The following is a 55,333-nucleotide window of genomic DNA, read 5'->3' as shown; positions in this document are numbered from 1 at the left end:
ACGAGGTCGGGCGCGAGCCGGCGGGCCGCCTCGACGGCGGCGGCCCCGTCGTGGACCACGGTCGCGGTGTGGCCTTCCAACAGCAGGGAACGGCGGATCAGTTCGGCCTGCATCTCGTCGTCCTCGGCGACCAGCACATGTGCGCACACTTGGCGGATCCTAAGCGGTCAGTGTCGGAGGGAGTCGGCGTCGCCCATGACGACGACGGGGTGCCGGGCGGGGTCGAGGGTCCGCAGCAGTTCCTTCATGTGGCTCTCGGCGATGCTGACACAGCCGTGGGTGGGGCCGCCGTGGTCGACGTGGAACCAGATGCCGCCGCCCCGCGCGGCGCCGAGGGGACGGGTCCAGTCGAGGGGCGAGGTGCCGGGCGCGCGGTTGTAGTCGATGGCGACCACGTAGTCGAAGGAGCCGGCCAGGGACTCGCCCTCGAAGCCGGTGCCCGGCGAGACGAAGCCCGACCCGTGGTCGTACGGCAGCTTGGTGCCCGGGTCGCTGAGCAGGCCGCCCGCGTCGCTGAGCGTGTAGACGCCGATCGGTGAGCGCAGATCGCCTCCCATGTGGTGGGCGGACCAGCCCCTGAGCGCGTTGTGCGCGGGCCAGTTCGCCTCCGCCCGCCATCCGGTGCCGGTGCGCGCGTACAGGCCGACGGTGGAGCGCGGGGAGTTCGCGCCACGGCCCGTCACCAGGACGACCTGACGGGTGCCGGGGGATATCCGGGCCAGCATGCGGGGCCCTACGCCCGGCAGTTGGGAGGGGGCGGCCTCGGCGGAGACCGGCGCCGCCGACGGCGACGGGGAGGGAGCGGCCTGGGCGGTCGTGTGACCCGTCGCCGCCACGGCACCGCCGCCGCATCCCGTGAGGAGGAAGGATGCGGCGAGCAGTGCGCCCCGGGAGATGCGAGTGATCATGAGTCGACGATGACCCACACATGTGAGGAACTCGTCAGCTCCTACGACGTGGCCGGCTTGCCGTCCGAGTAGAGCCAGGCGTGGAAGAGGGCGTCCAGGTTCTTGCCGGACTTCTCCTCCGCGAGGCGGACGAACTGGGAGGTGGTGCCATGGCCGTAGCGGTGGTCGGTCGCCCAGGCGCGCAGGATGCGCAGGAAGGTGGTGTCGCCCACGGCCTTGCGGAGTTCGTGCAGGGTCATGGCGCCGCGGGCGTAGACGGGGGTGCCGAAGATGTCGGCGCCGCTGCCCGGGTCGCCGGGCGGGAAGGCCCACAGGCCGTCGCTCGCCTTGCGGGCGTACAGCGCGTCGAACTTCTGCTGGGCGGTCTTCCCGCCGTGCTGCTCGGTGTAGAGCCACTCGGTGTAGGTCGCGAAGCCCTCGTTGAGCCAGATGTCCTGCCAACTGGTCAGCGAGACGGAGTCGCCGAACCACTGGTGGGCGTTCTCGTGCACGAGGGTGCTCAGGTCGGGCGCCGAGTCGTAGAGCGGCCGGCCCTGGGTCTCCAGCGCGTAGCCGACGTCCGGGGCGTGGTCGACGATCGAGCCGGCCGAGCGGAACGGGTACGGGCCGAAGAGCTTGCTCTCCCACTCCAGGACGGAGGGCAGCTTCTTGAGGACGGGCGCGGCGGCGGTGGCCTCGCGGGGGTCGACGGCGTCGTAGACCTGGATGCCGTCGGAGGTCCGGTACTGCTGGACCTGGAACGTGCCGACCGTCGCGGTGGCCAGGTAGGCGGCCATCGGCTCGGCCTGGTGCCAGCGGTAGGTGGTCTGCCCGTGGGCGGTGCGCTGCCCGAGGAGGACCCCGTTGGCCACCGCGCCGCTGCCCCGCGGAACGGTGATCGTGAAGTCGTAGGAGGCCTTGTCCTTGGGGTGGTTGTCGGCCGGGAACCAGGTCATGGCGCCCTGCGGTTCGCCGGCCACGAAGGCGCCGTCGTCGGTGGTGATCCAGCCGTCGGCGGAACCGTCCGGGTCGGTGACCTGCTGGGGCGTGCCCGCGTAGGTGACGGCGACGCGGAACTCCTCGCCCTTGCGCAGCGCCTTGCGCGGGGTGATGACGAGTTCCTGTCCGTCGCGCCGGAAGGCCGCCTTGACGTGGTCGACGGTGAGAGCGGTGACCTTGAGTCCCTTGAAGTCGAGGTCGAACCGGGTCAGCTTCCGGGTGGCGCGGGCGGTGAGGACCGCGCTGCCGTCGAGGTGCCGGCTCGCCGGGTCGTAACGGAGCGTCAGGCCGTAGTGGGCGACGTGGTAGCCGCCGTTGCCGGCGAGCGGGAAGTAGGGGTCTCCCACGCCGGACGGGCCGGTCGTCGTGGCCGACGCGGGCGCGGCGGCGCCGAGCAGGGCCGCGAGGGCGAACGGGACGGTGGCGACGACGGTGCGCCGGGCCAGGACACCGCTGCGTCCGGGGACCGGCCGTCTGGGGTGCGTCACTTGCGCTCCTACGGGATGAGGGGGGTGAGGGGCTGAGGGGTGATCAACCGCTCCTGAGACTAGGGTCCGGGCCGCCCCCGAATCCCTCTTGTAGAGGTCAAGTTACGCCGCGTCGCCTCCGCCGCCCGGCGCGCTCCCGGTCGTAGGCTCACGGCACCATCGCCCTGCCAGGAAGGCCCGCCCGTGACCGTCCGCGTGCGCCGCGTCTATGAACCGCCCGAACCCGAGGACGGTGTGCGCGTCCTGGTCGACCGGCTGTGGCCGCGCGGCCTGTCCAAGGAGGCGGCCCACGTCGACGAGTGGCCGAAGGGCCTGACCCCGTCGGCCGGACTGCGCCGCTGGTACCACGCGGACGGGGGCTCCTACGACGAGTTCCGCGACCGTTACGAGGCGGAACTCGCCGCCCCCGAGGCGGCCCGACTGCTGGACTCCTTGCGGGAGTCGGTCCGTGCGGGGCCGGTGACCCTGCTGACGGCCGTCACGTCGCCGGAGGAGAGTCACGCCGCGGTGCTGGCCCGTCTCCTGCGCGAGTGAGGAGACGGGCGCCGGTGCCGGTCAGGCCGTCTGGGCGGCCGCGGCGCGGCCCGCCGCGCGCCCGGAGAAGAGGCAGCCGCCGAGGAAGGTGCCTTCGAGGGCGTTGTAGCCGTGGACGCCGCCGCCGCCGAACCCCGCGACCTCGCCCGCCGCGTACAGTCCGCCGACCGGGTTCCCGTCGGGGGCCAGCGCGCGTGAGTCGAGGTCGGTCTGGATGCCGCCGAGCGTCTTGCGGGTCAGGACGTGCAGTTTGACGCCGATCAGCGGGCCGGCCGCCGGGTCGAGGAGGCGGTGCGGGGTGGCGACGCGGCCGAGCCGGTCGCCGATGTAGCGGCGGGCGTTGCGGATGCCCTGGATCTGGGAGTCCTTGCTGTAGGGGTTGGCCAGCTGGAGGTCCCGGGCCTCGATCTGGCGCCGCACCTCGGCCGCGTCCAGGAGCGGCTTGTCGGTCAACTGGTTCATTTTCGCGACCAGTTGCTCCAGGTTACCGGCGGTCACGAAGTCCGCGCCCTTGCGCAGGAAGGCGTCCACCGGGCCGGGGGCGCCCTTGCCGAGCAGCCGGTCGCGCAGGACCGCCTTCTTGTCCTTGGCGGTGATGTCGGGGTTCTGCTCGGAGCCCGACAGCGCGAACTCCTTCTCGATGATCTTCTGGGTGAGGATGAACCAGGAGTGGTCGTACGCGGCTATGTCCTCGGTGGTGCGCAGGTACTTGAGGGTGCTGAGGGTGTCGTAGCCCGGCAGGCACGGGTCGGGCAGGCGGCGGCCGAGGGCGTCGAACCAGAGGGAGGACGGGCCGGGCAGGATGCGGATGCCGTGGCCGGGCCAGACCGGGTCCCAGTTCTGCAGGCCCTCCGTGTAGTGCCACATGCGGTCGCGGTTGACGAGCCGTACGCCCGCCTCGGTCGCGATGTCGAGCATCCGCCCGTCCACGTACGCCGGTACGCCGGTGACCATCTCGGCGGGCGGGGTGCCGAGCCGCTCGGGCCAGTAGCGGCGGACGATGTCGTGGTTGGCGCCGATGCCGCCGGTGGTGACGATGACGGCCTGGGCGGTGAGTTCGAAGGCGCCGATCGCCTCGCGGCTGGAGGAGATGCCGCGGGCCGCGTTGTCCTCGGCGAGCACCGTGCCCCGCACACCGCGCGCGGCGCCCTCCTCCATCACCAACTCGTCGACCTGGTGGCGGTGGTGGAAGGTGAGCAGTCCGTCCCGGCGGGCCTGCCGGGCGTGGTCGACGAAGGGGGCGACGACTCCGGTGCCGGTGCCCCAGCTGACGTGGAAGCGCGGCACGGAGTTGCCGTGGCCGTGGGCGCGCAGGTCACCGCGTTCCGCCCAGCCGACCGTGGGCAGCAGCTTGATGCCGTGCCCGTCGAGCCAGGACCGCTTCTCGCCGGCCGCGAACTCGACGTAGGCGCGCGCCCAGCGCACCGCCCAGCTGTCCTCGTCGTCGACGCGGTCGAAGCCGGCGCTGCCCTGCCAGTCGCTCCAGGCCAGGTCGAAGGAGTCCTTGATGCCGAGGCGGCGCTGTTCCGGCGAGTCGACGAGGAACAGGCCGCCGAACGACCAGAACGCCTGGCCGCCGAGGTTGGCGGCGTTCTCCTGGTCGACGAGCGCGACCCGGCGGCCCCGGCTGGTCAGTTCGTGGGCCGCGACCAGGCCCGCCAGTCCGGCTCCGACGACGATGACGTCCGCATCCATGGCGACCGTTGCCCTTCTTGTTGGGGGTGCTTCATCCGGGGGTGCCGCTGCCGTCGGTCAGCAGGGCGGTGAGCAGTCGCCCGAGCCAGGCGCGCGCCCGCTCGACGTCCTTGTCCAGCAGCAGTTGGGTGGTGACTCCGTCGTAGGCGGCGATCACCGCGTGCGCGGCGCCGTCGATGTCGCCCAGTACGCCGGGCAGTCGGGCCCGCCCTCGGGCGCGGCCGAGCCGGTCGGCGACGGCCGCGCGCAGTCGTGCCCGGTGGTCCAGCAGGCTCTGGGCGACGGCCGGGTCCCGGGCCGCGTGCACCAGGAAGTCGGTCTTGACCAGCAGCCAGTCCAGGTCGAGGAGGAGCACGTCGGTGACGCGGTCCACGGCGGCCGGTACGTCGAGGTCGGGGCCGTCGAGGGCGAGCGCGCCGGCGACCTGGTCGGCGATGAGCTCGGCCCGCTCGCGGTAGAGGGCGAAGAACAGCTCGTCGAGGCTGGCGAAGTTGGAGTAGAAGGCGCCCCGGCTGTAGCCGGCGGCCTCGCAGACCTCCTCGATGGAGACCCGGCCGAACCCCTTGGCCGCGAAGACCGTGAAGGCGGCGTCCAGGAGATTGGCCCGGGTGCGGACCCGGCGCCGGGTCACCCGCTTGACCGTGGTCTCGGCCGCCATGTCCCGCCCCCTCGCTGTTCGATACGCGAATGTATCCGATACACCGATGTATCGAAAGGGGTAGGACCGTCCGGGCCGGGATCTGGAGCACAATGGAACACATTTTCGAATCGGGAGTACGCTGGACCCATGACCACGCACCACCTCCAGGGCTCCCTCTTCGACCAGGCCGACCAGCTCCGCCTCGGCCCGCTCGACGGGATCCGCCGCACCGCACTCGGCCTCGGCGCCTGGATCGACGTACTGCCCGGCTGGCTGGCCGGCGCGGACACCCTCTTCGAAGAGCTGGTCTCCGAGGTGCCCTGGCGCGCGGAGCGCCGGCAGATGTACGACCAGGTCGTGGACGTACCGCGACTGCTCGCCTTCTACCGCGCGGAGGACGGACTCCCGCACCCCGTGCTGTCCGAGGCCCGGCAGGCGCTGTCCGCGCACTACGCGGACGAGCTGCGCGAGCCCTTCACCACCGCCGGCCTCTGCTACTACCGGGACGGCCGGGACAGCGTCGCCTGGCACGGCGACCGCGTCGGACGGGGCGCCCGCGAGGACACGATGGTGGCGATCCTGTCCGTGGGGGCGCCCCGGGACCTGCTGCTGCGCCCGGTGCGCGGCGGTGACTCGGTACGGCGGCCGCTCGGGCACGGCGACCTGATCGTGATGGGCGGCTCCTGCCAGCGGACCTGGGAGCACTGCGTGCCCAAGACCGCCCGTGCCGCGGGACCGCGGATCAGCGTGCAGTTCCGCCCGCACAACGTGCGCTGAGACGGGGCGGCGGGGAGGCGGGGCGCTCCGGTCGCGCGCCGGAGCCGTGTCCGGCGGACGGCGGCAGGCGCGGTCTCCCCCCACCTGCCCCGCGGTTCACCGGATCTGGTTGGCTGTCCCCCGTCGAGCCGCCACCTCACGAGGGACGAACATGCGGGCAGATGTACGCCAAGTCGCCGACGGCGCCTACCTGGTGCACGGGTCCAACACCAACTGGGTGATCCTCACGGAGGGCGACGCGGTGACCCTGGTGGACACCGGCTACCCCGGTGACCGTCAGCTGGTGCTCGACTCCCTCGCACAGGTGGGCAGTTCACCCGAGGCGGTGACCGCCGTACTGATCACCCACGCCCACAACGACCACCTCGGATCGGCCGAACACCTGCGCGCGGCCCATGGCATCCCGGTCTACCTCCACGAGGCCGAAGTGCCGCACGCCAGGCGGGAGTTCCTCCAGCAGGTGAGTGTCGGGGCCGTCCTGAAGAACGCCTGGCGGCCCGGTGTCCTGCCGTGGATGGTGCACGCGCTGCGCTCCGGCGGCACCGAGCAGCACCCCGTCACCGCCCCCGAACCCTTCCCGGGCACGGGCCGGCTCGACCTGCCCGGCGGACCCATACCGGTGCACACCCCGGGCCACACGGACGGGCACTGTGTGTTCCACCTGCCGGAGGCCGGCCTGGTCATCTCGGGCGACACCCTGGTCACCGGCCACCCCACTTCCCGGATCAGGGGACCGCAGCTGCTGCCCGACATGTTCCACCACGAGCGCGACCGCACCGTCGCCTCGCTCGCCGTTCTCGAAACGCTCGACGCCGACGTTCTGCTGCCCGGCCACGGCCCGGCCCACGACGGTCCGGTCCGTGACGCCGCACGACGCGCGCGGGAACAGGCCGTTTAGGGTCACCCCATGGCACTCCAGATCAACGCGACCAACCCGGAGCATCCCGCCCTGCTGCTCGAGCTGCCGTGGGACGTCCCCCTGGAGGAGTGGCCGGAGGAGTACCTGGTGCCGCTGCCGCGCGGCATCTCCCGGCACGTGGTGCGCTACGCCCGGGCCGGCGCCGAGGTGATCGCCGTCAAGGAGCTGGCCGAGCGGCCCGCCCTGCGCGAGTACGAGCTGCTGCGCGACCTGGACCGGCTCGGCATCCCCGCCGTGGACCCCCTCGCCGTGGTCACCGGGCGCGTGGACGAGACGGGCGGCCCGCTGGAGCCGGTGCTGATCACCCGGCACCTCGGCGGCTCGATGCCGTACCGCTCGATGTTCGAGACGACGATGCGCCCCGCGACCATGCACCGGCTGATGGACGCCCTCGCCGTACTCCTGGTGCGGCTGCACCTGGCGGGGTTCGCCTGGGGCGACTGCTCGCTCTCCAACACCCTGTTCCGGCGGGACGCGGGCGCCTACGCCGCCTACCTGGTGGACGCGGAGACCGGCGATCTGCACCCCCGGCTGAGCAACGGGCAGCGCGACTACGACCTCGACCTCGCCCGGGTCAACATCAGCGGCGAACTGCTCGACCTGGAGGCGGCCGGTGCGCTGCATCCGTCCGTGGACCCGATCGAGTTCGGCACCGAGATCTGCGGCCGCTACCAGGAGCTGTGGGAGGAGCTGACCCGCACCTCCGTGTACCCGGCGGGCAAGTACCGGCACATAGAGCGCCGGATCCGCCGGCTCAACGAACTCGGCTTCGACGTCGCCGAGATGCAGATCGAGCACTCGACGCACGGCGACACGGTCACCTTCGTGCCCAAGGTCGTCGACGCCGGGCACCACCAGCGCCAACTGCTGCGCCTGACCGGTCTCGACGCCGAGGAGAACCAGGCCCGGCGGCTGCTCACGGACCTGGAGAGCTGGATGGCCACCCAGGAGGACCACGCCCCGGGCGACCCGCTCGCGGCCCGCCCGGAGGTGCTCGCGCACCGGTGGGTGCGGGACGTGTTCCGGCCCACCGTGCGGGCCGTACCGCCGGAGCTGCGCGGTGCCATGGACCCGGCCGAGATCTACCACGAGCTGCTGGAACACCGCTGGTACCTGTCCGAGCGGGCCCAGCACGACATCGGCCTGGACACGGTGGTCACCGACTACATCAGCAACATCCTGCCCAAGGCGCGCGCCACCCTGGAGCCGACCGCCCCGGAGTGACTCACGGGTGCGGCACCACGGCGACCGGGCACTCCGCGTGGTGCAGCACCCCGTGTGCCACCGAGCCGACCCGCGCGCCCACCGCCGTACGGTGCGCGCGCCGCCCGACCACCAGCAGCTGCGCCCGCCCGGCCAGCGACAGCAGCACCTCCCCCGCGCTGCCCATCTCCACCTGCTCCACCACCGGCACCCCGGGGAAGCGCTCCCGCCACGGCGCCACCGCCTCGGCCAGCGCCTTCCTCTCGTACGGCGCCAGGCCGCCGGCCTCGTCGAGGAGCCGCAGGGAGCCGGGGCTGTAGGCGAAGACCGGCGGCAGCGTCCACGCCCGCACGGCCCGCACCCCGGCACCCCGGGCGGCGGCCGTCTCGAAGGCGAAGCCCAGGGCGGCGGCGCTGTCCTCCGCGTCGCCCTGCTGGCCGACGACGATCTCGCGCCCGGCGGCCTCCGCGGCGGGCCGGTCGCCGGCCCGCACGAGCACCACGGGCCGCGCGGCCTCGGCGATCACCTGCCGGCCGACGGAGCCGACCAGGAAGCCGACGACCGTTCCGTGACCGCGCGAGCCGAGGACGAGCAGTCCGGCGTCGGCCGCGGCCTCGGCGAGGAGGTCGGCCGGGTCACCCTCGCGGATGTCGGCGGACACGTCGAGGCCCGGGTGCCGCTCGGCGACCGTGCGCACGGCGTCGTCGGCCGCGTCCCGCACCCAGCGCTCCTGGGTCCCCCGCTCACCGGCGTCACCGGCGCCTCCGGCGTTCTCGGCGCCGAGGGCGAGGCGCGGCGCGTGCCGCCACACGTGCAGCACGCGCAGCGCGAGATCCCGCCGTACGGCTTCGCGGGCCGCCCACGCCAGTGCGGCGAGGCTCTCCGCCGTTCCGTCGACGCCTGCCGTGATCGGGCCTGTCATCCGCTGCTCTCCCTGTGTCGTGCCGTGTCGTGTCGCGCTGTGGTCCCATGTGCCCGGCCCAGTCTTCACTACCCTGCCCGCATGACCTTGACGTGGGAGCAGGTGGTCGTGGACGCGGCCGACAGCGGGGCGCTCGGCAGCTGGTGGGCCGAGGCGCTCGGCTGGGTGGTGGTGGGCGAGGCCCCCGGCGAGGTCGAGATCAGGCCGGCGCCGGATCGCCTCCCGGGGCTGGTCTTCGTGACGGTCCCCGAGCGCGAGGCGGGCAAGAACCGGCTGCATCTCGACTTCCGTCCCGACGACCAGGCGGCCGAGGTGGCCCGGCTGCTGTCGCTGGGGGCGCGGACCGCCGACGTCGGACAGGGCGAACAGCCGTGGGTGGTACTCACCGACCCGGAGCACAACGTGTTCTGCGTGCTCGGCTCCCGGCACCGCTGAGCCGCCTCCTCCCCAGCCCCCTGGGTGGCCGGAGCACGGGCGCGCGATCGAACATACGATGGGCGGGAGCCGGTGCGACGGCCGGTGCCCACCGGACCGCCGTGCCGCAACCGACCACTCGGGGTGGGAGACGTATGGCACAGGCCGCCGAACAGGCGCGGACCGTCATCATGACCGTGGACGACGATCCGGGGGTCTCCCGTGCCGTCGCCCGCGATCTGCGGCGGCGCTACGGCGAGTCGTACCGGATCGTGCGCGCGGAGTCGGGCGAGTCCGCGCTGGAGGCGCTGCGCGAGCTGAAGCTGCGCGGCGATCTCGTGGCGGTGATCCTGGCCGACTACCGCATGCCGCGGATGAACGGCATCGAGTTCCTCGAACAGGCCCTGGACGTGTATCCGGGCGCCCGGCGGGTGCTGCTGACCGCGTACGCGGACACGGACGCGGCGATCGACGCCATCAACGTCGTCGACCTCGACCACTACCTCCTCAAGCCGTGGGACCCGCCCGAGGAGAAGCTCTACCCGGTCCTCGACGACCTGCTGGAGGCGTGGCGCTCCAGCGACTACCGGCCCGTGCCCAGCATCAAGGTGGTCGGGCACCGCTGGTCGGCGCGCTCCTCCGAGGTGCGGGAGTTCCTGGCCCGCAACCAGGTGCCCTACCGCTGGTACTCGGCCGACACACCCGAGGGACGCCGGCTGCTCGGCGCGGCCGGGCAGGACGGACAGCGGCTGCCGCTCGTCGTCACCGCCGAGGGGAACGTGCTGGTCGAGCCGGACGCACCCGAACTCGCCGCCCAGGTCGGCCTCGCCACCACCCCGACGGCCGACTTCTACGACCTGGTCGTCATCGGCGGCGGGCCGGCCGGGCTCGGCGCCGCCGTGTACGGGGCCTCCGAGGGGCTGCGCACGGTGCTCGTCGAACGGTCGGCGACCGGCGGACAGGCGGGCCAGAGTTCGCGCATCGAGAACTACCTCGGCTTCCCCGACGGTGTCTCCGGCGGCCAGCTCACCGAGCGGGCCCGGCGGCAGGCCGCCAAGTTCGGGGCCGAGATCCTCACCGCCCGCGAGGTCACCGGGCTGGAGATCAACGGCGCCGCACGCGTCGTACGGTTCGCGGACGGCTCGGCGGTCGCCGCGCACAGCGTGATCCTGGCGACCGGTGTCTCCTACCGGCAGTTGCGCGCGCCGGGCAGCACCGACCTGACGGGCTGCGGGGTCTACTACGGTTCGGCGCTGACCGAGGCGGCCTCCTGCCAGGGCCACGACGTGTACATCGTCGGCGGCGCCAACTCGGCGGGACAGGCGGCGATGTACCTGGCCCGGGGCGCCAAGTCGGTGACGCTGCTGGTGCGCGGACCGTCACTGGCCGCGTCGATGTCGTACTACCTGATCCAGCAGATCAACGAGGCCGCCAACATCACGGTGCGCTGCTCCACGGTCGTCGAGGCCGCGCACGGCTCCGACCACCTGGAGCAGCTGACGCTGCGCGACACCGAGAGCGGGCGGACCGAACTGGTCGACGCGCAGTGGATGTTCGTGTTCATCGGCGCGGCCCCGCTGACCGACTGGCTGGACGGCACGGTGCTCCGCGACGAGCACGGGTTCATCCTCTCCGGGCCGGACCTCACCGACGACGGACGGCCGCCGGCCGGCTGGGAGCTGGAACGGCCGCCGTACCACCTGGAGACCAACATCCCCGGCGTGTTCGTGGCGGGCGACGCGCGCGCGGAGTCCGCCAAGCGTGTGGCGTCCGCCGTAGGAGAGGGAGCCATGGCCGTGATGCTCGTCCACCGGTACCTGGAGCAGTCATGAGCGGGAAGCGACTGCCGTGCAGCCCGCAGGAGATCTGCTCGCTGTTCCTCTTCGAGAAGCTGTCGTCGGAGCAGCTCGGACGGCTCTGCGGCGAGGGCCGGGTGGAGCTGTTCGAGCCGGGCCCCGTCTACACCGAGGGCACTCCGGCGACCTGCTTCTACGTGATGATCGAGGGCACCGTGGTGCTCTCCCGCCGGGTCGGCGGGGACGACGTGGAGGTCAGCCGGTCCTCGCAGCGCGGGGTGTACGCGGGCGCGATGCAGGCGTACATCGGGGAGCGGGTGCAGCAGGTGTACCTCAACTCGATGCGGGTGACGGAGCCGACGCGGTTCTTCGTGCTGCCCGCAGAGACGTTCGCGGACATCATGCGCGAGTGGTTCCCGATGGCGGTGCATCTGCTGGAGGGGCTCTTCTTCGGCCAGAAGAGCAGCCAGTTGGCGATCAGCCAGCGTGAACGGCTGCTGGCGCTGGGCTCGTTGTCCGCCGGGCTCACCCACGAACTCAACAACCCGGCCGCCGCCGCGGTGCGGGCCACCTCCACGCTGCGGGAGCGGGTGGCGAAGATGCGGCACAAGTTGCGCGTCATCGCCGCCGGCCCGTACTCGCGGGAGGCCCTCGCCAATCTCATCGACATCCAGGAGCGCACCGCCGAACGGGTCGCCAAGGCACCGACGTTGAGCCCGTTGGAGGCCTCCGACCGCGAGGACGCCCTCACCGACTGGCTCGACGACCACGGGGTCATGGAGGCCTGGCAGATCGCGCCGACGTTCGTGCAGGCCGGTCTCGACATCGACTGGCTGGAGCAGATCGCGGCGGCGGTGGACGAGGAGATCCTGCCGGGGGCGATCGGCTGGCTCAACTACACCGTCGAGACCGAGCTGTTGATGTCCGAGATCGAGGACTCCACGACCCGGGTCTCCCGCCTGGTCGGCGCCGCCAAGCAGTACTCGCAGCTGGACCGCGCGCCCTTCCAGGTCGCCGACGTGCACGAACTCCTCGACAGCACCCTGCTGATGCTCTCGGGGAAGATCGGCGACCGGATCAAGGTCGTCAAGGAGTACGACCGCACGCTGCCCAGGATCCCGGCCTACCCGGCCGAGCTGAACCAGGTGTGGACCAACCTGATCGACAACGCGGTCTCCGCCGTCAACACCGCGGGCGGGGACGGCACGTTGACCGTGCGGACGGCGCTGGAGCGCGATCAGCTGCTGGTCGAGTTCCGGGACTCGGGGCCGGGTGTGGCGCCGGAGATCCGAAGCCGTATCTTCGACCCGTTCTTCACCACCAAGCCGGTCGGCGAGGGCACGGGCCTCGGCCTGGACATCTCCTGGCGGATCGTCGTCAACAAGCACCACGGCTCCCTCCAGGTGGAGTCGGTGCCGGGCGACACCCGCTTCCAGGTCCTGCTTCCCCTCACCGCCACCCACGACGAGACTCCCGAGGAGCCGGCATGAACGACGTCACCGGAATCGACCCCGGCGCCGCACCGAGCGGCGCGGGATGCGTGGAGTGCGACGCCTCCGACGGCTGGTGGTTCCACCTCCGGCGCTGCGCGCAGTGCGGTCACGTCGGCTGTTGCGACGACTCCCCCTCCAAGCACGCCACCGCCCACTTCCACGCCACGGGGCATCCGTTCATCCAGAGCTACGAGCCGGGCGAGACCTGGTTCTGGAACTTCACCACCTCCGAGCTCTACGACGCCGGGCCGGACCTCGCTCCCCCGCTGAGCCACCCCGCCGACCAGCCGACACCCGGCCCGGCCGGCCGGGTGCCCGCGAACTGGGCGGACACCCTCCGCTGAGACGGCGCCGCCGTGGGCGGGGGCGCACTCACTCGTCGGCGGTCGTCGTCACGGCGACGCCGCGCGGGGTGACGGTGAACAGGCGGGAGCCGTGCGCGGGCAGCGCCTCGGTCACCTCGTTCCGGTACGTGCCGAGGTCCTGGTGCTTCCAGAGGTCCCGGACGGCCGCCTCGCCGGTGAAGCCGAGGGCCGTCCAGTCGGCGGTGACGGCGGCGGGGGCGTCGGCGAGGTTGAACAGGGCCACGGTGTGGGTGCCGTCGGGGTTCTCGGCGGCCCACACCTGCTGGTGGCCGGCGCGGGTGACCGGGCGCGCGGGCGGCGCGTCGCTCTGGTCGACGGCGATGACCTCACGGTTGGTCAGGAGGGAGAGGCCGTAGTCGTCGAGCCGGGTGAGGTCGTCACCGGTGTAGAGCGGCGACTTGGCGACGGCCCACAGGGTGGCGTAGCTCTGCCGCTCGGCCCGGGTCAGACCGTCCATCGCGCCGTTGCCGACGTCGAGGGCGTCGAGGTCGTTCCACCCGCCGGGGCCCGCGTGCCGGGTCCAGCGGGGGGTGTCGTCCCAGCGGTCGTCGACCGAGTTCTCCCAGCTGACCAGGGTGTCGCAGTAGCACTCGACGTCGGCGTCGATGCGCCAGCCGTCGGAGTACTTCTTCCAGTCGGCGGCGTGTCCGATGTCCAGGGACCAGGACACCTCCAGGTGGACCGGGCGTCCGGTGGCGGCGATGGCCCGGTGCCACGCGGCCACGTCGGCAACGTTGTCGTACTGCTCGCCGCTCTTGCCCGAGCCGGGTCCGACACCGTCGAGCTTGAGGAAGTCGTAGCCCCAGCCGGCGATCAACCGGGCTTGCGAATCCACGTACTTCTGGGTGCAGGGCCGGGAGAAGTCGAGTTTGTAGGCGTTGTCCCAGCCGTTGGTGGTGCGCAGGTCGCGGTAGACGATGTCGGCGGTGGTGCAGCCGTCGGCGTTCCACACGGGTGTCCTGCCCTCGCCGTAGGCCCCCTTCTCCAGGCCGGCCGGGAGGTAGATGCCGGCCTTCAGCCCCTTGGCGTGGAGGTGGTCGGCGACGGCCTTCATGCCGCTGGGGAAGCGCTGGGGGTCGGCCTGTTGGCGGCCGTACCGGTCGTAGCCGGGCTGCCAGTCGCTGTCCCGCCACCAGCCGGCGTCGATGTTGACGTTCTCGTAGCCGAACCTCTTCAGCTTGGCGGCGAGGGCGTCGGCCTGCTTGAGGACGTTGGCCTGGGTGAGGTAGCTGTAGTCGCCGTCCGGGTTGAGGCCCGGGTAACTGGACGTCTCCATGCTCCAGCTCGACCAGCCCATGTACGGTCTGGCCGCGAGGCTCGGGGGTGTGCGTCCCCGCGCCGCGGGGACGGTCGTCGCGAAGCCCACGGTGAGGGCCAGCACGACCACGGCTCTCCGGGCACGGGCGGACGTGCGGAGGAACATCATCGGCTCCTTGCTGGGGATGCGGAGGCGCCGGTCGGACTGGTCTCTGCTGGTCGGCGGTGGTGCAGCCGTCGGCGAACAGATCGTACGCGGTCGGCCCCCCGCGCCGGCCGGTGAGCACGCGTTCGGGGCGGAGCGGATTGTCAGTGGGGGACGGCACAATCGCCGTATGACGACGATCAATTGGGCCGAACTGACCCATGCCTACGGTTCCGCCGAGGACATCCCGGCCCTGTTCGCGCGGCTCGGTGGCGCCGAGGACGACGCGGTGTGGCAGGAGTTGTGGGGTTCGCTCTGCCACCAGGGTTCGGTGTACGACGCGAGCTGGGCGGCGCTGCCGGTGCTCACGGAAATCGCGCTGGGCCGGGCGCCCGGCGAGCCGACCCAGGCGGTGGTCATGGCCGGGCTGATCGCGACGGACCCGGACGACGACTGCCACGCGCGGTACGCCCCGGAGTTCGGGCAACTGCGCAAAGTCGCACGGGAGTTGATCGCCTTCCCCGAGCCGGATCCGCACACCTTCGTCTATCTCCAGATGTCCGTCCTCGCCTTCGAGCGCGCCGGGGTCTGGGCGGAGGCGCTGGAGGGCGTGAACAGCGAGGAGTTCGAGGTGGAGTGCCCGCACTGCGAGCACTGCCTGTTCGTCGCCTTCGGCGCGTACGGCTTCTTCGCCTCGGCCGGTGACTACGTGCCCGGCCGCGACACCGGGGCACAGGGGCGGACCGCGTTGCTGCCCGCCGACCCCGGCCAACTCGACGGTGTGGGGGCCCGGTTGTACGGCGAGGCGGTCGAGGCGGGGCGCGCGGAGGTCGCCCGGGCACTGACGTACGTGTTCGGGAAGGCCCGTTGCCCCGACTGCGACGCCGTGTTCACGGTCTCGGAGGCGGTGGAGAGGCAGCGGGCCTGAGCGGGCGCGGCCGGGTGCCCCGGGCGGGGGCAGGGCACCCGGCCGGGCATCAGCGCCTGGCGGTGGGGGTGTTGGCGACCGTGACGTTCACGGCGGCCCACGCCTTGTCGACGGTCTTGTACTCGGTGCCGCTCGCGCCGTAGAGGTCCGCCGCCGCCTTCAGCGTCGCGAGGCGCGCGTCGTGGAAGTCGGTCGTCGAGACCATGTAGCGGGTGAGCGCGCGGTAGAAGATCGCCGTGGCCTTGGTGCGGCCGATGCCCTCGACCGTGGAACCGTCGTAGGTGGGCGAGTTGTAGGCGACCCCGCCGACCGTCTTGCGGCCGCTGCCCTCCGCGAGGAGGTAGTACGCGTGCGAGGAGACGCCGGAGCCGGCGTGCACCTCGGCGTCGTACGTCCGGGGCGACCAGTAGTCGATCGTCCCCTCCAGCCTGTCGAGGGAGGGGTGGTCGAGGCGGCGCAGGAACTTCTGGGCCAGTCCGAGCTTCTCGCCGATCAGGTAGTTCGGCGGGTTCTTCGGGTTGGCGGCGCTGAACTCGACGTCGGAGCCGAAGATGTCGGCGAGGGACTCGTTGAGGGAGCCGGGCTCGCCGTACTGGTTGCCGTCCGCGTCGACGCGGGTCGGCTCCAGCTGGGCGGTCGCGTCGACGACGCCGTGGGTGAGTTCGTGGCCGGTGACGTCGAGGACGACGAGCGGCTTCTTGAACAGGTCGCCGTCACCGTCGCCGTAGAGCATGCAGTCGCAGGTCGGGTCCCAGAAGGCGTTGCCGACCCCGCTGCCGAAGTGGACCATGGCGCGGGCGCCCTTGCCGTTGTTCTCGATGCCCTTGCGGCCGAAGGTCTTCTTGTAGAAGTCGAGGGTCTTGGTGATGCCGTACTGGGCGTCGACGGCCGCGGTGTCGCGGTGCGAGACGGAGCCGTTGCCCCACTTGTCGGTGGTGCTGGTGAACTTGACGCCCCGGGCGAAGCTCTCCAGCTCGTGGTTCCTCGCGTCGCGGGTCTCGGTGCCCCAGCGGGTGGGGTCCTTGAGGAGGTAGCTGGTGCGGGCCGTCTGGGTGGTGGTCAGCGGGACCTTGCCGACGAAGAGGGAGCTTCCGGTGCCGGTGGCGGTGACCGGGTAGTGGACCGTGCGGGTCGCGGCGGCGCCGGTGAGCGCGGTCGGCTGTACGGCCGTCCCGGTGGCGGGGTCGAGCGTCTCGCCGCGGCGGCGCAGGGTGTCGATCAGCTTGGGCGAGAGGAACTCGTCGCTGTCGGGCGCGTTGCTGCGCACCTTGCCGGTGACGGCGTCGATGACGACCGTGCGCGAGCCGCCGCCGTCCGCGGTGCCGCTGCCGCTGACCGGCACCTGGTAGGCGAGGGCCGCGCCGCCGGCGCGGGCGTCCACCACGAGCCGGGCGCTGCCCGCGTCGCCCTGGGCGACCGCGGCGGCCTTCTCCTCGGCCTGCCGGGCCGTCAGGGTGGCCTTCGTGGTGGCGGGCCGGACGGTGTGGTCGGCGGCGCGGGTGACCCCGGTGTACGCCAGCCGGTGGTCGAGGTGGACGACGAGGTCGCCGCCGAGGACGGGCAGGCCCTGGTGGGTCCGTACGAACCGGACGTGGCGTGCGCCCTCCGGGTCGATCAGCACGTCCTGGGCGCGCAGCGCGTCGCCCTGGACGACGCCCGTGGCCGAGGCGTGGGCGAAGGCGGCGGCGCGGGCCGCCTCGACGACCGGCGCGGCGGTGGCGCCGGCGGAGGCGGTGGTCCGGTCGGCCCCCGTGGCCGGTCCCGCGAACGCCGTGCCGGCCAGTCCGGTGGCGGTCGTCGTCACCGCGGCCGCGATCGCCAGGGCGCGTATGTGGGCTCTACGCATGGATGAGGGTTCCTCCGTTCGGGACGGCCGGGATCGCCAACCGCCCGCATACATGGCGCTGTTGGACGCGCCACGGGGACTGGTCGGGCCCCGGGACGACCCTTACGGATCGGTCATGTGCATGTAAAGCCTGGATCGTCGCTATTCCTGCGTTTCATGGCAATACTTTGCGATTTGATCTCGCTAGGTGATCGCCAAGTGACCAACTGTGCGTCGCCTGTGGAGAGGTGACGGAGCACGGGTAGGTTGCCTCGCTCCGATGTGACCGATCTCGCAGACGGAGACGCGCCACCGGTACGGCACCCGAGCTCCGTGGCCGGGAACCGCCGTGGCCCCGCCGGGCGTTGGACCGGACGACGACTCACCCACGGGTGCGAGCGAGGGCGGCGCCATGAACGAGCTGGTCCCCGGCGGCAATCTGCCCCTTCCGGGCGGCGCCCTGACGCTGCGGGTGCCCGGCCCCTTCGACCTGTCCGCGCTCGTCACCGACGACAGCGGCAAGGTCGGCGGCGACCAGGACTTCGTCTTCTACAACCAGTCGGCAGCGCCCGGGTTGCGGCTGCGGGACGACGCGCTCGGCGTCGAGCCCGGCCGGCTGCGGGCCGGCGCCACCCGGGTCACCGTCGTCGTCAGCCCCGGCGAACCCGGCACTCCCCTGGGCCGGTTGCCCGTGCCCACGCTCCACGTCCTGGACCCGGCGGGCCGTCCGCTGGCCCGCTTCACCCCGGCCCGCACCGGGCGGGAGACGGTGCTGCTCCTGGCCGAGCTGTACCGGCGGGGCACCGGCTGGAAGGTGCGCGCGCTCGGCCAGGGGTACGCCGACGGACTCTCGGGCCTGGCACGGGACTTCGGGGTGGACGTCATCGAGGACCGGAGCCCGGCGCCCACCGGCCCGGGCGCGGCACCGGCCGCGCCTCCGCACTCCGCCGCCGCGCCCGGCCGCCTCCCCTCCCCCGCGACCTTCCTCGCGCCCGGCGCCTCCGTCGCGGACCCCGAGGGATTCCTCGGCCTCGTCAACTCCGCCCGGAATCAAGCCGGTTCACCTCCGGTCGTCCTCGACCCCCGGCTCATGAGCGCCGCCCGGGCGCACGCCGCCGAGATGGCCGCCGCCGGGTCCCTGAGCGCGGAGGGCCGGGACGGCACCTCCGTCTTCCAGCGGGTCACCCTCGCCGGGTACCGCTGCCTCACGGTGGGCGAGCACCTCGTCTCCGGTCCGCGCACCCCGGCGGAGTTCGTCGCGTACTGTCTGCGCACCGAGCGGCCCCGCCGTACGCTGCACGACCCGGTCCGCACCGACGCCGGATTCGGGTACGTCCGCGACGGCCGCTCCGGGGACACCTACTGGACGGCGCTGTGGGCCGTACCGCTCACCGCCGGAGCGCTGACCCGGACGGCCGACGAGGTGGTCCGCCGCACCAACGGGGAGCGCGCCCGCGCCGGGCTGCCGCCGCTGGCCGTCGATCCGCTGCTCACCGCCGCCGCGCAGGCACACAGTGCGGACATGGTCGCCCGTGACTTCTACGCGCACACCTCACCCGACGGCGCGCAGCCCTGGGACCGGGCCGCCGCCGCGGGCTCCCGACGGCGTTCCATCGGGGAGAACATCGCCTGCGGCCAGCGCTCCGCCGCCGAGGTCGTCGACGGCTGGATGAACAGCCCCGGGCACCGGGCGAACATCCTCAAGCCGGCCTTCACCCACCTCGGCGTCGGCGTGTCGGGCGGCGGCCGGACGGGGACGTACTGGACCCAGCTCTTCGGCGCCTGACGCGACGGCCTGGCGGGGGCTCGCCGCACGATCTTGGCGGAACGGAAGCGTCCGCGACAGGATGCCCGCATGAAGGGTGATCTGTTTTCCAACGAGCACATGGTGCAGCCGGCCACCGCGCCGGGCATGGCGGTCGAGAACGCGAAGTGCATCCGGTACACGGTGAACGGCGAGATGCTCGCCCGCCAGGGGGCGATGATCGCCTACCGGGGCAACCTCCAGTTCGAACGCAAGGGCCAGGGCGTGGGCGGGATGCTCAAGCGCGCGGTGACCGGTGAGGGGTTGCCGCTGATGGCGGTGCGCGGCCAGGGTGAGGCGTGGTTCGCGCACGAGGCCCAGAACTGTTTCGTCGTGGACATAGATCCCGGCGACGAGTTCACGGTCAACGGCCGTAACGTGCTCTGCTTCGACGCCTCACTGTCGTACCAGATCAAGACCGTGAAGGGGTCCGGCATCGCGGGCGGCGGCCTGTTCAACAGCGTTTTCTCCGGACAGGGCAAGCTGGGACTGGTCTGCGAGGGCAACCCGCTGGTCATACCCGTCTCGCCGCAGTACCCGGTCTACGTCGACACCGACGCGATCGTCGGCTGGACCGCCCACCTCCAGACCTCGCTGCACCGTTCGCAGTCCATCGGTTCCATGCTGCGCGGCGGCTCCGGCGAGGCCGTCCAACTGATGCTCCAGGGCGAGGGGTTCGTCGTCGTGCGGCCCAGCGAGGAGGTGCCGCAGAAGCCGCAGCAGCACTGAGGCCCGTCGAATGATCCGGGTCGCAGAGGCAACCTCCCGGGCCGTACCGCCGTCTTGATCCTCAACAACGCCCGACGCCCTGGCCCCCCACGGGCCAGGGCTGATTTCCGGCGCACTATACACACCATGTATACACAGAATGTCTACATGAGGTGCATACGGACCGAAAGGCATCGATGTACGGCAAGGCATTCGCCCCGGAGTACCAGGGCGCCCTCACCACTCTCTCAGTGAACTCCCCCCTCGCGGACGTACTGGCCGCCGGCACCGAGCAGTTGGCGGCGGCCGAGCGGTCGGGAGAGCGCGGTGAGGCGGCCCGCTCGGGGCTCGCCGTCGCCGAGGCGCACCGCCGGCTCGGCCAGGTGCGCGAGGCGGACCAGGCGTGGAAAGCCAGTTACCGTGCCGCCCGTGCGGCCGGGGACACCGCCGCGATGGCGTGGGCCCTGTGGAGCGGCGGCACCCTGGCCCGGCAACGCGGCGCGTTCCCACTGGCCCGGCGGCTGCTGGACCTCGCGGCCCAACTCGGCGAGCTCGGCGGCGACATCGTCGTCCGCGGCTACTCACTGGCCGGGCTCGCCGAGACGGGCCGCATCCAGGGCGACTACGAGGCGGTCGCCCGGCTGCACGAACAACTGCTGGCCGAGGCCCGCCGACGCGGCGAGGCCCGGCACACGGTCTGGGCGCTGGAGGGCATCGCCCAGATCCACCGCAACACCGGTTCCTACGACACGGCGTACGCGATGTTCGAGGAGGCGGCCGGGATAGCGGCGGGCGCCGACGACCGGCGCGGGCACGCCTGGGCGCTGCGCGGGCTCGCCGACATCGTCTCGGTGCGCGACGGGGACACCGGGCGGGCGCTCGCCCTGCTCTCCGAGGCGGAGGAGAGCTGCCGGGCGATGCAGCTGTCGAGCGCGCTGGCCTACAACCACAAGATGCGCGGCAACGTCCTCTACCGCGCCGGGCGTTACGCCGAGGCGCGGGACCTCTACGAGGAGGCACTCGAGGAGTTCCGGGCGATGAGCGAGCCGCGCGGCGAGGCGCTCTCCCGGCTCGGCCTCGCCAAGTCGCTGGCCAGGCTGGGCCGCGACCGGACCGAGACGGCGGCCGAACTGACCGAACTGGCAGGCGTGCTGGAGCGGATCGGACTGCGGCACGCGCACCGGATGGTGGCCCGGGCTCAGGAGGAGCTGGGCCTCACGGCGGAGGTCGCACGGTGACAGCGCTCCGCTCGGCCGTGGCGACCCCGGCCGCACCCCAAGTCCTCGACCGCTGCCGGGAGTTGGTGCGGCCCGCACTGGAGGAGGCGGTCGGGCGGCTGCATCCGTGGACGGGCGAGATGGCCGCGTACTCGTTCGGCTGGTGCGAGGTGGGCGGCGCGCCCGCCGCCGCGCCGGGCGGCAAGGGCGTGCGGCAGGCACTCGCCGTGCTGGGCGCGGAGGCCGCCGGGGCGCCGGAACGGGCCGGGGTCACCGCCGCGGTGGCGGTGGAGCTGGTGCACACCTTCTCGCTGCTGCACGACGACATCATGGACGGCGACCCGACCCGGCGCCGCCGCCCCACCGTGTGGAAGGCCTACGGCACGGGTCCGGCCGTCCTCGCGGGCGACGCCCTGTTCGCGCTCGCCGTGGAGACGCTCGCGGCGGCACCGGGCGGTCCCGGCGGCATCCGGCTGCTCTCCGCGGCCCTCGCCGACCTGGTGCGCGGGCAGGCGGACGACCTGCTCTTCACGGCGCGTCCCTGGACCGGGCCGGAACGGGTGGACCCGGACGAGTACCGGACCATGGCCGAGCAGAAGACGGGGGCGCTGCTGGGCTGCGCGGCGGCGCTCGGAGCCGTCCTCGGCGGCGCCTCCCCGGCGACGGTGGCCGCGCTCGACCGGGCCGGACGGCGGCTGGGGGTCGCGTTCCAGCTGGTCGACGACGTGCTGGGGATCTGGGGCGACCCGGAGGTCACCGGCAAGCCCGTCCACGGCGATCTGCGGGAGCGCAAGAAGACGTTCCCGGTGCTGGCCGCGCTCGCCTCGCCCTGCCACGACGCCCCGCGCCTGGCCCGCCTCCTGGAGTCGGGGCGGGATCCCGGCACGGCGGCGGCGCTGGTCGAGGCGGCCGGGGGCCGCCGGGCGGCACTCGCCGAGGCCCGCCGGCAGCTCGCCGGGGTGGAGAGCGCCCTGTCCGGCGTGCCGCTGGCGGCCGGACCCGTCGACGAACTGCGCACTCTGCTGGAGTTCCTGGTCCGCCGCGAACTCTGACGGAGCCGCCGATTTGACCCGCGCGCCGTCGCGGGGCGAGGGTGCGGACGAGCGCGGACCTCCGCCTTCCCGCGCCGAAAGGGTGGTTGTCGTGATCGGCGTACCGGACATCGAGGTCGCGGCCGAGCGGATCGCCGGACACGTGCTGCGCACTCCGACGGTGTCGAGCCCCGGCCTGTCGGAGCTGCTCGGGGTCCCGGTCACCGCCAAGCTGGAGCTGCTCCAGCGCACCGGTTCCTTCAAGGCGCGCGGCGCGACGGCGAAACTGCGGGCACTGAGCGGGGCCGAACTGGCCGCCGGCGTGGTGGCGGTCAGCGGCGGCAACCATGGGATCGCGCTGGCGGTGATGGCGGCGGCGCTCGACGTGAAGGCGACGGTGGTCATGCCGCGCTCGGCGCCCGCGCGGTCCGTCGAGATCGTCGAGGCGGCGGGGGCGTCGCTGCGGCTGACCGACGACATGCCGAGCGCGTTCGCCCTCGTCAACCGGTTGCGGGACGAGGGGCTGACCCTGGTCCACCCCTTCGACGACCCGGTGGTGATCGCTGGACAGGGCACCGTGGGGCTGGAGTTCGCCGACGACGCCGGTGAACTCACCGATGTGCTGGTCAGCATCGGCGGCGGCGGACTGATCGCCGGAGTCGCGGCGGCGCTGCGCGCCCGCCGCCCCGACGTCCGCGTCTGGGGCGTGGAGACCGAGGGCGCCGATGCCATGTCCCGGGCGCTGGCGGCGGGCGGCCCGGTGCCGGTCACCCCCTCCTCGATCGTGACCACGCTCAGCGCCCCGTCCGTCTCGCAGCTGACGTACGACCATGTCTCCGCCCTGGTCACGGAGGTGCTCGTGGTCTCCGACCGGGAGGCCGTGCGGGGCTCCCTGGAGCTCGCCGAGCACGCCAAGGTGTGGACGGAGCCGGCCGCCGGCTGTCTGCTGCCCGCGGCGCGGCAGGTCCTGGAGCGGGTCGGTGAGGGCGCCCGGCTCGGGCTGGTGGTCTGCGGGGGCAACGCCACGCCCGGCGCCATGGCGGCCTGGTCGGAACGGTTCGGGCTGCGTTGAACAAACGCCAACGGGCCTTATGGACAAGCGAGTTCGAAGGGTCGAACGGACGGCATATTCGACAGGCAGTTCGCATTCGGGTTCAACGTGTCCCCGTTTGCCACGGGTTACCACCAGGTCGGCCCAGGTCCATTCGGTCATGGGCGGCCTGTCGCCCGGGAAAGGTCCGTACCCGGCCGGGTGCGCGGCGGGGCGTACGACTGCTCCACCGCACGTGAGAGGCCTCAGACCCCGCGAACGTCCGTTATTTCAGGGCCAGTTGCTCCCGGTCGTTGAATAAAGGGCAGGAATCACCGGCCAATTGGCCGCCAATTGAACGCACCCCGCCGTGCCCGCCGTACTTCTGGGAAAGGTAAGTGCCCGGGTTCAACGAGGGATGGCCATGGTCGAGGCGCACGTCTCCGTACACGAGTTGATTGCCGGGAGATACCGGCTCATGGAGGTCGCGCACCGCGAGACGAACCGGATCGCCTGGTACGGCGAGGACACCGCCGCCGGACGCCCCTGCCTGCTCACCCGGATCGGGCTGCCCGCCGACCCCGGCGGGGAGACCGCCCGGCTGACCACGGACCGCATCCTGCGCACCTCCGAGGTGATGGGAGGGCTCCGGCCGGGCGCGGTCGCCACGGTCGCCGACGCCGTCGTGGAGGGCGGCACCCTGTGGACGGTCACCGACTGGATCGACGGCACACCGCTCGGCGAACTCCTCGCCCGTCACGGCACGTTCACCGCCGCCCGGGCCGCCCGGATCGGGCTCGACGTGCTCGACGTGCTGGAGGCGGCGCACAGCGAGGGCATCACCCACGGCGAGCTCAGCCCCGGCCAGGTCTTCGTCCGGGACGGCGGCGGGATCGTCCTCACCGGCTTCGGGGTCGCGGGCGCCACCCTCGTCCCCCGCGTCACCGCCCCGTCGTACGCCTCCCCCGAGCAGGCCCGCGACGAGCGCATCGGGCCGGCCGCCGACCTGTGGGCGCTGGGCGCGATCCTCTACACCCTGGTCGAGGGGCATCCGCCGTTCCGCGACCGGGGCCGGCCGGAGGCCACCCTGAAGGGTGTGGACCGGTTGCCGCTGCGCGCGCCGTCGCGGGCCGGGCCGCTGGCGCAGGTCGTACTGGGGCTGCTGCGCAAGAACTCCCGGGAGCGGCTGAGCCGCCCGGTGGCACGCGACGCCCTCCTCCGGGTCCTCGACGAGGACCCGGACGGCACCGGGGAGACCGCCCCGGTGCCCCGTACCCGCCGGGCCTACCACGCCGTCCTGGGTGCGGGAATCACCTGGAGCGGGCGGGGCATGGCCGCCGGGACCGCGCTGGCCGTGGGGACCGTCACCGTCGCCGTCCTCGCCGCCACCCACCGGCTGCCCGGCACCGAGTCCTCGGCGGCGCCCGTACCCGGCCCGGCGACGACCGCCTCCGCCTCCGCCACCGCCGGCGCGCCGGGCGACCGGGTCGACGGTCACGCCTCAGGGCCGGCCGCCACGCCGTCACCCACGTCGAAGTCGTCCACCGCCCCGTCGGCGTCCGCGTCCGCCTCGTCCCCGTCGGCCGCCGCCTCGGCCGCCGCCTCGCCCGGCCCGTCCGCCAGTGCCTCGGCCCTGCCCGCGGGCTTCCGCGTGTTCACGGCCCCCGAGGGCTTCTCCGTCGCTCTGCCCCGGGGCTGGCAGCCGATCGGCACCACGCGGCGGTCCGGCCAGGCCTACCGGGTCGAGTTCGGCGCCTCCGGCGATCCGCGCACGCTCGCCGTGACGTACAGCACCCAGGCCGGCCCCGATCCCGTCGCCGTCTGGCGGGACGACGTGCTGCCGAACCTCTCCAGGACCGTGGGCTTCCGGCAGATCGGAGCCATCAGGGCCACCACGTACCAGCACGACAAGGCCGCCGACCTGGAGTGGTTCTCCGGCACCGGGAGCCGACGGCTGCGCACCTTCGGGCGGGGCTTCCTCATCGGCGGCGGCCGCAGCTTCTCGCTACGCTGGACGACCCCGGCCGCCGAGTGGAACAGCACCGCCGACCGCCAGGCCCTCGGTACGTTCCTGAACACGTTCCGCCGGTGAGCGAGTTGAGGGCCTCGACCAGCGAGGGGCGGGCCCGTCAAAGCACCGGCAATGGGCGGATATAGGCTGCGGGTCCGCACCCCACGCCACGCACCCGACTCAGGAGACCCGCCTTGACCCTGGCGACCGACCCGGCCGAGACCATCCCCGCCCCTTCCGACGCAGACGACCTCGTGACACGCGACGCGCGGGAGTTCGGGGCTTACGCGCGCACCGGCGGGTGGGCCTTCGGGCTGAAGGTGGCGCGCAGTGTGCGGCCCGGCGGGCAGGGCGCGCAGGAGACGCCGAAGGTGTCCGCGAAGGAGTTCGCCGCACTCGCCGACTGCTCCGCCGAGCGTGTCATGCGCTACTACAAGGCCTGGGACCGGGCCGCCGACGACGGCATGGTCCCGCACTTCGAGGCCCTGGCTCCGGGCCAGGAGGTCGAACTGCCGGACGCCGACGTCTGGTCGACCTACTACGTCGCCCGCTCCAGCGCCACCTCCGAGCGCGGTACCGCCATCACCGAGGCCGCCGAGGCCGAGGGCATCCGGCCCACCAAGGCGCTGGAGGTCGCGGAGAACCCCACCGCGCTGCGCGCCGCGATCCTCGCCGACCCCTCCACGGCGCGGGCCGCCCGGCAGGCCCTGCTCGACCGGGTGCGCGAAGACCCGGACCTCCAGGCCGAATTGGCGCGTGACGTGGTCCGCACCGACGACCTGAAGAAGGCGGTGGCGACGGAGAGCCGCTCGGCCGACCGGATCGGCTACGTCCGCCAGATCGCCGAGTCGGGACAGGTCAGGACCCCGGCCGGACAGACGATCGACGCGCCCGCCGACGTACGCCAGGAGGCCGAGCGGCATCTGTCGCTGCTCGACGAACTGGACGACGACGAGGACACCGGCGGATGGGCCACCGAGGCCTACGACACCGTGAAGAACCTGGTGGCCGAGGCGGTCCAGGCCGATCCCGAACTGCGCGTCCAGGAGAAGCGGACCAAGTTCTACAGCAGTCTGCAGAAAGCGACGAAGGCCTTCGAGGAACTGACCTTCGACGACGCGCAGGAGTTCTACGAGGACGACATGGTACAGCGTCTCGAAGAGCTCCAGGAGGCCATCGGCAGCTGCCTCACGGCCCTGCGTGAGCAGCGGGGCACCGCCGGCTGAGTAGCCGTACTCATGCGGCGGTCCGCGGTTCCGGCCACGATGAGGCTCCCGACGACCAGGGAGTCACACCGTGGCCTTTTCCGCATCCGCCCCCCGACGCCGACTCCCGTTGCTGATGGCCGGGTTGGTGGTGGCGGGGATGGCCGTCTCCGCCTGGCACGCGCTGGATCCCACGACCTGGCTGCTGGAGACCGTGTGGGTGATCGTCGGCCTGCCGGTGATCGTCCTGCTCTGGCGCCGCTTCCCGATGACCGACCTGCTGTGCTGCCTGCTCGCCGTGCACGCCCTGGTCCTCGCCGTGGGCGGCCACTACACCTACGCGCAGGTGCCGCTGGGCGACTGGCTCCGCTCCGCGTTCGATCTGAGCCGCAATCCCTACGACCGGATCGGCCACCTCACGCAGGGCTTCGTACCGGCCGTGCTGGTACGGGAGTTGCTCGTCCGCACCTCTCCGCTGCGCGGCAGCCGCTGGCTGGCGCCGCTCACGGTCTGCGCGTGCCTGGCGTTCAGCGCGCTCTTCGAGTTGTTCGAGTGGGCGGCGGCCGTGATCGGCGGCCATGGCGCGGACGCCTTCCTGGCCACTCAGGGGGATGTGTGGGACACGCAGTGGGACATGTTCTGCGCGCTGATCGGGGCCACCGTGTCGGTGCTGGTGCTGAGCCGGGCGCACGACCGGCAGCTGGCACGGCTCGGGGGAGACCTGGCCGCCTCCCCCGGGCCGGTGCTCACTACCAGCGGTTCTCGACCTGCTCCTTGATCCGGCGGTCGTAGAGGTTTTGGATCGCCGTGCGGGTCTCCTCGGAGAGGGCGGGCAACGCGGCGGCGGCCGCGTTGGCGCGGGCCTGTTCGGCGGAACGGGCGCCCGGGATGACCGTGGTGACGCCGGGCTGGTCGATGATCCAGCGCAGCGCCAGCTGGGCCGGGGTGTATCCCTCGGGGGCGAGCGCGGAGAACTCGGCCGCCGCCTCCACACCCCTCACGAAGTCGACGCCGGAGAAGGTCTCGCCCTGGTCGAAGGACTCGCCGTGCCGGTTGTAGGTGCGGTGGTCGTTCTCCGGGAAGACCGTGTCCCGGGTGTACTTGCCGGAGAGCAGCCCGGAGGCGAGCGGGACCCGGACGATGACGCCGACACCGGCCGCCCTGGCCGCCGGCAGGACCTCGCGCAGCGGCTTCATCCGGAACGCGTTGAGGATGATCTGCAAGCTCGCCACGTTCGGCCGGGCAATCGCGGTGAGGGCCTCCTCGCAGGTCTCCACGCTGACCCCGTAGGCGGCGACGCGCTCCTCCTCGACCAGGGTGTCCAGGGCGTCGAACACCTCGTCGGAGGAGTAGACCGACGTCGGCGGGCAGTGCAGCTGCACCAGGTCGATCCGGTCGACGCCGAGGTTGCGGCGGGAGCGGTCGTTCCAGGCGCGGAAGTTGTCGAGGACGTAGTTCTGCGGGATCTGCTCGACCCGGCGCCCCATCTTCGTGGCGACCAGGACGCGGAGGTCGGGACGGCTGCCCAGGAAGGCCGCGATGGCCTGTTCGCTGCGCCCGTCGCCGTACACGTCGGCCGTGTCGAAGAAGGTGACCCCCGACTCCGCCGCCGCCTCCAGTACCGCCAGTGCGTCCTTGTCGTCCACGTCGCCCCAGTCGGCGCCCAGCTGCCAGGTGCCGAGACCGACGACGGATGCCTGCCGGCCCGTCCTACCGATTACACGTTCGTCCATGGCCCCAGTCTGTCAGCCGCCCGTCCGGCACCCGGAACGGGCTCCTCCGGTCACCGACCGGGCGGCGGCGGGCACCCACGATCCGTGTCCGCCGGGGTCTACGAGTCCGGTCGGGCCGGGTCCCGGCGCCCTGGTCGGCGTCCGGGAGTCCGGCTCCCCGCCCGGCGTCGCGCGGAGCCGGGCGGGTGGCTCAGCGGGGCGTCAACTGGCCCTGCACAGTGGGTCCGTAGCGTTCCACGATCGTCTCGATCGCCGTGGCGCGCAGCCGGGTGCCGCGCGCGATGCCGTACATGACGCCGAGGCCGAGGAGGGTCGCCACCGCCAGTTCGGCGCGCAGGCCGGCGTCGGGGCCGGTGAGCCGTTCGGTGAGGCGGTCGACCACCTGGGCACGGAAGTTGTCGCGCAGGATGTCGCCGCGGTCGCCGTGCAGGGGCGCGAACGCGATCCGCAGCAGCGGGTCGGCGCCCCGCTCGCGCTGACCGGTCACGACATGCCGGACCATGTGCCGGCCGAGTCCGTCGAGCGGAGCGTCGAGCAGGGCGTCCGCGTCGCTCTCGAAGGACATGACACGGGCGAACAGGGCGTCCTTGTTGCCGAAGTACTTGAGGACGAGCGGGGGACTGACACCCGCCCGGTCGGCGACGGCCTTGAGGGTGATGTCGGTGTGCGCGGTCCGCGCCAGCAGATGGCGGGCCGCCCGGAGGATGGCCGCCTTGGTCGCCTCGGCGTCCCTGCGTGCGGACGGGGAGGCGGTGGGTGGGGTGCTCACGCCGCTCATGCTCCCTCCAGCGCCCCGTCGCGCGCGCCGCGGGTGCGGTTCCCCGCTCCGCGGGTGCCGCCGGAGGCGGGGTCGCCGGGGATGGTCAGCGCCGTCGCGCTCGCCAGCAGGGCGACCACGCCGGCGACGCCGAACGCCAGGAGGTAGCCGTGCAGCGTGGGCAGCGGAACACCGCCCACCGGGCTGGTGTGGTGCACGAGCACGGCGGCGACGGCGGCACTGGAGGTGGCCTGGCCGACGGTGCGCATCAGGACGTTGACCCCGTTGGCCGACGCGGTCTGTCCGGCGGGGACGGCGCGCAGGATGAGGGTGGGGAGCGCGGAGTAGGCGAAGGTGGTGCCGGTGGCCACCACCGTGGCGCCGAGGATGATCATCCACAGGTCGCGGCTGTCGGCGATGCGCACGGCGTAGCCGAGCGCGATGACGGCGGCGCCGATGGCGAGCGTGACGCGCGGGCCGCGGGCCGTCGAGATCCGTGCGGAGACGGGCGAGAGCAGCAGCATGGTGATGCCGCCGGGCAGCAGGCAGAGACCGGTCTGCACGATGGAGAGGCCGAGCCCGTAGCCGGTGGCCCTGGGCGCCTGCACCAGTTGGGCGGTCACCAGCGAGTTGGCGTAGAACGCGAAGCCCGTCAGGAGGGCCGCCACGTGGGAGAGGCCGACCCTGGGGCGTGCCACCAGCCGCAGGTCCACCAGGGGCCGGGCGGCGCGCAGTTGCTGCCGGCACCACAGCCCGAGGACGACGGCCGCGCCGAGGAACAGCGCCGACACGCGCGGGCTGCCCCACCCCCACTGACCGCCCTGGGACACCCCGAGCAGCAGACAGACCAGGCCGGCGGCGAGGCCCACCGCGCCGGCCACGTCGAAGCGGCCCGGCTCGCGGACGGGCGACTCGCGCACCGCCCACCAGACGGCGCTCAGCCCCAGCACGCCGAGGGCGGCGCAGACCCAGAACATGACGTGCCAGTCGGCGTACTGGACGATCAGCGCCGCGAGCGGGAGGCCGAGCGCGGCCCCGATACCGACGGTGGAACTCATCAGCGCCACCGCGCTGCCCCGCCGCTCCGGCGGGAGTTCGTCCCGGAGGATGCTGATGGAGAGCGGTACGACGGCGGAGGCGGCGCCCTGGAGGGCGCGGGCGGCGATGAGGACGCGGATGTCGGAGGAGAGCGCGCACATGACCGAGCCGAGGGTCATCAGCCCGAGGGCGCCGGTCAGGACCCGCCGCTTGCCGTACATGTCGCCGGCGCTGCCCAGCACCGGGGTGAGCACGGCCCCCGAGAGCAGGGTCGCCGTGACCATCCAGGAGACGGCGCCCGCGGAAGCACCGGTGAGCCGGGGCAGGTCGGGCAGGAGGGGGACGACGACGGTCTGCATGACGGCCATCAGGATTCCGCCGAAGGCCAGCACCGGGACCGTGAACCGGCTCCGCGAGGTGGGCGGCGCGGCGGGAGCGGCGGGCGCGGCGGATATCGGGGCGGGCTGGTCCATCGGCACTCCAGTGGACACGGAAAAGCGGGTGAATGAGAATTCACCCTATCTGGTGAATACCCATTCACCCGCCGCTCACGACCGTGACGGAGGCCCGCCGGGGGTCAGTCGCGGGAGGTGAGCGCCCGCGCGTGCACCGTGCGCGCGACCTTCGGGCCGAGCCAGCGCTTCAACCGGCGCAGCGCCTCCAGCCGGCCCGCCGCCTTGTCGATGCCGTAGTAGAGCTGGGGCGGGACGTAGGGCAGCAGGGGCGAGTGGCGCTGGCCGAGCAGGGCGAACATGCGGTGCGGTGGGAGGTCGATGTAGCGGGCCAGGTTCTCGTACCACTGGGCGCTGTAGCGGGCCGCGCTCTGGATGGACAGCAGGGCGGACCTGCGTTCCCGCTCGTAGGCGGCGAGGGCCCGCGGGAGTTCGGCGTGCGCGCGCAGGGCGGCGGCCAGTGCCATGGCGTCCTCCAGGGCGAGGGTGGTGCCCGCGCCGATGGAGTAGTGCGTGGTGTGGGCGGCGTCGCCGAGCAGGACGAGGTTGCCGCGGTGCCAGGTGCGGTTGGTCAGGGTGCGGAAGGTGAGCCATGGGGAGCTGCCGTCGGCGGCGGGGCGGCCGATCAGCGGGTGGCCGTCGAGGAGGTCGGCGAAGAGCTTCTCCAGGAGGGCCGGCCCGTCGGCCTCCGCGGCGCGGTCCAGGCCCAGTCCGGTCCAGGTCTCGGGTGCGCACTCGATGACGCAGGTGCTGCCCTCGGGCCCGAACGCGTAGCCGTAGCACCAGATCCAGCCGTGCTCGCTCTCCACGAAGGCGAAGGTGAAGGAGGAGAAGACCTTGCTGGTGCCGAGCCAGATGTACTGGTTGCGGCCGGGGACGAGCGTGGAGCCGAAGTGGTCGGCGTGCCGGGTGCGCACCGCGCTGTGGACGCCGTCGGCGGCCACGACCAGATCGGCGTCGGGCAGGTCGTCGGGGTCGATCTCGTGGTCGAACTCCAGCCGTACGCCGAGCTGTCGGGCCCGTTCGGCGAGGATCTTCAGCAGCCGGTGGCGGCCGATGCCGTGTCCTTCGTCGCCGGGCTGGGAGGTGGTCAGGTCACGGACCCGGGCGACGCCGTCGCTCCAGCGCACCGAATGCTCGTCGACGGCCTGGGCCGACTCGGGGTCGTGGGCGCGGAGTTGGTCGAGCAGTCCGCGCCAGTACGTCACCCCCCAGCCGTAGGTCGAGCCCTCGGCGTTGCGCTCGTAGACGGTGACGTCGTGGGACGGGTCCTGGAGCTTGAGCAGGATCGAGAGATACAGGCCGGCGGGCCCGCCTCCGACACAGGCGACCTTCACGCGCACACCCCTGGAGATTACTCAAAGTGGTCAAGCGGACCCGCAGAGTAGCAGGCGGTGACGTCGGTTCGGCCGCACCGGCGTGCGGGACGGGGGCACACCACCCGGGCGCGTGCGGACGGCGCGGAGGTGCCCCATGTTTCCGGCACCGGTGGATCGGGGGGCGGTTACGCCTCGGCCGTACGGCACTCCGGGTGGCCCCAGCCCTGGGCGTTCTTGGCGATGGGCTCGCCGGCCGCGTAGGAGCGACCGCACAGACAGCGGCCGGGGAACTTGGCCTTGATCGTACGAGCCGTCGAACTCCCGCTCTTGCGGGGCGACTTGGCTCCCGAGGGGCGGGCGGCCTTCTTCGGGGTGTCGGGCGAGGGCGGCGGCTCCGGGGAGCCGAGGTCGCTGCCCGCCGGTTCCTGGACGATGGCCGCCTGGCTGGCCGCGCGGTCGGCGAAGTCGTTCAGCGGGTCACCGTCGACCTGGTGGGCGGGGACGTAGCGGAACTCGACCGAGCGGCCGTCGAGCAGTTCGTCGATGCGGACGACGAGGTCCTGGTTGGCGACCGGCTTGCCGCCGGACGTCTTCCAGCCGTTGCGCTTCCAGCCGGGCAGCCAGGTGGTGACGGCCTTCATGGCGTACTGCGAGTCCATCCGGATCTCCAGCGGTACGTCCGCCGCTGTCGCCGTCAACAGCCGTTCCAGGGCGGTGAGTTCGGCGACGTTGTTGGTGGCTCGGCCCAACGGGCCGGCCTCCCAGCGGGCCGGACCCTCCTTCTCGTCCCCGACGACCCAGGCCCATCCGGCCGGCCCGGGGTTTCCCTTCGAAGCCCCGTCGCACGCGGCCACCACACGTTCACGCATGCGCCCGATCATGCCATGGCCCCGCGCCGCGCCCGGCGGCGGCAGGTGTTCCTAGACGTCCGTGACCGTCGGCGGCTCACCTTCGGTCGTGGTGGCGTCGATCACCGAGAACGAGGCACCCTGCGGATCGCTGAGAGCGGCAAAACGGCCGAAGGGGCTGGTCATGGGGCCGAAGCGGAGGACGGCGCCGAGTCCGACGGCTCGGGCGACGGTGTCGTCGCAGTTCTCGACGGCGAAGTAGACGTTGACGTACGGCGGCACCTCGGGCGGGAACTCCTCGCCCATCCGCATCCGGCCGAGGACCGTCGCCTCACCGATGCCGAACAGCCGGTAGTCGACCCCGGAGTCGTCCATCTGCCGGGCGGCGTAGGGGAAGACGGCCGGGAAGAACGCGTCCGCCTGCTCCGGCCGGCGGGTGTAGATCTCGGCCCAGGCGTAGGCGCCAGGTGTCCCCGTCGTCTCGAAGCCCTCGTGGGTCCCGCCCTGCCACACGCCGAACGCGACGCCGCTCGGGTCGCGGGCCAGGCAGAGCGTGCCGAAGTCCCCCACCCGCATCGGCTCCACCACCACCTCGCCGCCGTTCTCCCGGATCTTGGCCGCGGTGGCGGCCGCGTCCGGTGAGGCGAGGTAGAGACACCACTGCGGCTGCGCGTCCTGGCCCGGCATCGGCGGTACCACGGCGGCGACGGCCTTCCCGTCCAGGTAGGCCTGCGTGTAGTTGCCGTACACCGACGCCGACTCGCCGAAGGTCCAGCCGAGGACCTCGCCGTAGAAGCTCTTCGCCGCCTCGACGTCACCGAACATCGCGTCGGCCCAGCACGGGGTTCCCTCGGGTTGTACGGCCATGACGACGGCCCTCTTCCTCTGTCGACCTGCCCCCGTGCTCACGCTAGTCACCTCCGCGGTGCCCCGCGCGTCGAGGCACCGCACCCCGGGTGTCCGGACGCGCGCCGACTCCCGCCGCCCGCCCGGCCCCGCGCTACGCCCCCGTGTAGGCCCGCTCCAGCTCCGCCAGGTCGAACTTGCCCATCGCCATGAACGCCTTGGTCACCCGGGCCACCTTCTCGGGGTCCGGGTCGGTGATCATCTCGCTGAGCCGGGCGGGGACCACCTGCCAGGACAGCCCGTACCTGTCCTTGAGCCAGCCGCACGGGCCGGGCTCGCCGCCGCCCTCGGTGAGCCTGGTCCAGTAGTAGTCGATCTCCTCCTGGTCCGCGCAGGCGATCTGGAAGGAGACCGCTTCGGTGAAGGTGTACAGCGGCCCGCCGTTCAGTCCGATGAACTTCTGTCCGTTGGCGGTGAACTCCACGGCGAGCACGGAGCCGGCCGGCAGCGGAGCGCCCTCGCCGTACCGGCTGACGCGTCCGATGCCGGAGTTCTTGAAGATCGACACGTAGTGCTGGGCGGCCTCCTCCGCCTGGCCGTCGAACCAGAGACACGTGGTGAATCCGTCGGTGGTCATGTGCACCTCCATGAAGGGGAACGCGGTCACGGGTATCGACCGATCCTCGCCCGGAAACTCATCGGTCCGCCCGCCGGACCGTCCGGACGTCGGGTCCGGCGCCCCCTTCGAGCGGCGGCCGCTCTGCCGTCGGCGAATCTGCTACGGGCCTAGAAATCGGCGGTCGGGGCGGTTCCCGGCCGAGAGTGGGAGCAGGTCACCACCCCACCCCGAAGGAGTGCCGATGTCTCCGCTCACCGCCGTTCCCGCCACGGCCCGTATGCCGCGGGCCGAGGAGGGCGACACCCCGCCCACCCGGTTCGACGACGACCTCGCCGCCCAACTGCTCGCGCGCCGCGTCGTGTTCCTGGGCACCCAGGTCGACGAGGTCTCCGCCAACCGGATCTGCGCCCAGCTCCTCGTCCTGTCGGCGGAGGACCCGAGCACCGACATCAGCCTGTACATCAACAGCCCGGGCGGTTCGGTGACGGCGGGGCTGGCGATCTACGACACGATGCAGCTGATCCCCAACGACGTGTCGACCCTGGTCATGGGATTCGCCGCCAGCATGGGCCAGTTCCTGCTCAGCGTCGGCACGCACGGCAAACGGTTCGCGCTGCCCAACGCGCGGATCATGATGCACCAGCCGTCGGCGGGCATCGGCGGCACCACCGCCGACATCGAGATCCAGGCGGCGAACCTGGACTTCACCAAGCGGGCCATCGAACGCATCACCGCGCACCACACCGGCCAGAGCGAGGAGACCATCTCCCGCGACGGCGACCGCGACCGCTGGTTCACGGCCGAACAGGCCCGGGAGTACGGCATGGTGGACCAGGTCGCGGTCTCGCTCGCCGACATCCGCCCGAACGCCTCCAAGCGACGGATGGGGCTCTGACATGGGGACGTACACGATTCCGAACGTCGTCGAGCGGACCCCGCAGGGCGAGCGGTCGTACGACGTGTTCAGCCGGCTGCTCGCCGAGCGGATCATCTTCCTCGGCACCGAGATCGACGACGGCGTGGCCAACGTCGTCATCGCGCAACTCCTCCACCTGGAGTCGTCGGCCCCCGACAGCGAGATCGCGATCTACATCAACTCGCCCGGCGGTTCCTTCACTTCACTCATGGCGATCTACGACACGATGACGTTCGTGCAGGCGCCGATCTCCACGTTCTGCGTCGGCCAGGCGGCCTCGACGGCGGCCGTGCTGCTGGCCGGCGGGGACCACGGGCGTCGCTTCGTCCTGGAGCACTCACGGGTGCTGCTGGGTCAGCCGGCGAGCGGCGGACAACGCGGCATGGTCTCCGATCTCGCCCTCCAGGCCGCGGAGATGATCCGGATCCGCGCCCAGGTCGAGGAGGTGCTCGCCCGGCACACGCACCACGAAGTCCCGGTCCTCCGCGCCGACATGGACCGCGACAAGGTGTTCACCGCGCGCGAGGCGGTGGCGTACGGCCTCGCCGACGAGGTGCTGACCCGGCGCCTCCTCCCGGTCTGAGCCCACCGGCAGCCCACCGGCAGCCCGCCAACGGCTCCACCAACGGCTCAAGGGCGGCGCGCCGCGGCAGCGCCGTCAGGCCGCCAGGCAGAGGCCGTTGTGGGCCGAAGTCGACGTACCGCGGCGGGTGGTGGAGCCGACCCGGGTCAACTCGCCCTGCGCCAGCGACAACAGGTCGCCGAGGCCGAGGCCGAGCGCGTGGGCGGCGGCCGCGAGGACCTCCGAGGAGGCCTCCTTGCGGCCGCGCTCCACCTCCGAGAGGTACGGCATCGAGATCCTCGCGGCGTCGGCGACGTCCTTCAACGTCCGCTCCTGCGCGAGCCGTTCACGGCGCAGGACATCGCCGACGAGGTCGCGCCAGAGGGGCTCCCTGGGCGCCGGGCCCGGTGCCGGGGAGGGCGCGGGGGCGGGGCGGTCGGACACCGGGGGGCGGGCGGTCCCGGGGTGCCCGGCACGCGGGCGCAGGGGGATGACGCGGGCTTGGTTCGGCGCTTGGCTGCTCACTCCCCCAGCCTAGAAGCGCTCGACTCCAGCGGAAGGGAGCGGCGTTCCGCCCTCGGTGGAATCGCCGACGCGGGAGGTGCCGGACCATGACGATGCGGGACATGTTCGACGGAACGGCCGAGCCGTACCAACGGGCGCGGCCCACCTGTCCGGCGTCACGTCGAGGTACTCGTCGACGGGTGTATCACGCGTCGCCGAGGCCGACCACCGCGCGGACCCGCTTGCCGACCGGGACGCGTTCGACGGAGACCTGGGCGGCGACGGCGTGGACGATCTCCAGCCCGTGCCGGCCCACGCGTGCCGGGTCGCGGGGGAAGCGGCGCGGCAGGGCGACGCTGCTGTCGCAGACGGAGACGGTCACGGTCGTGTCCGTGCCCTCCAGTTCCAGGATGTAGGGACCATTGCTGTGCCGGTCGGCGTTGGTGACCAGTTCACTCACGACGAGGAGCACTTCACCTGCGACCCCGGCACCGACCGTGGCGCACCACTCGGTCTTGAGCTGTTCGAGGAAGAGCCCGGCGAAGGCGCGCGCCTCGGCGATGCATCCCGGTTCACCGGTGTAGTGCGCTGCCCGGCGCAACGGTTCGACGGGTACGTCGAAAGCGGTCTGTACCACATCCCCGTCCAGGTAATCGATCATGCCCGTCTCTCTCAGAAGCCGCCCCGCGTCGTCCGGCCGGACGAGGTCGCAGCAGTCTGGTACCCCGCAACGCGCTCGGCACTCCCCCTCTTCACATGGCCGGTGAACCCGACGCCGGCGACACCGGCGCGCTGAACGCGGACCCGGTCGTCGTGCCGGGGGCCCCGGAGGCGCTCGACGGAGGCTGCGCGGAGGGGGGTTCGGAGGACGGTGGCGCGGAGGACGGCGGCTCGGAACTCGGGGGCGGCGGGGAGTGCGATGACGGAGCGGACGGCGAGGACGGTGAGGAGGCCGAGGAAGACGAAGACGAAGACGACGACGAACTCGACGAACTCGACGACGAGTTGGGCGACGAGGTGCTCGTCGAGGGGACGGCGGGGTGGACCGGCGGCTTGGTCGGGTGGTCCTTGCCGCCGGTGTCGCCGTGGTGACGGGCGAACCAGCCGTGGTGGTGGGGGTCGTAGAGGACGAAGACGTTGACGGTCCGGGGCGCGGGCGTCACGACGACCACGTTCTGCGGCCGGTAGGCGGGCCAGGAGTCGCCGGTGCGCTTGACGGTGCCCTGCTGGGCGACGGGCGGCGAGAGCGGGTTGCCGCAGGCGCAGCGGACGCGGGGCACGCCGTGGTCGTCGATGAGGACGGCGGTGCCGGCCTGGAGGACGGCCTGGTAGGTGGTGGCCGCGGCGGCGCGGTAGCCGTGGTTGGTGACCCTGGTGTCCATGCGCAGCTGTACGGGGGTGAGAGAGCGCAGATAGGCGGGGACGCCGGCCGGCTGCACACCGGCGACGGAGGCGAACGCCCGGTTCTTCGCGGGGGCCGCCCCGAGCGCCTTGATCTGCTTCTCCACGTCGCAGCTGGAGACGTTGCGGGTGCCGCCGTAGAGGCCGGGCGCGCCGCCGTCCACGCCGCGTACCGCGTTCGCGGGTTCGGAGGCGGTGGGGGAGGCGGAGACCGGCGGGGCGGAGTTCTCGGTCGCCGACGACTCCGTGAACGGGTCGGGGCCCGTCTTGTCGGCGGCCTGGAGGAAGACCTCACCGCGGCCGGCGGACCCGGAGCCGCCGCCGGGGCGGGTGAGGACGACGGCGACGATCACGGCGGCCACCACCAGCGTGGTGATGACCGCGACACGCGGCGCGGACCTCCACCAGGGCCGGTGCGGCTCCGGAGCTCCCGGACCACCGGAGCCGCCTGAGCCGCCTGGGCCCCCGCTGCCCCCCGGCGGCTGCGACGGCGGCCCCGACGGCGGCTGCGAGGGGCCCGACAACGGGCCGGAAGGGGGTCCAGTGGGGCGGCCGGAAGACGGCGGTTCGACGCTCACGAGCACTTCCTCCCGACGTGGGTTCTCGCGGCACTTCGCATGATTTATGCCGTTCTGTCCACGCCGAACCCATTGTGTGCTCGGATCCGGTACCGCCCGCAAGCCGAATCGGACGGACCTCCCGGCGGGCGTTCCGCGCGGAGGCTGCCTAGCGTGGCAGCGTGAGCCTCCCACCCCCGGCTGATCATGCAGTCGCCCGCCACGGCTGGGTCCAGGCCGTGAGCACCGTACTGGCCGCCCTGCTCGCGATGGGCGTGATCGCCGCGCTGGGGCTGTGGGCGGCCGGCGCGACCGGCCTGCCCGGGGACGCCTTCCCCCGGGTCGTGGCGGCGACCGTCGTGACGGCCGTCGGCGGCACCATCGCCATCTCGGGCGACGCCGGTGCGATCGCCGGGACCCGGGCCGGGCTGACCGCGATCCCCTTGTCGGTGACGCTGGTCGGCGCCCTGGTCGTCGGCGCGGGATTTCTGCGGCCCCTGCGGCACCGAGCGGTCGCCGGCACCGCGGAACTGGCCGGGTGGGCGGGCCGGATCGCCGTCCTGTGGCTGGCGGCGATGGTCGGCGTGTCCCTCGCGGCCCGGCAGAAGTTCGCCATCTCCCTCGGCAACGGCACGCTCGGCGACATCGGCGACGTACTCGACACCTCGCCGACGGTCGGCTTCCGGGCCGCCGTCGTCGAGAGCGTCCTCTTCGCCTTGCTGTGGCTGGCGGGCGTCCTCGTCCTGGCCCTGCTGGTCTCCCGGACGGCGCCGCTCCCGCCCCGCCTGGTCCGCCTCCACGCCTCGGTACGCCCCGCCGCCCACGCCGTCCTGGTCCTGCTCCTGCTCTACGTGGTGCTCGGCCTCGTCACCGCCCTGGTCGTCGCGGCGACCCGGGGCCACGCCACCCAGACCTTCGCCCTGATCCTGCTCGGCCTGCCCAACCTGGTGTGGCTGACCCTCACGATCGGTCTGGGCGCGACCTGGCACGGCCGCGTCGTGGGCCCCTTCGGACTGCCCGTGCCGCACCTGCTCGACCAGGTGCTGCGCACCCCCGACTTCTCCACGCTGAACCTGCGCACCCTCGCCCATTACGACGGCCGGGTGTGGTGGCTCCTCGTGATCGACGCGGTCCTGCTGTGGGCCGCCGCGTTCGTGATGGCGGCCCGCTCCCCGGCCCGCACGCGCGTCTGGCAGCACGCCGTCCACCTCGCCGTCGCCCTGGCCCTCGCGGTCCTGATGATCTGTCTCACCTGCCGGCTCTCCGCCCACTACGGCCTCTCCCTCCTCGGCATCGGCGACGCCGGCGGCGGCCTGTCCGGCCGGCTCTCCCTGCGACCGGAGCTGTGGACGGCGGTCGGCCTCGGCGCGCTGTGGGGACTGGTCGCGGGGTTCCTCGGCGCGCTGCTGGCGAAGCCGGTGCGGCGGCGGGGCGAGGTCGAGAAGAACGGGAACGGGCCCGCGGCGCGGGCTAACCGCGCCGCCTGAACACCGGCTCGGCCCAGTGCGGGGGCGGCGGCGGCCGGCCGTCCCGCGGCGGGGCCGCTCGCAGGTCGACCTGGGTCCGCGGGTGGCCTGCGGCGGGGGTGCCGCGCAGGCCGGTGACGAAGGCCAGGCAGGAGTCGTAGCGGTCGTCGGGGGACTTGGCGAGGGCCTTGGCGAAGACCTGGTCGACGTGGGGCGGCAGACCGGGGCACGACTCGGTGGGCGGCGGCGGCTCGTCGTACTGGTGGGCCCAGAGGAGGGCCATGTCGTCGTCGCGGCGGAACGGCGGGCGGCCCGCGAGGCACTCGTAGACGACGCAGGCCAGGCCGTACACGTCACAGCGGCCGTCCACCGGGCGGCCGGAGATCTGCTCGGGCGCCACGTAGTCGAGGGTGCCGACGAACTGGCCGACGGTGGTGAACCCGGTCAGGGAGAGCGACTTCTTCGTGAGGCCGAAGTCGGTGAGGTAGACGTGCTCGGGATGGTCGCTGTCGGTGCCCCGGGCCACCAGGATGTTGCCGGGCTTCACATCCCGGTGGACGAGCCCGTGCTCGTGGGCCGCGTCGAGGGCGGAGGCGACCTGGCCGGCGATCCGGACGGTCGTCGGGAGGGGCAACGGGCCCGAACTGTCCAGGAGATGACGCAGGTCGCTGCCGGCGACGTAGCGCATGGCGATGTACAGGACGCCGTCCGTCTCCCCGGCCTCGAAGACCGGGACGATGTGCGGGTGGTCGATCGCGGCGGCGACCCGGGACTCGTGGGTGAAGCGTTTGCGGAAGGTGTCGTTGCGGGCGAGTTCCGGGGCCAGCAGTTTGAGGGCGACCGTGCGGTCCAGGCGCAGGTCCTGGGCGCGGTAGACCACCGCCATGCCGCCGCGGCCGATCTCGCGGTCGAGGCGGTAGCCCGCGATCCGTCGGCCGACCAGTTCGGAGGGGCGGCCGGAGAAGAGGCCGGTGTCGCGGACCATCACGGGCCGCCGTCGGGCCGTACCACCTGGGTCGGGGCATGGCCGAGGTCCGGGGCGGCATGCTTCTGGTCCCGGGCGGCGGCCTCGGGGCCGTCGTCGGTGGCGTAGGCGCTGAGGCGGATGCCGTCGCCGTAGACCCAGCGTTCGTGGTCCGCGTCGTAGAGCCATACGGACTCGCCGTCGACGATCACACCGATCCGCAGCCCGTGGGTGCGGGCGTGGAAGGACGAGCCGTCCAGTCCGCCGGCCGCCCGTTCCTCGACGGCGGCCCGGTAGCGGGCGAGGCTCTGTTCGGCGCGGGCGAGCAGGGGGCGTGGGTCGGCGCTGCGGGTGAGGGGGCCGCCGGCGGCGGGCGGGTCCTGGGGTACGGCGAGGAGGTGGCGGCCGTCGACCCAGGCGGCCCAGCCGTTGGAGCACAGGACCCGGGCCCAGTCGCCGCGCTGCTCCAGCAGCTGGACCGGCAGCAGCGGGTCGAGCGGGACGGTGGGCCGGCCCGGGTCGGGGACCTCCCAGGCGGGCATGCCGTGCTGGGGCACGACGTGCGTGGGCGCGAAGCCGGCGGTCGTCATCGGGGTGCCCCTCCTACTTCCGCATCACGGCCGGCTCGTGCCGGCGCAGCAGCCGGGAGACCGCGAGACCGAAGAGCGCCGACAGCACGACCAGCATCGCCATGTCGAGCAGCCACACCCCGGCGGAGTGCCGGAACAGCGGATCGCCGGTCAGCGTGCCGGGCACGATCCGGGCCAGTCCGATGGTGCCCGCCATTCCGCCGAGCGCCCATCGGGAGGGCACCAGCCAGGAGAGCTGGTCGAGGCCGGGCACGCCGTGCAGTTTCAGCAGAGCGCCGCAGAACACGACCTGCACGATGGCGAGGAGCACGAGCAGCGGCATCGTCACCTCTTCCTTGCGCACCAGTGCGGAGACCAGCAGACCGAGCACCATGGCGGTGAAGGAGAGCAGCGCGACGGCCACCGTGATCTCGATCAGCGGGGGCATCAACACGCCTTTCCCGCCTGGGGCGTTGAGGTTGACGCCGAGCAGGGCGACCAGGGTGAGGACGATGGCCTGGAGCACGGTGATCGCGCCCAGCACCACGATCTTGGAGAGCAGGTACGCCGATCTGGAGAGGCCGACGGCCCGTTCGCGCCGGTAGATCGCGCGTTCCTTGACGAGTTCGCGCACCGCGTTGGCCGCGCCGGTCAGGACTCCGCCGACGCAGAGGATGAGCAGCGCGTTCATCGCGGTCTCCCGGGTCAGCCTGTCGCCGGCCAGGGCGCGGGCCATCGCGCCCATTACGAAGGGCAGCGCGATCATGATGACGAGGAAGGTGCGGTCGGCGGCGAGGGCGGCCGTGTAGCGGCGGACCAGGGTGCTGAGCTGCGCTCCGCGGCTGCGGGGCCGGGGCGGCGGGGCCACGGTGACCGGGCCGGAGCGGGGCAGCCGGGGCTGCGCGGTCGACTCGTCGATGTACCGGCGGTGGAACGGGGAGTCGCGGAACTCCCCCGCCCAGTCCCGGTGGCGGTCTCGCTCGAAGGCCTCGAACGCCTCCGGCCACTCCTCGAAGCCGAAGAAGGCGAGGGCGTCCCCGGGCGGCCCGTAGTAGGCGGTCCTGCCGCCGGGCGCGAGCACGAGGAGCCGGTCACAGACGTCCAGGCTGAGGACGCTGTGCGTGACGACGATGACGGTCCGGCCGTCGTCGGCGAGGCCCCGGAGCATGTGCATCACCGAGCGGTCCATGCCCGGATCGAGGCCCGAGGTGGGTTCGTCGAGGAAGAGCAGCGACGGCTTGGTCAGCAGTTCCAGGGCGACGCTGACCCGCTTGCGCTGACCGCCGGAGAGGCTGTGCACGGGCTGTCCGGCCCGCTCCTCCAGGCCCAGTTCGCGGATCACCTCGTCCACCCGGTCGCGTCGCTCCACCTTCGCGGTGTCCTGCGGGAAGCGGAGTTCGGCCGCGTAGGTGAGGGCGGCGCGCACGGTGAGCTGGCCGTGCAGGATGTCGTCCTGCGGGACGAGACCGATGCGCTGGCGCAGTTCGGAGTAGTCGCGGTACAGGTCGCGGCCGTCGTAGAGGACGGTGCCGTGGTCGGCGGGGCGCTGGCCGGTGAGGGCGTTGAGGAGGGTGGACTTCCCGGCGCCGCTGGGTCCGACGACGGCGAGCAGGCACTTCTCCCCTACGGGGAAGGACACCCGGTCGAGGAGGATCTTGCGGCCCCGGTCCACCGCGACGGTGAGGTCCTGTACGTCGAGGGAGACCTCGCCGGTGTCGACGTACTCCCGCAGCTCGTCGCCGACCAGGCAGAACGCGGAGTGCCCGATGCCGACGACGTCACCCGGCCCGATCCGGGCGCCGGTGACGGGCTGGCCGTTCAGATACGTGCCGTTGTGGCTGCCGAGGTCGGCGATCTCGTACGTGCCGTCGGGCAGGGTGCGCAGTTCGGCGTGGTGGCGGGAGACGATCAGGTCGTCGACGACGAGGTCGTTGTCGTCGGCGCGCCCGATGCGGACGGCGCGGGCGGGCAGCGGCCGTACGGTGGTGGGGCGGCGGAAGGTGCCGGTGAGGGCGGGGACCGAGACGACCGAGGGGCGCTCCGGTGCGGGCGCCGGGCGGCCGGCCAGGACGAGGCGGGGGCCGTCGGCGGGGTTGCCGAACCGGATCACGCTGCCGGGGCCCACGCCCCACTCCTCGACGCGGCGGCCGTCGGCGTAGGTGCCGTTGGTGCTGTGCTCGTCCTCGATGGTCCAGTGGTCGGCCTCGGGCCGCAGCACGGCGTGGTGCCAGGAGACCCGGGAGTCGTCGATGACGATGTCGCACAGGGGGTCGCGGCCGACGTGGTAGTCCCGGCTCGGGCTCATCATTGTGGAGCCCGTCTCCGTCTCCAGGAGGAGTTCGGGCGCAGTCGGCGTGACCGGCCGCTCTGCCATGCCCAGAATTCTACCGATTCGCCCAGGAGTGCGCCGTTCGGAGAGTGGGAGGGAGCGGTCCCGGCGGCCGGGCCGGTTCAGGCGACGGGCACGGCCAGCGAGGGGAGGGTGCGCTGCATGCGCAGGGCGTCCACCGACTCGGCGAGCAGTTCGTACTCGGTGGTCTCGTCGCTGGTGGCGATCCGCACCAGCCGGCCGGCCGCCAACTCGTTGGCCACCAGCTCCTGTTGGCCGTCGTCGCCTGCCCAGGCGCGCAGCAGTCCCGGTACGTCGGGCACCGTGCCGGCGACCGGGACGAGGGCGCCCGCCGGGAAGACCGGGTTCTCCGGGTCGGGATCGAGACGGTCGGCGATCCAGCTCGCGCGGTCGCGCAGCCACCACAGGGCGAGGGCCAGGGTCGGGGCACGGTAGGTTCCCAGGGGCACTCCGATACGCCTGCCGTCGCAGGCGCCGTACGCGGTGACATGGCACAGGAATTCGTCGTGCACGATCACTCCCCCGTCGCGTCCGCGGCTTGCCGGTCGGACCTCGCTTTCCTTACGGCTCAGTTGGCCGGTGAGCTGCGAACGATGGCGGTTTCACATCGTGAAGATGTGCCCTAGCTGTCGAGTATGTTGACTCCTGAAACACTGTCACCACGGCTTTTCAGCCAGTCTCTTGGCATATTCAAGGGCTTGATTGGCCGAATTGCTGCGGGGGCCTGGACGTCATTCCGCGACTGTCATCGCCCGACGGGCGAGCGACGCGCCGGGCCGCCCGGGACAGGGCGCGCGCGACGGCTGGACGAGAATTCCGAGCGCTCCCCTGACCAGCGAGGACGGCTTTGAAGGAGATCAGCCCGGCAGTTCCGCGGGCACCGCGCGTCAGGGAAACCCAGCGGCCCGCCGACGGAACCTACACCTGCCGGACGGCGCCGTCACCGTCCGCCCGGAGATCTGGCCGCCCCGATGCGCGCACCGCCGACGCCGGGTGCCGCGGCTACGGCCGCTCGGCGGCTCAACTGTCGGAGACGCCACACACTTCCGGTGAAGGCCGAGCTCCGTGCGGCGATCGGGAAGGCGGAGGGCGACCGGGTGACCTGCGCCCGGAGGAACGGCTCAACTCCTGAGCACGCACCCGTAGTTGGACGGTCCACTCCCGAGGCCGTGAGGCCGCCCGAGAGACCAGGGCGGGCCGCCGCGCGCCGTCGAAGCGGCGGCGGCCCGGCTCCGCGAGGTCAGGCAGCGGTCACGGCCTGACGATCGCGTCGATACGGGCCAGCTCCTCGGCGTCGAAGTCCAGGTTGCGGGTGGCCGCGACGCTGTCCTCCAACTGCTGCGGGCTGCTCGCGCCGACCAGGGCGGAGGTCACCCGGCCGCCGCGCAGCACCCAGGCCAGAGCGAGCTGCGCCAGCGTCTGGCCGCGCCCCTTGGCGATCTCGTCGAGGGCGCGCAGCCGGCCCACGAGGTCCTCGGTGACCGCCTCCGAATTGAGGAACGGGCTGTCGCTCGCCGCCCGGGACCCCTCCGGGATGCCGTCGAGGTAGCGGGAGCTGAGCAGGCCCTGCTCCAGCGGGGAGAAGACGATGGAGCCGACGCGGAGTTCGTCCAGCGCGTCCAGCAGACCCTCGTCCTCGGGGCGGCGGTCGAGCATCGAGTAGCGCGGCTGGTGGATCAGCAGCGGGGTGCCCAGCTCGCCGAGGATGCGGGCGGCCTCCCGGGTCTGCTCCGCCGAGTAGTTGGAGATGCCGACGTAGAGCGCCTTGCCCTGCTGGACGGCGGAGTGCAGGGCGCCCATCGTCTCCTCGAGGGGAGTCTCCGGGTCGGGGCGGTGCGAGTAGAAGATGTCGACGTACTCCAGGCCCAGCCGGGACAGGCTCTGGTCGAGCGAGGAGAGCACGTACTTGCGCGAACCCCACTCGCCGTACGGGCCGGGCCACATCAGATAGCCGGCCTTGGTGGAGATCACCAGTTCGTCGCGGTACGGCGCGAAGTCCGCCTTGAGGGCGTCGCCCAGCGCGGACTCGGCGGCGCCGGGCGGCGGGCCGTAGTTGTTGGCCAGGTCGAAGTGGGTGACACCTAGGTCGAAGGCGCGGCGCAGGATGGCCCGCTGCGTGTCGACCGGCCGGTCGGGGCCGAAGTTGTGCCACAGGCCGAGCGACAGCGCGGGGAGCTGCAGGCCGCTGCGTCCGGTGCGCCGGTAGGGCATGTCCGCGTAACGGTCGGGGTGTGCGGTGTACAACGCGACTCCAGAGGTGTGGGCACTGCTGCTGCGAATCCTGCTCATACGCCGCCCACTCTCCCCCGGCCCGCGGGCAGCGGTCCAACAGGAGAATGCGATGAAATTCAGCGGTTACGCTTCTCAATCATGGAACTGCGTCATCTCCAGCACTTCGTCGCGGTCGCCGAGGACCAGCACTTCACCCGGGCCGCGGAGCGCCTGATGGTGTCCCAGTCGGGCCTGTCGGCGTCGATCCGGGCCCTGGAGCGGGAGCTCCAGACCCCGCTCTTCGTGCGGACCACCCGCCGGGTGACGCTCACCGAGGCGGGCCGCGCCCTGCTCGCCGAGGCGGAGCGGATCCTCGCCCAGGTCAGGACCGCGCACGAGGCGGTCGCCGCGGTGCAGGGTGTGCTGCGGGGCACGCTTGCGCTGGGCACCGAGCAGTGCATCGCCGGGGTGCGGGTGGCCGGGCTGCTCGCCGCGTTCCGGCGCCGTCACCCGGACGTGGAGATCCGGCTGCGCCAGGCGGGCTCCGGCGCGCTGGCGGAGGAGGTCGCGGCCGGCCGGCTCGACCTGGCCTTCGCCTACCGGACGCAGGCGGACACCGACCAGTTGCGCTCGCTGGCGCTGACCAGCGAGCCGATGACCGTGCTCTGCCATCCCAGCCACCGGCTGGCCCGGACCGGGGCCGCGCTGACCCCCCAGGACCTGGGCGGCGAGGTCTTCGTCGACTTCCACCCGGACTGGGGTCCGCGCCGCACCACGGACGCGGCCTTCGCCGGCGCGGGCGTACGGCGGACGGTCGCGCTGGAGGTCAACGATGTGCACAGCCTCCTGGACCTGGTCGACGAGAACCTCGGTGTCGCGGTGGTCCCCCAGCACTTCCGGGACAAGCGGCAGGCGCTCACCGCGCTCCCCCTGAAGGGCACCGGCGACGAGGCCTACGAGACGGTGGCGCTGCTGCCGCCGCCCGAGGCCACCAGTCCGGCGGCCCGCGCCCTGATCACGCTGCTGGAGACAGAGGAGTTGGCGCCGGCCGCCGAGGACGCGGACCCCGCCTGACCGAGGGCTCGTCGGCACAGACGATATCCGGACAACGGCGGCTGGCCGAAAAGCGGAACTGATGGTCCGTCACATTCCGTTCGTCGAGGGCACGTTCAGGCCTGTCGCCGAGCGGGCGACCGCGCACGATCCGCCGGTCACCGGTCGCGTCCCGCGCGACAACGACCCTCCCTCCCCGCGCGACGGCCCCGGCCTGCGGGTGCCGCCGGGCGGGCGCGGGAGCCGTATTCCGGACGCGTGAGCGACCGCGATGCGCGATGGTGGTCGTATGCATGCAAAGGACATCCTCATCGACGGCTTCGGCCGCATCCAGGAAGAAGTCCACTCGGCGGTGGAAGGACTGTCACCGGACCAGCTCCACGCCCGTCCCGGCTCCGACGCCAACTCGATCGCCTGGCTCGTCTGGCATCTCACCCGGGTCCAGGACGACCATGTCGCCGACGCCTCCGGTCTCGACCAGGTGTGGCTCACGGAGGGCTGGGAGAAGCGCTTCGGACTCGACCTGCCACGCGCGGACACAGGCTACGGCCATACGTCCGCGAAGGTCGGCACGGTGCGGGTGGAGTCCGCCACCCTGCTGACCGGCTACTACGACACGGTGCACACCCAGACCCTGGGGTACCTGCGCGGGCTGGCCGCCGAGGACTTCGAGCGGGTCGTGGACGAGCGCTGGGACCCGCCGGTCACCCTCGGCGTACGGCTCGTCAGCGTGCTCTCCGACGATCTCCAGCACGTCGGACAGGCCGCCTACGTCCGGGGGCTGGTGGCGAGCACGGACGCGTAGCCCGGCAGGACGACGTCCTCGATGAGGGCCCTGCGCTCGTCGAACGGGAGGAACGCGCTCTTCACCGCGTTCACCGTGACCGTGCGCAGGTCCTCCACCGTCCAGCCCGCCTGCTCGACCAGGAGGGACATCTCCCGGGTCATGGTCGTACCGGAGACCAGCCGGTTGTCGGTGTTGAGGGTGACCCGGAAGCCCAGGTCCTTCAACGCGGTGATGGGGTGCTCGGCGATCGAAGTGGCCGCGCCCGTCTGGAGGTTGGAGGTCGGGCACATCTCCAGGGCGATACGGCGGTCGCGCACCCAGCCGGCCAGCCGGCCGAGCTTGCCGTCGACGATGTCCTCGGTGATGCGGACACCGTGCCCGACGCGCTGGGCGCCGCACACCTGGACGGCCTGGTGGATGCTGGGCAGCCCGTGCGCCTCACCGGCGTGGATGGTGAACGGGACGCTCTCGGCGCGCAGGTGCGCGAAGGCGCCGAGGTGGTCGGCGGGCGGGAAGCCGTCCTCGGCGCCGGCGATGTCGAAGCCGACGACACCCGCGTCCCGGAAGGCCACGGCGAGGTCGGCGGCCTCCCGGACCCGGTCGAACATCCGCATGCCGCACAGCAGGGTCCGGACCTGGAGGGGCGTTCCCGCCGCGGCGGCCTTCGCCATGCCGGCCGCGAGGCCCTCCTGGACGGTCTCCACCACCTCGGCCGGGGCCAGCCCGCCGTTCACCATCAGCTCGGGGGCGTAGCGCACCTCGCCGTAGACGACCCCGTCGGCGGCGAGGTCGAGCACGTACTCCTCGGCGGCGCGCAGCAGGCCCTCACGGGTCTGGAGCACGGCGAGGGTGTGCTCGAAGGTGGCTATGTAGCGCACCAGATCACCGGAGTTGGCGGCGTCGAAGTACCAGGCGGCGAGCGCGTCCGGGTCGGTGGTGGGCAGGGTGTGTCCCACCGCGTCCGCGAGTTCCACCACGGTGGCGGGGCGCAGGCCGCCGTCGAGGTGGTCGTGGAGCACGGCCTTGGGCAGCCGGCGGAGGGTGTCGTGGTCGACGGGGGAGGCGGTCATGTGCGGTGTTTCCTCGGCAGGTGTGCGGTGGGGTGGGGTCAGTCGGTGGCGGGCTGGAGCAGGTCCCAGCGGTTGCCGTACAGATCCTGGAAGACGGCGACCGAGCCGTAGGGCTCGTGGCGGGGCTCCTCCAGGAAGGTCACCCCGGCGGCGCGCATCCGGGCGTGGTCGGCGGCGAAGTCGTCGGTGTGCAGGAAGAACCCGACCCGGCCGCCGGTCTGGTCACCGATCCGCCCGCGCTGCGCCTCGTCCTTGGCCCGGGCGAGGAGCAGTCCGGTGCCGGTTCCGGCTGCCCCGGGGGCGACGACGACCCAGCGGGATCCGTCGGGCCGCGGAGTGTCCTCGACGAGCCGGAATCCGAGCGCCTCGGTGTAGAAGCGGATCGCGTCGTCGTAGTCGTCGACGACGAGGGTGACCAGGGCGATACGGCTCATCGGGACCTCTCGGGAGGGGGATTGACGGGAGAGGTTATACGTAAAACGTCGTTGCCGCCAGTCGAGGTTCCGAGGGGGTGAGAAGAGGTGGCGACGACGGGCGACGGACCGGGGAAGCGGGCCGGCCCCTACGGAGCCTCCTCGCCCTGCGCCACCTCGACCTGGTGATGGAAGTCGATCATCCCCGTGGCCGCGGCGCCGCAGGAGAGGCCGGCCCAGGCCAGGAGCAGGGCGGCGGCAGCGGCGGCGGCCCGGTGGGCGCCGGGCGGGCCCGCCAGCAGCGCCTTGACGCGGAGCGGGACGGGCCCGGTGGTGGCGCCGGCGGCGAAGCCGGGGCGGGCGGAGCGGGCCGCCGACTGTCCGGCGAGGGCCGCGCGGGCGATGGCGCGAGCGGTCAGCCGACGGTCGCCGACGGCCGAGGCGGCGGCCTCGTCCGCGACGCGCTCGGCCGCGAGTCGGATCTGGTGGCGGACCGGCCGCAGTGCCGGGTGGCAGTGGGCGGCCAGTTCCGCGGCGGCGAGGAAGTAGTGGTGGCCGCCCGCGTTGTGCGCCCGCTCGTGCGCGAAGAGCGCCTCGCGTTCGGCGGCGTCGAGGCTGCGCAGCATCGCGGTGGTGACGACGATCCGGTGTGGCCGGCCGGGCAGCGCGTACGCGTCCGGGTCCGGGGAGTCGACCACGCACAGGTCGCCCGCGGCCGGCCCCCGGTCGGCCTCCGTGCGGGCCGCGCGGAAGGCGCGGGTCTGCCGCAGCACCGCGCGGGCGACGGTCCACAGGGACACGGCGAGGGCGCCGACGGAGAGCGTCGCCGCCGGCACGACGAAGGCGTCGGAGGCGGTACGCAGCGGGTGGACGAGTTCGCCGAGGGCGGCGAAGACGGAGAGCTGGAGCAGCCCGGTGAGGACGAACGCGCCGAGCGCGGCGAGGGAGCAGCCGGCGGTGACCACCGTGCAGAGGGTGAGCAGCCACAGGGCGGTGCGGGGCGCGAGCCGGTCGAGGGCGCGGCGGGTGACCGGCGCGACCAGGAAGGGCAGCGCGATCGGCAGGAGCAGCAGCGCGATCATCCGTCACCTGATTCGAGGAGGTCGCGCAGGACCCGCTCGTCGTCGGGGCTGAGCTGGGCGACGAAACGGGCGAGGACGGTCTCGCGGTCCAGGTCCCGGTCGAGTTCGGTGTGCATCCGGCGGGCGGTGAGTCCCTGGGCGTCCTGGACCGGGTAGTAGGCGTAGCCGCGGCCCTGGCGCCGACGCTCGACGACACCCTTGTCGTGCAGACGGGTCATGATCGTGGTCACCGTCGTGCGCGCCAGGCCGGAGCCCAGGCTGAGCTGCACCTGGCCGGGGGTCTGCGGCGCGCCGGCGGCCCAGAGGGCGGCCATGACGGTGGCCTCCAGCTCGCCCGCCGGTCGGCGTTCGTCTCTCGCGTCGGTCATGGGAACGATCCTCACCCCGTGCTCGTCTACAGTTCAGTAGACCGTCTACAGGATTGTAGTCGGGCGGGTGCCTGCCGGACTGCGCCCGCGCACCCATTATGAAAGGGGCCGTCGCGATGACCGCAGGACTTCGCACACCCATTCTCCTGCATGCCGCGCCGGGCCCCTTCGGCATAGCCGCCTTCCGTCTCCCCCCGGTTCCGACGACGGAAGAGCCTGTCCATGCCGTTCATGTGCCCCCGTTCCGGGCGGAGTCGCGCGGAACCCCGGCTGTCCGCGCTGCTGCGCCGCCGCCTCGGACCCGCCGTCGCCGTGACCTACGCGGCCGCCGCGGTACTGCCCGCCCCGGGCCTGTGGCTCCGCCGCCCGCACCCTCTCGACGCCGCCGGCCTGGGTGAACTCGCCTTCTGCGTACCGCAGTTGCTCCTCGCACTGGTCCTGTTCAGCGCCGGCTGTCAGGTGCCGCCGCACGGACTGCGCCTGCTGTTGCGGCGCCCGGCAGCGCTGGTCGCCGGTCTCGTCCTGCACGTCCTGGTGCCACTGCTGATCGTGCCCGGGGTCGCGTTGGCGCTGCGCGCGTCGCCCGACCAGGACGGCGGCAGCGGAATGCTCGCCGCGATGATCCTCGTCGTGGCGATGCCGGTGGCGGCCGGCGCCACGGTGTGGACCGCGAAGGGGGACGGCGACCAGCCCACGGCCGTCGGCCTGGTCCTCGCCTCCACGCTGGTCAGTCCGCTGACCGTGCCGGTGACCCTCGCCGTCCTGTCTCCGCTGCTCAAGGGCGACTACGCGGGCAGACTCGCCCCGGTGGGCCACTCCGCCGGGCACGCCTTCGCGCTCACCTCGGTCCTCCTGCCGTGCGCGGCGGGCCTCCTGGCCCGGCTCGCGCTCCCCCGGCCGGCCGGGGAGGCGCTCCTGCGCGGCACCGTCCCGGCCGCCCTGGCCGGGTCGCTGCTGCTCACCTATGTCAACGCCAGCGGGGTGCTCGGCCCCTTCCTGCTGCATCCGCGCCCGGTCCTGCTCGCGGGGGCGCTCGCCGTCGCCGCCACGGTGTGCGGCCTGTCCTTCACGCTCGGCCGGGCCGCCGTACGGGTGCTGCGGCTGGACGCGCGGACCGGCGCTTCGGTGACGCTGGCCTGCGGGATGAACAACAGCAGCGCGAGCGCGGTCCTGATCACGACGGCCCTGCCCGACCGTCCGCACGTCCTGCTGCCGGTGCTGGCGTACGGCCTGTTGCAGAAGATGGCCGCCGGGCGGGTGGTGCGACGGGTGGGGAGGTGAGCCGGTGCGGAGAGCCGGGCCGGGGCCTCAACCGGCCCTGTGGTGCACCGCGTCGAGGCGGGCCGCTTCCTCGTCGGTGAGGCGTACGGCGCCCGCCGCGATGTTCTCGGTGAGATGTCCGGGGTCGCCGGTGCCGGGAATGGCCAGCACATGCGGGCCCTGCCGCAGCGTCCACGCGAGCCGGATCCGGGCCGGGCTCGCGCCGTGCGCGCGGGCGATGTCCAGTACCTCTTCGGGGTGCGCGGTGGTGGCGCCGCGCGCCCCGCCCGCACCGGCGATCGCGAAGAACGGCACGAAGGCGATGCCCTGTGCACCGCAGATCCGCAGCATCTCGTCGGTGCCGGGAGCGTGGTGGTCCAGGCCGTAGCGGTTCTGCACACACACCACCGGGGCGATCTCCTGGGCCTCGGCGAGATGGCGGGGCTCGACGTCGGAGAGACCGAGGTGCCGGATCAGGCCCTTCTCCCGGAGGTCGGCGAGCGCGCCGAAGTGCTCGGCGACGGAGTCCTGCCACATCCGCCGGAGGTTGACGACGTCGAGCTGGTCACGGCCCAACTGGCGGGGGTTCTCCTCCACTTGACCGCGCAGTTGGTCGGGCCTCGCGGAGGTTCCCTACTCCCCCGCGTGGTCCCGGTGGGGCCCGACCTTGGTGACGATGACGAGATCGTCGCCGTACGGCGAGAGCGCGCTGTTGATGATCTCGTTGGCCGACCGCAGGGACGAGAAGGAGAAGGCCGCGGTGTCGATGTGGTTGACGCCGAGTTCAACCGCCTTGCGCAGTACGGCGATCGACCGGGCGCGGTCGCTGGGCGTGCCGAGGTGGAAGGCGGCGCTGCCGGTCAGTCGCATCGCGCCGAAGCCGATCCGGCGCACGGACAGGCCGCCGAGTTTCCCACTGCCCGAGGCGGCCGCGGTGATCTCCTCTGAGGTCATCGGCGGAGTCTCGCACAGGGCCGGCGTGCGGCGCCCGGGGCGGCACGTCGGCTCGACTCCCGCCCCAGCAGGCAGTGATGAGGCGCGGTTCACCCCAACGGCCGGTGCGGTACGCCCAGTTCCCCCACGCGGCCGCCCGGGGCGCGAGCGCCGCGACGGCGTGCCGCCGGCCCCTCGCGTGCAGGGGCGGCGGCATGCCGTCGCGGCGCGGCCGGGTCAGCTCAGCGGCTTGTCCAGCACCGCCTTGCGGTGGCTGAACGTCTCGATCGAGTAGCGGCCGTGGTAGTTGCCCATGCCGCTCTCGCCCACACCGCCGAACGGCAGGTCGGAGACGGTGAGATGGGCGAGCGGAAGGCCGTAGCCGAGGCCGCCGGAGGAGGTCTCGGCGACGATCCGGTCGCGGGTGACGGCGTCGTCGCCGAAGACGTACAGGGCGAGCGGCTTGTCGCGGTCGTTGATGAAGTCGATCGCCTCGTCCAGTCCGGGCACGGTCACGATCGGCAGGATCGGGCCGAAGATCTCCTCCGCCATGACGGGCGAGTCCGGGTCCACGTCGGCGAGGACGGTGGGCGCGATGTACTTGTCGGCACGGTCACTGCCGCCACCGACCACGACCCGGCCGGAGCCGAGCAGCCCGGCGAGCCGGTCGAAGTGCCGCTCGTTGACGATGCGGCCGTACTCGGCGGAGGTCTGCGGGTCGGCGCCGTGGACCGCCTCGACCGCGCTCGCCAGCAGGGGTTCCAGCGCGGCGGCGGTCTCCGGGTCGGTCAGGACGTAGTCGGGGGCCACACAGGTCTGGCCCGCGTTGAGGAACTTGCCGCGCGCCAGGCGCTCCGCGACGACCTTGAGGTCGGCGCCCCGGTCGACGAAGGCCGGTGACTTGCCGCCGAGTTCGAGGGTGACCGGGGTGAGGTGCTCGGCGGCGGCCCGCAGGACGACGCGGCCGACGGCGCCGTTGCCGGTGTAGAAGACGTGGTCGAAACGTTCGGCGAGCAGGGCCGTGGTCTCGGGGACCCCGCCCTCGACGACGGCGACCGCGTCGGTGTCGAGGTAGGCGGGCAGCAGCCGGGCGAGGGCGGCGGAGGTGGCCGGCGCCATCTCGCTGGGCTTGACGACGACGGCGTCGCCCGAGGCGAGCGCGCCGACGACCGGGGTCAGCAGGAGCTGCACCGGGTAGTTCCAGGGGGCGATCACCAGGACGACACCGAGCGGGTCGTACTGCGTCCAGGCGGTCGCGTCGGCGCCGAGGTGGGCCGGTACGGGCGCGGGCTCCGGGCGCAGCCAGGCGTCGAGGTTTTCGAGGGTGTGGTCGATCTCGCGGATCGTGAAGCCGATCTCGGTGCGCTGGGCCTCGGTGGCGCTCTTGCCGAGGTCGGCGTGGAGGGCGGCGGCCAGGTCGTCGCCGTGCTCCGTGAGCAGCTCGCGCAGCCGGCGCAACTGGGCGGTGCGCCACGCCACAGGCTTGGTGCGGCCGGTGCGGAAGGTGGCGCGCAGCCGGGCCACGATGTCGGCGGGCCGCTCGGGGGTGGAGTGGGTCACGATGCCTCGCTGATCTGATGCGGAAAGGACGACGGTCGGGTGTATAGGCCAACCTTTCATCCACCAACATAATTCCGCCGTCGGCCGTCTCACTTTCGGCGACCGGGCGGTCACACCCTCCGACAGTTCCCCCGACGGCGTTCCGGGGGCGAAACGGGTCCCCGCGGGCCCGGCGCGCGCACGCTCCGCCGCCCGAGCGGGAGAATCTCCCCATGACCAGCCCGCCCCACCCCCTCGTCACCCGCGCCCGCCGGCTCGCCGACGACCTCCTCGCCCCGCAGGCCGAACGCGTCGACCAGGAAGGCGTCCCGGCGAGCCACCTCGACGCCGTCAAGCGGTCCGGCCTGCTGGGGGTGAGCGCACCGGTGGCGTACGGCGGCTCGGCGGCTCCCGGCGCGGTGGCACGGGCGACGGCGGAGATCCTCGCCGGGGCCTGCTGCTCGACCTGGTTCGTGCAGACGCAGCACCACACACCGGTGCTGACCCTGACGAAGAGCGAACTCCCTGTGCGCGAGAGGCTGTTGGGACCGCTGTCGAGCGGTGAGCTGCTGTCGGGCGTCGCCTACGCGCACCTGCGGGCCCACCCCCGGATCCCGGTGCGGGTCACCCGTGAGCGGGGCGGCCGGCGCTTCGACGGAACGGTGCCCTGGTACACCGGGTGGGGCCTGAACGACGTCATGCTGCTGGCGGGCGTGACGGACGCGGACGAGGCGCTGTTCGCGTTCACGGAGGCGCGGGAGCAGCCCGGGCTCCGCCCCTCGTCCCTGATACGGCTCGCCGCGCTCACCGCCTCCCGCACGGTCTCCCTGGAGCTGGACGGCCTGTGGCTACCGGAGGAGGCGGTGGTCCTGCGCGTGCCGTACGGGGAGTGGGCGGCGGCCGACCGCCCGAAGGCGACGAACACCTCTCCCGCGGTCCTGGGCGTCGCGGAGTCGGCCCTGGCCCTGCTGGACGAGGACACGGCCGGCCCGCTGCGCACCCGGCTCGCCGAGATCCGCCGCCGGGCCTACGCGCTGGCGGACCACCCGGTACCGCACGAACACCTCGCGGAGCGGCTGGCGCTCCGGACCCGGGCGTACGAGGTGATGAGTACGGCCACCACGGCGGCGGTGGTGGCCGGGGGCGGCAGGGCGCTCGCGCTGACCAGCAGGGCACAACGGCTGGCGCGCGAGGGACTGTTCCTGCTGGTGCAGGGCCAGACGGCGGAGTCCCGCCACGCACATCTGAACGCCCTTGCGGGCAGGGCGACTTGAGGTCCCACGCCTCGACGCGACGACGCCGGGCGGTCACGCCAGGCGGTCACGCCGGGCGGTCACGCCGGGCGGTCACGCCGGGCGGTCACGCCGGGCGGTCACGCCGGGCGGTCACGCCGGGCGGTCACGCCGGGCGGTCACGCCGGGCG

52 protein-coding genes and 2 pseudogenes (1 of these 54 cut by a window edge) are annotated in these 55,333 nt (G+C 72.9%); 25 read left to right on the top strand and 29 right to left on the bottom strand.

All coding sequences use genetic code 11. The features are described 5' to 3' along the window. The 3 genes in view from ABZT12_RS31765 to ABZT12_RS31755 are tightly spaced (at most 41 nt apart) and all read right to left on the bottom strand, a layout consistent with a single transcriptional unit that may run on beyond the window. Nucleotides 1–149: the start of a response regulator transcription factor gene (locus ABZT12_RS31765; RefSeq protein ID WP_356390950.1), read on the bottom strand. It extends 547 nt beyond the left edge of the window; only the first 149 of its 696 coding nucleotides appear in the window; the start codon lies at nt 147–149; the stop codon falls past the left edge of the window. An 18-nt stretch (nt 150–167) separates the two neighbouring features. Further along, complete coding sequence (locus tag ABZT12_RS31760; protein ID WP_356390948.1) at nt 168–908, bottom strand: L,D-transpeptidase family protein; 741 nt, start codon at nt 906–908, stop codon at nt 168–170. A gap of 41 nt (nt 909–949) precedes the next feature. Continuing rightward, a complete protein-coding gene (locus ABZT12_RS31755; RefSeq protein WP_356390946.1) occupies nt 950–2,374 on the bottom strand; it encodes a M1 family metallopeptidase in 1,425 nt (474 codons plus the stop codon). Nucleotides 2,375–2,557: 183 nt separating this feature from the next. Here ABZT12_RS31755 and ABZT12_RS31750 point away from each other — a divergent pair, with 183 nt between their 5' ends. After that, entirely contained in the window at nt 2,558–2,908 is a 351-nt protein-coding gene (locus ABZT12_RS31750) for a DUF488 family protein (protein ID WP_356390944.1), read from the top strand. A 21-nt stretch (nt 2,909–2,929) separates the two neighbouring features. Here the strand turns inward: ABZT12_RS31750 and ABZT12_RS31745 are convergent, their stop codons facing one another. Together ABZT12_RS31745 and ABZT12_RS31740 are read right to left on the bottom strand one after the other, a co-directional pair. Further along, nucleotides 2,930–4,603 carry an FAD-binding dehydrogenase gene (locus ABZT12_RS31745; protein WP_356390942.1) on the bottom strand — a complete coding sequence of 558 codons (1,674 nt, stop codon included), beginning with the start codon at nt 4,601–4,603 and terminating at the stop codon, nt 2,930–2,932. 31 nt (nt 4,604–4,634) lie between these two features. Next, on the bottom strand, nt 4,635–5,261 hold the full coding sequence (locus tag ABZT12_RS31740; protein WP_356390940.1) for a TetR/AcrR family transcriptional regulator: 627 nt from the start codon (nt 5,259–5,261) through the stop codon (nt 4,635–4,637). 129 nt (nt 5,262–5,390) lie between these two features. Here ABZT12_RS31740 and ABZT12_RS31735 point away from each other — a divergent pair, with 129 nt between their 5' ends. The 3 genes from ABZT12_RS31735 to ABZT12_RS31725 all read left to right on the top strand — a co-directional run bounded on the left by ABZT12_RS31735 (nt 5,391) and on the right by ABZT12_RS31725 (nt 8,163). Further along, nucleotides 5,391–6,020, top strand: coding sequence for an alpha-ketoglutarate-dependent dioxygenase AlkB (locus ABZT12_RS31735; RefSeq protein WP_356390938.1), 630 nt, complete (start codon nt 5,391–5,393; stop codon nt 6,018–6,020). Between the two features lie 151 nt (nt 6,021–6,171). After that, on the top strand, nt 6,172–6,918 hold the full coding sequence (locus tag ABZT12_RS31730; RefSeq protein ID WP_356390936.1) for an MBL fold metallo-hydrolase: 747 nt from the start codon (nt 6,172–6,174) through the stop codon (nt 6,916–6,918). Nucleotides 6,919–6,927: 9 nt separating this feature from the next. After that, nucleotides 6,928–8,163 (top strand): DUF4032 domain-containing protein, encoded by a 1,236-nt coding sequence (locus ABZT12_RS31725; protein ID WP_356390934.1) that lies wholly within the window; start codon nt 6,928–6,930, stop codon nt 8,161–8,163. A 1-nt stretch (nt 8,164) separates the two neighbouring features. Here ABZT12_RS31725 and ABZT12_RS31720 read toward each other — a convergent pair whose 3' ends face one another. After that, a complete protein-coding gene (locus ABZT12_RS31720) occupies nt 8,165–9,064 on the bottom strand; it encodes a universal stress protein (protein WP_356390932.1) in 900 nt (299 codons plus the stop codon). A gap of 81 nt (nt 9,065–9,145) precedes the next feature. Between ABZT12_RS31720 and ABZT12_RS31715 the strand changes: the two genes are divergently transcribed. The 4 genes from ABZT12_RS31715 to ABZT12_RS31700 all read left to right on the top strand — a co-directional run bounded on the left by ABZT12_RS31715 (nt 9,146) and on the right by ABZT12_RS31700 (nt 13,111). Continuing rightward, nucleotides 9,146–9,499 carry a VOC family protein gene (locus ABZT12_RS31715; protein WP_356390930.1) on the top strand — a complete coding sequence of 118 codons (354 nt, stop codon included), beginning with the start codon at nt 9,146–9,148 and terminating at the stop codon, nt 9,497–9,499. 134 nt (nt 9,500–9,633) lie between these two features. Next, nucleotides 9,634–11,310 carry an FAD-dependent oxidoreductase gene (locus ABZT12_RS31710; protein ID WP_356390928.1) on the top strand — a complete coding sequence of 559 codons (1,677 nt, stop codon included), beginning with the start codon at nt 9,634–9,636 and terminating at the stop codon, nt 11,308–11,310. After that, nucleotides 11,307–12,764 (top strand): ATP-binding protein, encoded by a 1,458-nt coding sequence (locus tag ABZT12_RS31705; RefSeq protein WP_356390926.1) that lies wholly within the window; start codon nt 11,307–11,309, stop codon nt 12,762–12,764. Before ABZT12_RS31710 ends, ABZT12_RS31705 begins: the two co-directional genes overlap by 4 nt. Further along, complete coding sequence (locus ABZT12_RS31700; protein ID WP_356390925.1) at nt 12,761–13,111, top strand: UBP-type zinc finger domain-containing protein; 351 nt, start codon at nt 12,761–12,763, stop codon at nt 13,109–13,111. The genes ABZT12_RS31705 and ABZT12_RS31700 overlap by 4 nt, the downstream gene beginning before the upstream one ends. A gap of 46 nt (nt 13,112–13,157) precedes the next feature. Here ABZT12_RS31700 and ABZT12_RS31695 read toward each other — a convergent pair. After that, nucleotides 13,158–14,555 (bottom strand): annotated as a pseudogene (locus ABZT12_RS31695) (glycoside hydrolase family 27 protein); the annotation flags it as partial. 169 nt (nt 14,556–14,724) lie between these two features. On the opposite strand from ABZT12_RS31695, the gene ABZT12_RS31690 reads away from it, so the two are divergent. Beyond that, on the top strand, nt 14,725–15,462 hold the full coding sequence (locus ABZT12_RS31690) for a hypothetical protein (protein WP_356390923.1): 738 nt from the start codon (nt 14,725–14,727) through the stop codon (nt 15,460–15,462). Nucleotides 15,463–15,511: 49 nt separating this feature from the next. Here the strand turns inward: ABZT12_RS31690 and ABZT12_RS31685 are convergent, their stop codons facing one another. Then, entirely contained in the window at nt 15,512–17,308 is a 1,797-nt protein-coding gene (locus tag ABZT12_RS31685; RefSeq protein WP_356390921.1) for a M4 family metallopeptidase, read from the bottom strand. Nucleotides 17,309–17,699: 391 nt separating this feature from the next. Between ABZT12_RS31685 and ABZT12_RS31680 the strand changes: the two genes are divergently transcribed. The 8 genes from ABZT12_RS31680 (at nt 17,700) to ABZT12_RS31645 (ending at nt 27,071) form a co-directional block, all read left to right on the top strand. Beyond that, nucleotides 17,700–19,073, top strand: a complete 1,374-nt coding sequence (locus ABZT12_RS31680; protein ID WP_356390919.1) for a CAP domain-containing protein — start codon at nt 17,700–17,702, stop codon at nt 19,071–19,073. Nucleotides 19,074–19,142: 69 nt separating this feature from the next. Continuing rightward, on the top strand, nt 19,143–19,820 hold the full coding sequence (locus ABZT12_RS31675) for an AIM24 family protein (RefSeq protein WP_356390917.1): 678 nt from the start codon (nt 19,143–19,145) through the stop codon (nt 19,818–19,820). A gap of 176 nt (nt 19,821–19,996) precedes the next feature. Next, a complete protein-coding gene (locus ABZT12_RS31670; protein WP_356390915.1) occupies nt 19,997–21,037 on the top strand; it encodes a tetratricopeptide repeat protein in 1,041 nt (346 codons plus the stop codon). Then, the gene (locus ABZT12_RS31665; protein ID WP_356390913.1) at nt 21,034–22,068 is read left to right on the top strand and encodes a polyprenyl synthetase family protein; all 1,035 of its coding nucleotides are present in this window, start codon (nt 21,034–21,036) and stop codon (nt 22,066–22,068) included. The genes ABZT12_RS31670 and ABZT12_RS31665 overlap by 4 nt, the downstream gene beginning before the upstream one ends. 91 nt (nt 22,069–22,159) lie before the next feature. Beyond that, a complete protein-coding gene (locus ABZT12_RS31660) occupies nt 22,160–23,119 on the top strand; it encodes a threonine/serine dehydratase (RefSeq protein ID WP_356390911.1) in 960 nt (319 codons plus the stop codon). Between the two features lie 376 nt (nt 23,120–23,495). Next, nucleotides 23,496–25,169 (top strand): serine/threonine-protein kinase, encoded by a 1,674-nt coding sequence (locus ABZT12_RS31655; protein WP_356390909.1) that lies wholly within the window; start codon nt 23,496–23,498, stop codon nt 25,167–25,169. A 113-nt stretch (nt 25,170–25,282) separates the two neighbouring features. Then, nucleotides 25,283–26,314 (top strand): hypothetical protein, encoded by a 1,032-nt coding sequence (locus tag ABZT12_RS31650; protein WP_356390908.1) that lies wholly within the window; start codon nt 25,283–25,285, stop codon nt 26,312–26,314. A gap of 115 nt (nt 26,315–26,429) precedes the next feature. Further along, complete coding sequence (locus tag ABZT12_RS31645) at nt 26,430–27,071, top strand: DUF2238 domain-containing protein (protein WP_356390986.1); 642 nt, start codon at nt 26,430–26,432, stop codon at nt 27,069–27,071. On the opposite strand, the gene ABZT12_RS31640 is transcribed toward ABZT12_RS31645, so the two are convergent. From ABZT12_RS31640 to ABZT12_RS31610, 7 genes are all read right to left on the bottom strand, one after another. Beyond that, a complete protein-coding gene (locus tag ABZT12_RS31640) occupies nt 27,043–28,026 on the bottom strand; it encodes an aldo/keto reductase (RefSeq protein ID WP_356390905.1) in 984 nt (327 codons plus the stop codon). The genes ABZT12_RS31645 and ABZT12_RS31640 overlap by 29 nt on opposite strands. Before the next feature lie 190 nt (nt 28,027–28,216). Beyond that, nucleotides 28,217–28,804, bottom strand: a complete 588-nt coding sequence (locus ABZT12_RS31635) for a TetR family transcriptional regulator (RefSeq protein ID WP_356390903.1) — start codon at nt 28,802–28,804, stop codon at nt 28,217–28,219. After that, the gene (locus ABZT12_RS31630; RefSeq protein WP_356390901.1) at nt 28,801–30,294 is read right to left on the bottom strand and encodes an MFS transporter; all 1,494 of its coding nucleotides are present in this window, start codon (nt 30,292–30,294) and stop codon (nt 28,801–28,803) included. Before ABZT12_RS31630 ends, ABZT12_RS31635 begins: the two co-directional genes overlap by 4 nt. Before the next feature lie 104 nt (nt 30,295–30,398). Further along, a complete protein-coding gene (locus ABZT12_RS31625; RefSeq protein ID WP_356390899.1) occupies nt 30,399–31,616 on the bottom strand; it encodes an FAD-dependent monooxygenase in 1,218 nt (405 codons plus the stop codon). 161 nt (nt 31,617–31,777) lie between these two features. Continuing rightward, nucleotides 31,778–32,473 (bottom strand): ribonuclease H, encoded by a 696-nt coding sequence (locus ABZT12_RS31620; RefSeq protein ID WP_356390897.1) that lies wholly within the window; start codon nt 32,471–32,473, stop codon nt 31,778–31,780. 39 nt (nt 32,474–32,512) lie between these two features. Next, entirely contained in the window at nt 32,513–33,307 is a 795-nt protein-coding gene (locus ABZT12_RS31615) for a VOC family protein (protein ID WP_356390895.1), read from the bottom strand. 133 nt (nt 33,308–33,440) lie between these two features. Continuing rightward, nucleotides 33,441–33,923 (bottom strand): VOC family protein, encoded by a 483-nt coding sequence (locus tag ABZT12_RS31610; RefSeq protein ID WP_356390984.1) that lies wholly within the window; start codon nt 33,921–33,923, stop codon nt 33,441–33,443. A 223-nt stretch (nt 33,924–34,146) separates the two neighbouring features. Between ABZT12_RS31610 and ABZT12_RS31605 the strand changes: the two genes are divergently transcribed. Both ABZT12_RS31605 and ABZT12_RS31600 read left to right on the top strand, forming a co-directional pair. Continuing rightward, nucleotides 34,147–34,800 (top strand): ATP-dependent Clp protease proteolytic subunit, encoded by a 654-nt coding sequence (locus ABZT12_RS31605; protein ID WP_356390893.1) that lies wholly within the window; start codon nt 34,147–34,149, stop codon nt 34,798–34,800. Between the two features lies 1 nt (nt 34,801). Beyond that, the gene (locus ABZT12_RS31600) at nt 34,802–35,404 is read left to right on the top strand and encodes an ATP-dependent Clp protease proteolytic subunit (RefSeq protein ID WP_356390891.1); all 603 of its coding nucleotides are present in this window, start codon (nt 34,802–34,804) and stop codon (nt 35,402–35,404) included. 75 nt (nt 35,405–35,479) lie between these two features. Here the strand turns inward: ABZT12_RS31600 and ABZT12_RS31595 are convergent, their stop codons facing one another. The 3 genes from ABZT12_RS31595 to ABZT12_RS31585 all read right to left on the bottom strand — a co-directional run bounded on the left by ABZT12_RS31595 (nt 35,480) and on the right by ABZT12_RS31585 (nt 37,866). Beyond that, complete coding sequence (locus tag ABZT12_RS31595) at nt 35,480–35,908, bottom strand: helix-turn-helix transcriptional regulator (RefSeq protein ID WP_356390889.1); 429 nt, start codon at nt 35,906–35,908, stop codon at nt 35,480–35,482. Nucleotides 35,909–36,092: 184 nt separating this feature from the next. Beyond that, nucleotides 36,093–36,548 (bottom strand): ATP-binding protein, encoded by a 456-nt coding sequence (locus ABZT12_RS31590; RefSeq protein ID WP_356390887.1) that lies wholly within the window; start codon nt 36,546–36,548, stop codon nt 36,093–36,095. Nucleotides 36,549–36,639: 91 nt separating this feature from the next. Beyond that, entirely contained in the window at nt 36,640–37,866 is a 1,227-nt protein-coding gene (locus ABZT12_RS31585) for a DUF6777 domain-containing protein (RefSeq protein WP_356390886.1), read from the bottom strand. 161 nt (nt 37,867–38,027) lie between these two features. Between ABZT12_RS31585 and ABZT12_RS31580 the strand changes: the two genes are divergently transcribed. After that, nucleotides 38,028–39,332 (top strand): streptophobe family protein, encoded by a 1,305-nt coding sequence (locus ABZT12_RS31580; protein ID WP_356390884.1) that lies wholly within the window; start codon nt 38,028–38,030, stop codon nt 39,330–39,332. Here ABZT12_RS31580 and ABZT12_RS31575 read toward each other — a convergent pair. The 5 genes from ABZT12_RS31575 to mgrA form a co-directional block, all read right to left on the bottom strand. Continuing rightward, nucleotides 39,316–40,296, bottom strand: coding sequence for a serine/threonine-protein kinase (locus tag ABZT12_RS31575; RefSeq protein ID WP_356390882.1), 981 nt, complete (start codon nt 40,294–40,296; stop codon nt 39,316–39,318). The two genes, ABZT12_RS31580 and ABZT12_RS31575, sit on opposite strands and share 17 nt — an antisense overlap. Continuing rightward, complete coding sequence (locus ABZT12_RS31570) at nt 40,296–40,865, bottom strand: hypothetical protein (RefSeq protein WP_356390881.1); 570 nt, start codon at nt 40,863–40,865, stop codon at nt 40,296–40,298. Before ABZT12_RS31570 ends, ABZT12_RS31575 begins: the two co-directional genes overlap by 1 nt. A gap of 13 nt (nt 40,866–40,878) precedes the next feature. Next, nucleotides 40,879–43,218 (bottom strand): FHA domain-containing protein, encoded by a 2,340-nt coding sequence (locus ABZT12_RS31565; RefSeq protein WP_356390880.1) that lies wholly within the window; start codon nt 43,216–43,218, stop codon nt 40,879–40,881. Nucleotides 43,219–43,295: 77 nt separating this feature from the next. Then, nucleotides 43,296–43,706 carry a hypothetical protein gene (locus ABZT12_RS31560; protein WP_356390878.1) on the bottom strand — a complete coding sequence of 137 codons (411 nt, stop codon included), beginning with the start codon at nt 43,704–43,706 and terminating at the stop codon, nt 43,296–43,298. Between the two features lie 739 nt (nt 43,707–44,445). Next, on the bottom strand, nt 44,446–45,438 hold the full coding sequence (mgrA, locus tag ABZT12_RS31555) for an L-glyceraldehyde 3-phosphate reductase (RefSeq protein ID WP_356390982.1): 993 nt from the start codon (nt 45,436–45,438) through the stop codon (nt 44,446–44,448). Nucleotides 45,439–45,564: 126 nt separating this feature from the next. Here mgrA and ABZT12_RS31550 point away from each other — a divergent pair, with 126 nt between their 5' ends. The 3 genes from ABZT12_RS31550 to ABZT12_RS31540 all read left to right on the top strand — a co-directional run bounded on the left by ABZT12_RS31550 (nt 45,565) and on the right by ABZT12_RS31540 (nt 47,263). Beyond that, the gene (locus tag ABZT12_RS31550; RefSeq protein ID WP_356390877.1) at nt 45,565–46,479 is read left to right on the top strand and encodes a LysR substrate-binding domain-containing protein; all 915 of its coding nucleotides are present in this window, start codon (nt 45,565–45,567) and stop codon (nt 46,477–46,479) included. A gap of 61 nt (nt 46,480–46,540) precedes the next feature. Then, nucleotides 46,541–46,720, top strand: a complete 180-nt coding sequence (locus tag ABZT12_RS31545; RefSeq protein ID WP_356390875.1) for a hypothetical protein — start codon at nt 46,541–46,543, stop codon at nt 46,718–46,720. Nucleotides 46,721–46,747: 27 nt separating this feature from the next. Continuing rightward, on the top strand, nt 46,748–47,263 hold the full coding sequence (locus ABZT12_RS31540; RefSeq protein ID WP_356390873.1) for a DUF664 domain-containing protein: 516 nt from the start codon (nt 46,748–46,750) through the stop codon (nt 47,261–47,263). Here the strand turns inward: ABZT12_RS31540 and ABZT12_RS31535 are convergent. From ABZT12_RS31535 to ABZT12_RS31520, 4 genes are all read right to left on the bottom strand, one after another. Beyond that, a complete protein-coding gene (locus ABZT12_RS31535; RefSeq protein ID WP_356390871.1) occupies nt 47,227–48,315 on the bottom strand; it encodes an adenosine deaminase in 1,089 nt (362 codons plus the stop codon). The genes ABZT12_RS31540 and ABZT12_RS31535 overlap by 37 nt on opposite strands. 38 nt (nt 48,316–48,353) lie before the next feature. Continuing rightward, nucleotides 48,354–48,749 carry a VOC family protein gene (locus ABZT12_RS31530; protein ID WP_356390869.1) on the bottom strand — a complete coding sequence of 132 codons (396 nt, stop codon included), beginning with the start codon at nt 48,747–48,749 and terminating at the stop codon, nt 48,354–48,356. Nucleotides 48,750–48,877: 128 nt separating this feature from the next. Further along, complete coding sequence (locus tag ABZT12_RS31525) at nt 48,878–49,810, bottom strand: M56 family metallopeptidase (protein ID WP_356390867.1); 933 nt, start codon at nt 49,808–49,810, stop codon at nt 48,878–48,880. After that, nucleotides 49,807–50,178, bottom strand: a complete 372-nt coding sequence (locus tag ABZT12_RS31520) for a BlaI/MecI/CopY family transcriptional regulator (RefSeq protein ID WP_356390865.1) — start codon at nt 50,176–50,178, stop codon at nt 49,807–49,809. Before ABZT12_RS31520 ends, ABZT12_RS31525 begins: the two co-directional genes overlap by 4 nt. 231 nt (nt 50,179–50,409) lie before the next feature. Here ABZT12_RS31520 and ABZT12_RS31515 point away from each other — a divergent pair, with 231 nt between their 5' ends. Continuing rightward, a complete protein-coding gene (locus ABZT12_RS31515; RefSeq protein ID WP_356390980.1) occupies nt 50,410–51,459 on the top strand; it encodes a sodium-dependent transporter in 1,050 nt (349 codons plus the stop codon). A gap of 27 nt (nt 51,460–51,486) precedes the next feature. Here the strand turns inward: ABZT12_RS31515 and ABZT12_RS31510 are convergent. Together ABZT12_RS31510 and ABZT12_RS31505 are read right to left on the bottom strand one after the other, a co-directional pair. Continuing rightward, nucleotides 51,487–52,392, bottom strand: a pseudogene (locus ABZT12_RS31510) (aldo/keto reductase). A 216-nt stretch (nt 52,393–52,608) separates the two neighbouring features. After that, nucleotides 52,609–53,931 (bottom strand): aldehyde dehydrogenase family protein, encoded by a 1,323-nt coding sequence (locus tag ABZT12_RS31505; RefSeq protein ID WP_356390863.1) that lies wholly within the window; start codon nt 53,929–53,931, stop codon nt 52,609–52,611. A gap of 212 nt (nt 53,932–54,143) precedes the next feature. On the opposite strand from ABZT12_RS31505, the gene ABZT12_RS31500 reads away from it, so the two are divergent. Then, nucleotides 54,144–55,184 (top strand): acyl-CoA dehydrogenase family protein, encoded by a 1,041-nt coding sequence (locus ABZT12_RS31500; protein WP_356390861.1) that lies wholly within the window; start codon nt 54,144–54,146, stop codon nt 55,182–55,184. Nucleotides 55,185–55,333: the final 149 nt, after the last annotated feature.

Source organism: Streptomyces sp. NPDC005423 (assembly GCF_040606415.1).
GTDB lineage: Bacteria > Actinomycetota > Actinomycetes > Streptomycetales > Streptomycetaceae > Streptomyces.
The sequence above is the reverse complement of the archived record's forward strand: the minus strand, read 5'-3'. Positions and strand labels throughout refer to the sequence as shown.

Excerpts from the sequence above, each read along its gene's own strand:
- ABZT12_RS31760 (WP_356390948.1), bottom strand. The coding sequence starts at position 908 with ATGATCACTCGCATCTCCCGGGGCGCACTGCTCGCCGCATCCTTCCTC.
- ABZT12_RS31745 (WP_356390942.1), bottom strand. The coding sequence starts at position 4,603 with ATGGATGCGGACGTCATCGTCGTCGGAGCCGGACTGGCGGGCCTGGTC.
- ABZT12_RS31740 (WP_356390940.1), bottom strand. The coding sequence starts at position 5,261 with ATGGCGGCCGAGACCACGGTCAAGCGGGTGACCCGGCGCCGGGTCCGC.
- ABZT12_RS31735 (WP_356390938.1), top strand. The coding sequence starts at position 5,391 with ATGACCACGCACCACCTCCAGGGCTCCCTCTTCGACCAGGCCGACCAG.
- ABZT12_RS31730 (WP_356390936.1), top strand. The coding sequence starts at position 6,172 with ATGCGGGCAGATGTACGCCAAGTCGCCGACGGCGCCTACCTGGTGCAC.
- ABZT12_RS31725 (WP_356390934.1), top strand. The coding sequence starts at position 6,928 with ATGGCACTCCAGATCAACGCGACCAACCCGGAGCATCCCGCCCTGCTG.
- ABZT12_RS31720 (WP_356390932.1), bottom strand. The coding sequence starts at position 9,064 with ATGACAGGCCCGATCACGGCAGGCGTCGACGGAACGGCGGAGAGCCTC.
- ABZT12_RS31715 (WP_356390930.1), top strand. The coding sequence starts at position 9,146 with ATGACCTTGACGTGGGAGCAGGTGGTCGTGGACGCGGCCGACAGCGGG.
- ABZT12_RS31710 (WP_356390928.1), top strand. The coding sequence starts at position 9,634 with ATGGCACAGGCCGCCGAACAGGCGCGGACCGTCATCATGACCGTGGAC.
- ABZT12_RS31705 (WP_356390926.1), top strand. The coding sequence starts at position 11,307 with ATGAGCGGGAAGCGACTGCCGTGCAGCCCGCAGGAGATCTGCTCGCTG.
- ABZT12_RS31700 (WP_356390925.1), top strand. The coding sequence starts at position 12,761 with ATGAACGACGTCACCGGAATCGACCCCGGCGCCGCACCGAGCGGCGCG.
- ABZT12_RS31690 (WP_356390923.1), top strand. The coding sequence starts at position 14,725 with ATGACGACGATCAATTGGGCCGAACTGACCCATGCCTACGGTTCCGCC.
- ABZT12_RS31685 (WP_356390921.1), bottom strand. The coding sequence starts at position 17,308 with ATGCGTAGAGCCCACATACGCGCCCTGGCGATCGCGGCCGCGGTGACG.
- ABZT12_RS31680 (WP_356390919.1), top strand. The coding sequence starts at position 17,700 with ATGAACGAGCTGGTCCCCGGCGGCAATCTGCCCCTTCCGGGCGGCGCC.
- ABZT12_RS31675 (WP_356390917.1), top strand. The coding sequence starts at position 19,143 with ATGAAGGGTGATCTGTTTTCCAACGAGCACATGGTGCAGCCGGCCACC.
- ABZT12_RS31670 (WP_356390915.1), top strand. The coding sequence starts at position 19,997 with ATGTACGGCAAGGCATTCGCCCCGGAGTACCAGGGCGCCCTCACCACT.
- ABZT12_RS31655 (WP_356390909.1), top strand. The coding sequence starts at position 23,496 with ATGGCCATGGTCGAGGCGCACGTCTCCGTACACGAGTTGATTGCCGGG.
- ABZT12_RS31645 (WP_356390986.1), top strand. The coding sequence starts at position 26,430 with ATGGCCGGGTTGGTGGTGGCGGGGATGGCCGTCTCCGCCTGGCACGCG.
- ABZT12_RS31640 (WP_356390905.1), bottom strand. The coding sequence starts at position 28,026 with ATGGACGAACGTGTAATCGGTAGGACGGGCCGGCAGGCATCCGTCGTC.
- ABZT12_RS31635 (WP_356390903.1), bottom strand. The coding sequence starts at position 28,804 with ATGAGCGGCGTGAGCACCCCACCCACCGCCTCCCCGTCCGCACGCAGG.
- ABZT12_RS31630 (WP_356390901.1), bottom strand. The coding sequence starts at position 30,294 with ATGGACCAGCCCGCCCCGATATCCGCCGCGCCCGCCGCTCCCGCCGCG.
- ABZT12_RS31620 (WP_356390897.1), bottom strand. The coding sequence starts at position 32,473 with ATGATCGGGCGCATGCGTGAACGTGTGGTGGCCGCGTGCGACGGGGCT.
- ABZT12_RS31615 (WP_356390895.1), bottom strand. The coding sequence starts at position 33,307 with ATGGCCGTACAACCCGAGGGAACCCCGTGCTGGGCCGACGCGATGTTC.
- ABZT12_RS31610 (WP_356390984.1), bottom strand. The coding sequence starts at position 33,923 with ATGACCACCGACGGATTCACCACGTGTCTCTGGTTCGACGGCCAGGCG.
- ABZT12_RS31605 (WP_356390893.1), top strand. The coding sequence starts at position 34,147 with ATGTCTCCGCTCACCGCCGTTCCCGCCACGGCCCGTATGCCGCGGGCC.
- ABZT12_RS31600 (WP_356390891.1), top strand. The coding sequence starts at position 34,802 with ATGGGGACGTACACGATTCCGAACGTCGTCGAGCGGACCCCGCAGGGC.
- ABZT12_RS31590 (WP_356390887.1), bottom strand. The coding sequence starts at position 36,548 with ATGATCGATTACCTGGACGGGGATGTGGTACAGACCGCTTTCGACGTA.
- ABZT12_RS31575 (WP_356390882.1), bottom strand. The coding sequence starts at position 40,296 with ATGGTCCGCGACACCGGCCTCTTCTCCGGCCGCCCCTCCGAACTGGTC.
- ABZT12_RS31570 (WP_356390881.1), bottom strand. The coding sequence starts at position 40,865 with ATGACGACCGCCGGCTTCGCGCCCACGCACGTCGTGCCCCAGCACGGC.
- ABZT12_RS31565 (WP_356390880.1), bottom strand. The coding sequence starts at position 43,218 with ATGGCAGAGCGGCCGGTCACGCCGACTGCGCCCGAACTCCTCCTGGAG.
- ABZT12_RS31550 (WP_356390877.1), top strand. The coding sequence starts at position 45,565 with ATGGAACTGCGTCATCTCCAGCACTTCGTCGCGGTCGCCGAGGACCAG.
- ABZT12_RS31545 (WP_356390875.1), top strand. The coding sequence starts at position 46,541 with ATGGTCCGTCACATTCCGTTCGTCGAGGGCACGTTCAGGCCTGTCGCC.
- ABZT12_RS31540 (WP_356390873.1), top strand. The coding sequence starts at position 46,748 with ATGCATGCAAAGGACATCCTCATCGACGGCTTCGGCCGCATCCAGGAA.
- ABZT12_RS31535 (WP_356390871.1), bottom strand. The coding sequence starts at position 48,315 with ATGACCGCCTCCCCCGTCGACCACGACACCCTCCGCCGGCTGCCCAAG.
- ABZT12_RS31530 (WP_356390869.1), bottom strand. The coding sequence starts at position 48,749 with ATGAGCCGTATCGCCCTGGTCACCCTCGTCGTCGACGACTACGACGAC.
- ABZT12_RS31525 (WP_356390867.1), bottom strand. The coding sequence starts at position 49,810 with ATGATCGCGCTGCTGCTCCTGCCGATCGCGCTGCCCTTCCTGGTCGCG.
- ABZT12_RS31520 (WP_356390865.1), bottom strand. The coding sequence starts at position 50,178 with ATGACCGACGCGAGAGACGAACGCCGACCGGCGGGCGAGCTGGAGGCC.
- ABZT12_RS31515 (WP_356390980.1), top strand. The coding sequence starts at position 50,410 with ATGTGCCCCCGTTCCGGGCGGAGTCGCGCGGAACCCCGGCTGTCCGCG.
- ABZT12_RS31500 (WP_356390861.1), top strand. The coding sequence starts at position 54,144 with ATGACCAGCCCGCCCCACCCCCTCGTCACCCGCGCCCGCCGGCTCGCC.